This window comes from Desulfobaculum xiamenense (genome assembly GCF_011927665.1).
Classification (GTDB): domain Bacteria; phylum Desulfobacterota; class Desulfovibrionia; order Desulfovibrionales; family Desulfovibrionaceae; genus Desulfobaculum; species Desulfobaculum xiamenense.
The window spans coordinates 56,344-114,014 of the sequence record NZ_JAATJA010000005.1; the positions used below are offsets into that span (position 1 = coordinate 56,344).

Below are 57,671 nucleotides of genomic sequence, written 5' to 3' on the forward strand. Positions count from 1 at the left end.
ATTTCGTTTTCGGCTCTACAGCCGTACAATTGCTTCAAAACTCGTTTCCGGCGTCATCGGCACCGCAAATGCGATGTTGCACTCAGAGCGAGTGATTACTCCATATCAACAAAAAACGCCATACGCTCCGACAAATAGTCGAAAATGAATGCTACACCGTGAAATCACGAATCATTCACCGTCATGCAACAGGGTTTTCCCCCGCCACACAACGTTTTTTCCTTCCTCCACCCGCCGACTCAAACACGTATGCCACTCAAAAAACATGGCAAACGCCAACACACTCAATGCGCAGGACGCACACCAAGCGCTTCCGGCTTGGCCCGGGCAAGGAAGGAGACAACGAAGGACACCACGCACCCCTCCACCGCCGCCACCGGCAAATGCGCGATGAAAAGCGTCTGCGCAGCGGGGATGAGCGCGTCGCCCGACAGCCCGAGGGATACCGCCGTCAGCAGCCCGGACGCGAGCACAGCGAACGCTCCGCACAGAAACGCCCCCACATTGCGCCGCACTGTGGCCTCGGAAATCATGAGCGGACGAAACAGGTAGAAGCACACCACGGCCGGCGCCGCCATATTGAAGGTGTTCGCGCCAAGGGCCGTCAGCCCACCGTACTGGAACAGCACGGCCTGCAGGGTCAAGCCTATCAGGATTGCCGGAAAGGCCGCCCAACCGAGCATGGCCCCCAGAAGACCGTTGAGCACCAAATGCGCGCTGGACGGACCAATGGGCACATGGATGAGCGATGCCACGAAGAAGACTGCGGAAAGTATGGCCACATGCATGAGCCTGTCGTAATCCACCCGCCGCAACCCCACGGCCGTTCCCACGGCCGCCAGCACCACCCCGCCAAGCAGAACGGGCGTGGACAGAACGCCTTCGGAGATGTGCATACGTCCTCCTTGATGATTCCCCGTCCCATTACACGAAACGACCTGCCGTGTCACCGTGAAAGCCCATGAAAACCGCAGAGTACATTTTGCCTTGCAGTACAGGGTTTTCCAACCATCCATACATCCGCACGGACCGGCAGCGGCATAAAATCATCATCGAGCGGCACGCGAAGCGATGGCCGCACGAGCATCAGCGGCTACGGCGCAAGGGTAATCCTGCGCGACGCATCGGACGCGACGCCACATCGGACCAACCGTCTTGCGACAAACCATGCGCCCTGCTACTGTCGATGCACTGTCATGATTTCCATGCGTCCCTGCATGCATACCGCATCCGTTCACAATGAAAGGAGGCCCGGCATGAAACGAAAAATTTCCCTCATCCTCTGCGCGGCCGCGCTCGCATGCGTGTGGCTCGTCCCGGCGGGCGCAACCAGCCCGAAGGCCCCGCAGGAGCCGATCACCATCGAGGTCCCCGAGGGCAACACACCCACCAAACCGCCCGTGGTCTTCCCGCATCTGCGGCACGAAGCACTCGACTGTACGGCCTGCCACCACAAGTGGGACAAGACCGCCGACATCGTGAAGTGCAAGAATTCCGGCTGTCATGACCAGTTCCCGGACAAGAAGAGCGACCGCTCCCACTACCGCGCCTATCACGCGCAGGGAAAGCAGAGCTGCCTTGGCTGTCACAAGGAAATGAAGAAGGAAAAGGCCGCCACGGGTCCCGTCGTCTGCAAGGAGTGCCACAAGGAATAAATGCATTGGACGCCGATGCCAACGCGAAACGTGGCGCATCGGCGTCCATTCGGCATCCTGCGGCGAAAAGCGCCCCGGCGGCGCTCTTTTACCTGAACGGATAGTGTGCTATCCATAAAGGCACTTCGGGGAAACATCGCTGACAGGAAACATACAGGAGCACGCCCCATGCCGACGAAGAAGAAGGACGTCAAGCGCATCGACACGACCATCCAGACGCTTGGCCCCGCCAAGATTCCTTCCAACATGCCCTATTGCAGGTTCATGGAGGACTCGGCAGCCACGCAGGTCAACTTCGCGGAGGATCTGGACGACGGAGCGAGCGCAAGCCAGACCCTCAAGCTCGAACTGGCCGGCCCGCGCAAGAATACCTATTTTGACCCGTCCAAGACGAAATGCGCCATCGTGACCTGCGGGGGCCTCTGCCCCGGCATCAACGACGTGATCAGGGCCATCGTCATGGAAGCCCACCACAACTACAACGTAGCGGCGACGCTCGGCATCCGCTACGGACTGCAAGGCTTCATTCCCAAATACGGGCACCCCATCGAGGAGCTCACGCCCCGTTCCGTGTCGGACATCCACATGTTCGGCGGCACCATCCTCGGCTCCTCGCGCGGGCCGCAGCCCGCCGACGAAATCGTGGACGCGCTGGAACGGATGAACATCTCCGTGCTCTTCCTCATCGGCGGAGACGGAACCATGCAGGCCGCAGCCTCACTCCTCAAGGAAATCCAAGACAGAAATCTCAAAATCTCGGTCATCGGCATCCCGAAGACCATCGATAACGACATCAATTTCATCTACCAGTCCTTCGGCTTCGACACGGCGGTCGAGGCGTCCACCATCGCCATCAACTGCGCCCACACCGAGGCCACCGGTGCCTACAACGGCATCGGCATGGTCAAGCTCATGGGCCGCGAATCCGGCTTTATCGCCGCGCAGGCCTCTCTGGCGCTCAAGGTCGTCAATTTCGTGCTCGTCCCGGAAGCTCCCTTCACTCTCGAAGGCGAGGGCGGATTGCTTGAAGGCCTGGAACGCCGCCTCGCGGACCGAGGGCACGCGGTCATCGTCGTGGCCGAGGGCGCCGGGCAGGACATCAGCAAGACCTCCGGCGAAACCGACGCCTCGGGCAACCCCATCCTCGGCGACATCTGCACCGTGCTGCGCCGGGAGATCAAGGCCCACTTCGAGCGCAAGGGCATCGAGCACACGCTCAAGTTCATCGACCCGAGCTACATCATCCGCTCGGTCCCGGCCAACGCCAACGACAGGGTCTACTGCGGATTCCTCGGCCAGCATGCCGTCCACGCGGCCATGTCGGGCAAGACCGGCATGGTCATCAGCAAGATGCGCGGGCATTTCATCCATCTGCCCCTGCACCTCGTCACCGGCCAGCGCCGCAGGATCAACATCGGCTCGGACTACTGGCGTTCCGTCCTCGAATCGACGGGCCAATTCCTCTACATGTCCTCGTGCTTCGGCTAACATGAACACGCCCGCGTTCTCCGCCATGCGTCCGGGCGGAGAACGCGGACCGCGCCATCGCCGGACGCCCCACCCGAACCGCGAGTCCGCCCCATGCAACGGCTCTGCCTGCTTCTGTGCGCCACACTTCTCATGTGCGCGACATGCGCCGCCACGCTGCATGCTGAATCCAGCGAGGAGCGCGTCACCCTGCGCTTCACCGGCCGGGACATGCCCATCCCGGAGCTGGCCGTTCTGGACGGCGTACCACCCCGCATCGTCATCGACGCCCTCGGCGTGACGCAATGGTCCGGCCCGGCCGAACGCCAGCTCGACGGCCTGCACCTCACGCGCATCACGAGCGTCTTCCGCAAGGCGGCTGGCCACGTGCAGATACGCATAGAACTTCGCGAAGCGCCCTCCCGCTATCTCGTATCGACGGAATACGAATTTTCCGGCGACACGCTGCTCTACACGGTCACCATCGCCAGACGCCCCGCCCGAGCGCAGCAATGATCATGCACTGAATCATTTGTTTTTATTGAAAAAATCATTGCAAGCCCCCCTCGCCTTCACCTAGTATCTCCATACTCGACGACAGCACGAATTCGCGACGCTTCACTCTGCCGGAGGTGTGACCATGGAAGACCTCATCTTCGAACCTCTACGCGCCGTTCTCTGTCTCTGCATTCTCATCATGTTCGCGCGGGCGAGTAGAAATCCCCATCTCGCGGGGCTCAAGGGCTGGCGCTTCGTCCTTTCCGGGACTGCGCTGCTGACCTTCGGCTCGTTCATGGACATAACGGACCACTTCCCCCGCCTTTACGACAGCCTCACCATCAACGGAATCCGATACGCAGAAGTACTTGAGGAGTTCGTCGGATATCTCGTGGGATGCGTTCTACTGGCCCTCGGATTCCTGAAATTGCTCCCCGCCATGGAGGACAGCTTCCGGCTGGCGCAGGAGCAGTCCCTGCTGCGCGAGCGTTTCCGATCCATCACCGAAGTCGCGTCCGACTACTCCTTCATCTGCAATGTCCAGCCGGACGGCAGCATCGTCCCCGAGTGGTTCTCACCCTCCTTCGCAGAACTGTGCGGACACACGCCGGATCAGCCCCAAGGCATTGGCCTGTTCACGGAGATGCTCCACCCAGACGACCGTTTCTCCATGGCCGAATGGATGGACGATATGCTGGCGGGCAGAAAATCCGAATGCGAGTGCAGAATCGTCACGCCCGACGGCCAGATCAAATGGCTACGCCAGCGGTCCACCCCGCAGCGCAGAAATCCCGACGGCCCCACCACGCGCATCGTCGGCGCGGTGAACGACATCACCGCCCAGAAGACGGCCGAGGAAGCCATGCTCCGCTCGCTGGCCGAAAACCGTCTACTGCTTCAGGAGGTCCACCACCGGGTCAAAAACAATCTCCAGATCATATGCAGCCTACTCGACGTGGCGCATACCCGCATCCGCGACCCGGAAGTTCTCTCCGTGTGCGGCGACATTCAGACCAAGGTGCAAAGCATGGCGCTGGTCCATTCGCAGCTCTACGAGGCGGACCGCATGGACAGCATCGACATCGCCACCTACAGCCGAAAGCTCTTCGAGCGCGTCGCCGCGATGTACGACTCGCGCCGCATCACCCCGACTTTCGACGCCCGGCCGGTCTTCCTGCCACTCGACAAGGCCATCCCCTTCGGTCTCGCACTCAACGAACTGCTGACCAACACCTTCCGCCACGCCTTCAACGGCTCGGACGACAACCGCCTGACCCTGCGCATCCGCCACGAGAATGGCACCGTCATCGTGGATTACTCCGACAACGGGCACGGCCTGCCACCGGAAGTCGACACGGACATGCCGAAGACCATGGGGCTTCGCCTTCTCCACGGACTGGTCCTGTCGCATCTTGGCGGCACGCTCTCCTGCGCGGCAAATGGCGACACACGATTCCATATCGAATTCCCGCACGAAAATTCATCCATGACGACAGACGGTTGCATGCGGGATTGACAGAAACCGCCGCTTGCTTATTCTCTGTGCATGCTCACGAAACACATCGCGAGGGCCGCAACGGCCCTGATCGCGTTCCTTGTCGTCCTCCTGTATCCCGACAGACAGGCTCTGGCATGGGGTCCGGGCGTCCACATGGCCATCGGCGAATACGTCCTCGGCAATCTCGGACTGCTGACCCCCGTGATGGCGGAAGTCCTCCGCTCCAACGGGAGCGCGTTTCTCTACGGTTGCCTGAGCGCGGACATCTTCCTCGGCAAGGGGTCCACCGTGCATCCCACCCACAGCCACAACTGGCTGGTGGGGCAGAAGCTCCTGACCACTGCGGCCTCGCCGCGCGCCCGCGCCCACGCGCTGGGCTATCTGAGCCACCTCGCCGCGGATACCGTGGCCCACAACTACTACGTCCCGAACATGCTGTCGGCCATGCCCATGGCCGGACGTATCAGCCATGTCTATACGGAAATGCTGGCCGACTCCCTCGTGCAGTGGGACAGGCGCAAGGCACGCAGACTGCTGCGGCAGGAGCATGCCGAAGCGGACAGCGCCCTACTGGCCGCCATGCGCCGCAAGGCACTCCCCTTCGTCATCAAGAAGCGCCTCGTCCACGATAGTCTCGGTCTGACGGGCTACAAGGGACTTGGGCTTTCCATGAACATCGCCCGCAGGCACTTCGCCCCGCGCGGCGTGGAAGCCTACGTGCTGGACATGCTGGAGTTGAGCTTCGGCGTGGTCGTCGATTTCCTCCGCCACCCGGACACGACACCCTCGCGCAGTCTGGACCCCGTCGGCACCCGCCATCTGTGGAGCGTCCGCCAGATTCTGCACCAGCGCGTCCAGCGCAAGGTGCGCCTCGGCAGGCGCACGCTGGGCACGCTGTTCCCTGTCGAAACGCACTTGGCAGCCGTGCCGCGCCCCATCCGCCTGACGCTTGGGCACGCGCCCATGCTGTCGCCGACTCCACGCTGGGGCATCCGGCCTACCGGCACGGACGGCTAGACCGCCAAACGCGTCAGCCGCACGAAGCGTCCCTTCGGCCAACCCCGTCTCCTGTATCCACGTAACCTTCACTCACGGAGACAACGCTCCACGATGCTCGACCTCCTGACCCTCGAAAACGCCGTGGCCCTCGCCACCCTCTCCGCCCTCGAAATCGTCCTCGGCATCGACAACATCGTCTTCATCGCCGTAATCACCAACCGCCTGCCCGCGCACATCCGCAACACGGCGCGCCGCCTGGGCCTCGGGCTGGCCATGGGGTCCCGCATTCTCCTGCTGCTGGGCATCGCCTTCATCATGAAGCTGTCCACGCCGCTGTTCACGCTGTTCGACCACGCCATAACCGGGCGCGACCTCGTCCTGCTTGGCGGCGGGCTCTTCCTGCTGGCCAAGGCGACCTTCGAGATCCACGAAAAGCTGGAGGACCCGGCCCGCAAGGACCACATCCAAGCACGCGGAAAGGGACTGGTCACGGCGATGGTCCAAATCGTCGTGCTCGACCTCGTCTTCTCGCTCGATTCGGTCATCACTGCGGTGGGCATGGCCCGCAGCATAGAGGTGATGATCGCGGCCATCGTTGTGGCTGTCGGAGTCATGATGCTCTTCGCCGGACCGGTGAGCGACTTCGTGGCCCGCCATCCGACCATGCAGATGCTGGCCTTCTCCTTCCTGCTGCTGGTGGGCGTGCTGCTGGTGGCGGAGGGCATGGGCAAGCACCTCGATCGCGGCTACGTGTACTTCGCCATGGCCTTTTCCCTGTTCGTCGAGGTCTTGAACCTACGAATGCAGAAGGCCCGCGCCACGCAACCCCGCTAGCACACGGCGCGACGCCCCGTCCGCACCCATTCCCCCAGAAACGAGAGAAGCCCGCCGCAGCATGCGACGGGCCGTCTCTACCCCCGGAAAGTGAAGCGTTGTGCGCTAGGCCTTTTCGACCTTCAACGCATCCTCGAACAAGGCAGTCAGCTTGAACGCCTTCCCCCCGGCCTGAAACGCATAATCGTTGGCAGGGAAGAGCTGAATGGTCGGTGTCCATTCATCGCCGAAGAAGACGTCCTTCGCCTCTCCATTGCTTTCGAATCTGACGGTTGTGCCGTCGCTGAAACCGAGAATCTCTCCATGCTTGATGACGACAGGGATGTCTGCTTCCGTATACTGCATGGTCAACCTCCGATTGTCGCCGGGGGATGGAGTCAATATATCCCAGCCCACCGAAATAACAACAGTTAAGTTGACGCACGGAAAAAGCGACACACACTGCGGATGGGAAACACACACCCCCCGCGCAGTGCGAAGCGTCAGCGGCATCTCCCCGGTACATAAAGGAAAGGGGCGGAACCCCTGTGGATTCCGCCCCTCACCGTTGTGACGCTCAACTCTTACCCTGCTTCACGAAGAAGCGGATAGCGAAGATCGCCACAATCGCCAGCAAACCGAGTGGAAGAGCATATTCCATGACATGCCTCCTGCCCATCTGGGCAGCTCCCACGCCTGCCTCTTGGCGCTCCCCTTGCGAGGAACACGGCCCACGGCTGTTCGGTAACGATGAAAGCATTCACTCGCATTTCAACGAGCATTTACTTTCGCTTTACAGCTACGCCCGTTTGTACCAAAACGCAAGAAGGCGACCACGAAAAGAACGGAGTGCATATGACCGCGAAAAAACGTGCCATACTGAAAGCCGCGACCGCCCTTTTCGCCACGCAGGGCTACGACGCGACACCCGTGGCCCAGATCGCCCGCGAAGCGGGAACGTCTGAGGGCGCGATCTTCCAGCATTTCAAGAGCAAGTCCAACCTGCTCCTGTCCATATTCCGAGGCGTGCGTGAAAGATTCTTCACGGACATGGATACGATGTTGCGCTTCGAGCCGGACGAAAGCGGACTCGAAACGACCATGCGGCTCGTCAAGGCATACTGCCGTTTCTACGAAACCCGCGAGGTGGAGTTCGACTTCGTCCACCGCAACAATCCCTACACCATGCCCGCCGTGGGCGATCCCTGCCGCGAGGAAATCCAGCGCATACACGACCGTATGGCCGAATACCTGCGCATAGCCCTGACGCTTGGCATACGCGACGGCAGCATCCGCCCCATCAACGTGGACCAGACGACGCTCATCGTCCTTGGCACCATTACCGGAGCGGTGCGCATGCGCCTGTTCGAGGACATCCATCTCACCGAAATCGAAGAACAGGTGCTCGTCTTCACCCACAATGCGCTGACCGCACAGGAGCACACGGCCTAGGCCGTCAACTGACGCAAAGCGCCCCATCGTGCGGACGTCGGCCATGGGCCGACACCACCTCGCGGCGGCACGACGAACATCCCCTTCGGCGACGCACCGTCCAACCCGCCCCCGGAAAAACGCGGGCAGAAAGCGCACGCCCTCCGGCCATGATCACGAACGGCCGACTTCGATTATTGATTCGCGTCCCCTTGGCTGATACATTCAGAAAACAGAGCCAACTCCGACCATCTAGCAAGGACACAGCCCCATGAGCATCCAGGACGACGCAAGGATCGTTAAACCATTTCTGGCCGCCGTTTCGAGCGTCATCTCCACCATGGCCATGATTCAGGTCACCCCCGGCAAGCCGTTCATCAAGCGCGACACCACGGCCAACGGCGACGTGACCGGAATCATCAGCATGTCCGGGGCACGCAACGGAACCATCTCCGTCACGTTCACCGAGCCCTGCGTTCTGGCCATCGTCAGCAGCATGCTCGGCGAGGAAATCACCGAGATGGGGCAGGACATCCGCGACGCCGTGGGCGAAATCACCAACATGATCTCCGGGCAGGCCCGCAAGGGACTTGCCGAAATCGGCATGACCTTCGAAGGCGGCATCCCGACCGTCATCATGGGCACCAACCACACCATCACCCACATTTCCAAGGAACCGATTCTGGCAATCCCCTTCGGCACCGAGCACGGGGATTTCACAGTGGAAGTCTCCCTCGAATAGCCGCCACCCGGCGGTCCCCATGATCGCCGATCACGACCGAACGGCGTGCCGACGGACAGCGCAGCCGATATGAAGCCGCGCCCGTCGGCACGCATTCCAACTTCCGCAGCGCAACGAGGCTTCGTCATGAAGAAACTATTCGTCATCCTCGGACTGGCCGCATCCGTCATCGTCACCATCGCAGCACTGGCCGCCGTCCTCCTCCCGCACTACCTCGACCCCAACGACTACAAGGACGAAATCGCGCAGCTCGTCAAAAAAGAGACCGGGCGCGACATCACCTTCAAGGGCGACATCGCCCTGTCGCTCTTTCCGTGGCTCGGCGTGGAACTCGGTCCGGTGGCGCTCTCCAACGCCCCCGGCTTCGGCGCGGAACCTTTCGTGGAGGCGGAACGTACGGCCATCAAGGTCAAGCTCCTGCCGCTTCTGAACCGCGACGTCCGCGTGAAGTACGTGGATGTGGACGGCCTGTCCCTGCGGCTGGCCCGCAACGGCAAGGGCGTGTCCAACTGGGCCGACCTCGCCGGTGGCTCCGCCGCTGGTAGCACGGACACAGGCCAAACCACCCCGAACGCCACCGCGCAGCAGACGAGTTCCGGCGGCCTGCCCGTCGAAACCCTCGCCGTGGGCGGCATCTCCATCCGTAACGCCCAATTGGCGTGGGACGACCAGATGACCGACCAGCACTACCGGCTAAGCGGCATGCACCTCGCCACCGGCCCCCTCGCTCCCGGCCGCCCCTTCGACTTCACCTTCGAAACCTCCGCCGCGAGCAAGGCCCCAGCCTTGAGCGGAAACGTCCGGCTGGCGGCCAACGCGGAGGTCTCGCCCGATTTCATGCGCCACACGCTCAAAAACGCATCCCTCGACGTGGCCGTCACCGGTGACGACATCCCCGGCGGACAGATCGAGGCGGCGCTGGCCGCGAACATCATGATCGACCTCAACGCGGGCAACATCTCCCTCGAAAGCCTCAACTTCCGGACAGCGGAACTCGACGTGTCCGGCTCCGTGGAGGTGAAGCACTTCGACGCGGAACCCGAAATCGCCACCAATCTCGCCGTACGCGAGTTCAATCCCCGCGCGCTCATGCGCCTTCTCGACATCGAGGAACCGCAGACCGCAGACCCCACGGTCCTGCAGAAGGCCGCCATGACCTTCACAGCCACGGCCACCAGCGATTCCGTCGACGTCAGCAAGCTCGACCTCGTCGTGGACGACACGGCCATCACCGGCTTCGCCCGCGTGAAGGATTTCGCCAAGCCGCAGATCGCCTTCGATCTCGCCGCTAACGCGCTGGACGTGAACCGCTACCTCCCCCCGGCATCAGACAAGGACGCCGAGGCGGAGCCGGACACGACGCCCCCCGCAACTCCAGAGAAGAAGGACGACTCCCTGCGCGACATGCTGAAGACCATGAAGGTGGACGGCAGGGTCAAGGTCGAGTCACTAAACGTTCACAAGCTCCACCTGCAGAACATGGAAGTCCGCATCAAGGCCCTCGACGGCCTGTGGCGCATCAACCCGTTCACGGCCAACGTCTTCGACGGACAGATCACCTCCGACCTCACGGCGGACCTCACCGCCAAGGCCACGCGCAGCACCCTCAAGACCGGCATCCGCAACGTCAGCCTCGGCAGCGCGCTGCGCAATTTCACCGGCGAGGACTACGTGACCGGCACCACGAATCTCGACCTCGACCTCGCCGCCATCGGCGAGGACTGGCCCTCCGTGTCCCGCACCCTAAACGGCAACGCGTCCGTCTCCCTGCGCGACGGCGTGTTCAAGGGGTTCCAGATCATCCCCGAACCGGTGCGCGCCGCCGCCATCTCCAACGATCCGCACCACCGCGCCGAAAAAATCGAGAAGCAGCAGCCCTTCGACGCGCTCACCGCCAGCCTGTCCGTGCGCAACGGCGTGATCTCCACCGGAGACACGCGGCTTTCCGCCCCCCACCTTTCCGGAGAGGGAGCGGGCACACTCGACCTCTCCAACAACTGGCTGGACTATCGCACCACGGTGAGCATCACCGCCCTGCCGCGCATCCCCTTCACGGTGAAGGGCCCGGTCACAGATCCGGAATTCTCCCTCGACAAGACCGCCTTTCTCAAGGAAACCGCCATCGGCATCGTCAACACGCCACTCGATGTCGGCAAGAAAGCCATCGGCATTGGCGAGGATGTCGGCAAGAAGGCGCTCGACATCGGCGAGGACGTGGGCAAGGGTACCATCGACATCGGCAAGGACGTCATTCAGGGCATCGGCAAGGGCATCCAGGGCATCTTCGGCGGCAAGAAGAAGACCGACGAATAGCTCCGCACACGCGCTGAATCACCGACACACGCGGCGCGTGGCCCAAGCGGGGCATATCGAGCCGCCCGCGCGGAAACGGCGTGCCTCCCGTGTTGATTTTCTCCGGCTTCGAAGGCATTGTCTGCCGCACATCAATAGCTAAAGCCGGGACGGACATGACCTCCAAGGGATATCTCTACGTTCTCACCGCGGCGGTCCTGTGGGGTATCACGGGTCCGCTTGCCAAGTATGCCTTTTCACTGGGAATCGAACCGCTCGAAGTCGCCTTCTGGCGCTGCGTGATTCCCTTCTTCCCCTTCGCCTTTCAGGCGCTGCGTAGCCGACGCCTCGCCATCGCCCGGTCCGACAGGCCCGCGGTGCTCGCCTTCGGCCTCGTCTGCGTGGCCGCGTTCTATGGCGTGTACCAGTTGGCCATCCGCGCTGGCGGTGCGGCCATGGCCTCGGTACTCATGTACACGGCCCCCGCTTGGGTCGCCATCATGGCGTGGCTGCTGCTCGGCGAGCGCATGACGCCCGCCAAGATCGCGGCAGTGGTCGCCACCCTCGCGGGCGTGGCCGGAGTGAGCGGCGTACTGAGCGGCAACGCCGCCGTCTCGGTTTCGCCCACGGCCATCGTTCTCGGCCTCATCTCCGGGGTGACCTACGCCATGTACTTCATCTTCGGAAAACGGCTGCTGCCGCGCTACACCACACCGCAGCTCTTCCTGTACGGGCTACCCATCGGCGCGCTGGCGCTCTTCCCCCTCGTGGAATTCCACCACAAGACGCCCGGCGCGTGGGCGGCCATCGTTGCCGTGTGCATCCTGTCCACCTACCTCGCCTACACCTTCTACTACGCCGGGCTTCAGCACCTCGAAGCCACGCGGGCCTCGGTGGTCGCCACGCTGGAACCGGTTGTGGCCTCCGCAATGGCCTTCATGTGGTGGGACGAAAGTTTCAGCCTGATGGGCTACATGGGTAGCGGACTTATCCTCGGTGCGGTGGTGCTCATGATCATCGACGGCAGACGCCAGACACCGGAACCGGAACCTGAACCGAACCCGGCACCAACCGCCTGAACCTCACAACCGCGAAGGTGACATGCTCGAACAAGTCAAGGCATCAGCAGGCTCGGGAAAGACCTTCGAACTGACCACACGCTTCCTGCGCCTGCTGCGCGGCGCCACGGACGGCCTGCCCGCCGCCTGCGGCGCGGTTCCCGGCGGCGGCTACGGCTGGTCCGAAATCATGGCCGTGACCTTCACCAACAAGGCCGCGGCGGAGATGAAGGAGCGCGTGGTCTCCTCCCTCAAGGCCCGAGCGCTCGGCTCCACAGGCGGCCCCGCCGGAGAATGGGACCGCGCCGAAGCCGCGCTGTGGCTCTCGCGCATCCTGCGCCACTACCAGCAGCTCAACATCCGCACCATCGACAGCCTGCTCAACACCTTCATGCGCATCTTCGCGCTGGAGATAGGCGTCGCCCCGGACTTCGACGTGGTCTTCGACGTCGGCGAGCTGTACGACGAACTTTTCGACCAGCTCACCGCCAGCGCCGAACAGGGCGGCGAGGACGAGCAACGCATGCTGACCCGCGCGCTGGACGCCATGCTCCTCATGGAGCACAAGCCCGGCTTCAACCTGTGCGCGGCCTTCCGCGAACGCCTGCTTGCCGTGCTGCGCTTCCGCCTCGAACACGACGACGACTTCGAGACCGACCCCGCCCGCCTGCACGAGGCGGTGACGGACCTATGCGACGCCTTCCGCAACGCCGCGCGCGACATGCGCGACATCATCGCGGCTGGCGGCATCGACGCGGCTTCGAACTTCATGAAATTTCTCGACAAGTGCGTCGATCACGACGGCTTTGGCAAGGTCCCGGAATCGGCCTACATGGGCAAGACCAGCCTGTGCGACTGCGTGAAGAAAAGCGGACTGGCCGCCGTCACCGACGAGGCCGAGAACGCTTTCGACACGCTGGTACGAGCATGGCTCGCCTACAGCACGGGCCGCCCCATCCTCCAGCGCGCCCGCGACCTTGCCGCGTTCATCCCGCTGGCGGACACGCTCATCGCCGGGATGCACCGCATCGAGCGCGACAAGGGCGTGCTGCTCCACGGCCGCAGCCCCAGCCTCGCCCTCGGGCTGCTCGACCACGGCACGGGCGTTCCGGACGCCTACTGCCGCATGGGCACCCGGCTCATGCACATGCTCATCGACGAATTTCAGGACACGGGCCGCGACCAGTGGCAGGCGCTGCACCCCCTCGCATCGGAATGCATCGCCAAGGGCGGCGGCGTCTTCTTCGTCGGCGACGTGAAGCAGGCCATCTACGGCTGGCGCGGCGGCGACGCACGCCTCTTCGACGAAGTCCCCGAGGACCCCGAACTTTCGGCCATGACCGATACCCTGCGCAATACCCTGCCCTGCAACTGGCGCAGCCGCGAGGAAATCATCGCCTTCAACAACGCCGTTTTCGAACGACTGGCCACGCCGACCACGGCCACGGCCGTGGCTTCGGCCATGCTCGGCGACGCCCCCAGCTACGAGGTGGAATCCTTCGGCAACGCGCTGGTCGACGCCTTCGACGGCGCGGCGCAGGACATCCCGCCCCATCGCCAAGGCTCCGGCGGCTACGTGCATCTGCAACTCGTGCGCGGCGAGCTGAAGGAAGACCTGTACGACAACGTCCGCGAACGGCTGCGCGTGCTGTTCACCGAGGACATCCTCCGCCGACGCCCCTGCGGCGACGCGGCGGTGCTCGTGCGTTCCAACGCCGAGGCCGCCGAGGTCTCGCGCTGGCTCATCGACTGGGGCATTCCGGTCATCACCGAAAACAGCCTGAGCCTCGCCGAGCATCCGCTGATCCGCCAACTCGCGGCGCTCATGACCTTCCTCGATTATCCCTTCGACGATCTCGCGCTGTGGGAATTCGTGTCCGGCGAGGAAATTTTCCTGCGCCACACGGACCTCTCGCGCGACGCCATGGTCGACTGGCTGGTCGGCTGCGACCGTGGGCCGCTGTTCCCACGCCTGCGCGAGGCCTTCCCCGAGGCGTGGGAGCGCCACATCTCACCTTTCCAGCAGCAGGCGGGCCTGATGAGCCCCTACGACATGGTCCGCGAGGTATGCCGCCACTACCGCGTCATCGAGCGCAATCCGCAGGACGAACTGTTTGTGCGCCGCTTCATGGAAGTGGTGCATGCCGCCGAAGAGAGCGGGCGTCAGTCCCTGTCCGCCTTCCTCGAATACTGGCGCGAATCCGGCGGCGAGGAGAAGGTCCCCCTGCCAGAAAGCATCGACGCCGTGCGCGTGATGACCATCCACCAGTCCAAGGGGCTAGAGTTCCCGGTCTGCATCATCCCCTTCCACCACTGGGCGAGCGATCCCTCGCGCGATCTGGCAGTGCTGGAGCAGGGCGCGGTGCGCCTGCTGGTGCCCATGTGCAAGGAACTGGGCGGGCAATACTGGCAACGCTGCGCCGAACTCATGCAGGAGCAGTTGAACCTGCTCTACGTGGCGTGGACGCGCCCCGTGGCGGAACTGCACTGCCTCATCACCTCCACCAAGCATTACGACCGCTACCCCTTCGTGCGCGGGCTGGACACACTCTTGCACACCGAGGACTGGAAACCCGGCGAGGACGGCCTGCCGCACCGCGAGTTCGGCACGCGTCCGGCGGTGCCCGACGCTGTGGAATTGCCCGCGCATGCCGCAGAACTGCCAGCCCCAGACGAAGCGCCTGCTATGGCCACAGTCGCGGAACCGTCCGTGGACGCGGACGCTGACGAAGCCGCCCTGCCCATGGGCTGGCTGCCGCGCCTCAAGATTCATCGCCACTTTTCGAAGGACCTCACGCGCGAAGACATGCTGGCAGGACGCGTGTGGGACGAGCGCGCACGCGGCACGCTCATGCATACGACCCTCGACCGACTGCGCCTCACGGGAGACACGCAGGCCGACCTGCGCCGCGCAGCAGCCGGTGCCGTGGCCGCACACGCGGACATCCTGCCCGTGGGCGACGAGGTCCGCGCCGCCATCGCCGACGAGGCCACAGACATCCTCGCATGGGCCATGAGCGTTCCCGGCTTCGCCACATGGAAGGCTACCGGTAGCCCCGAATGTCCCATCCTCGACGCCGAGGGCAACGAACATCGGCCCGACCTTCTCGTGTCCGGCCCGGACGGCACTCTCGTCGTGGAGTACAAGACCGGCGCGCAGAAGCCCGAACACATCGAACAGGTCCGCCGCTATCTGCGGCTCGTCGCGGCCATGGACGGCCTCCCCGCCCCCCATCGCGGCATCATCCTCTACCTCGACCGCCGGACGACGCTTCCCGTCGCCCCGACGCATCACGGAGACGCATTATGAGCACGAAAAAGGACATGGTCGTTGTCAGCGCCTGCCTCGCAGGCTGCCCCACCCGCTACGACGCAAAGGGCACGCCCTGCGACGCCGTTCTGGACCTCATCCGCGAGGGCCGCGCCATCCCGCTGTGTCCGGAACAGCTTGGCGGACTGCCCGCCCCCCGGCCCTGCTGCGAACGCCTCGGCGACCGGGTCATGAACGCCGAGGGCGAGGACGTGACGGACGCCTTCGAGCGCGGCGCACGCGAGGCGTTGCGTATCGCCCAGCTTGCCGGATGCAGAACGGCTGTGCTCAAGCAGCGCTCACCCACCTGCGGCAACGGCATCATCTACGACGGCACCTTCACCAGCAAGCGGATCCCCGGCGACGGCGTCTTCGCCGAAATGTGCAGAAAGGCTGGCATGACCGTCATGAGCGAGGACGACCTGACCGCGCAGGCACACACATGCGCCGAATGACCATCGTCGGCTGGCGCGGGGACTTTGTCTCCGCGCTGGCGGACATCATCATCGAACGTACCGGCGCGGACATGCGCCGTACGCTCGTCATCTTCCCCCACCAGCGCCCGAGACGACACCTCGTGGAGCATCTGGCGGCGGACCCCGCGCTCCCGAAGCCCATGTTCCTGCCCGAGGCACTCTCCGTGAACGAATGGATTCCGCAGCTTCGGCAGGAGCTGGACCCGCGCCCCCTGCGCACGGTGAACCTCCTCGACAGGGCGGGCCTGCTCTACGAAGTGGTGGCGGGCCTGCGCCGCGAGGGGAGCGGACTGCTGGCGGAATTGCCCGTGGAACGCGAACGCTTCTTCCCGTGGGGCGCACGCCTCGCCGAACTGCTGGAAGAACTCTTCCGCCATGGCCGCACCCCGGCCAATCTCCAGCACCTCTCCGGCGACGTGCAGCCCATGGCCGCCGCGCTCCTGGAGCATCTCTCCCTCATCCACGAGCGCTACGACGCCGCGCTGGCCGAGCGTGACTGGACCACGCCGGGCCGCGACGCCCGCTGGGTGGCCGCCCACGCCGACGAAGCCGCCGCCCTCATGCGCGACAGACAAATTTTCATCGCGGGATTCTATGCCCTGACCGGCACTGAGGACGCCATCTTCCGCGCGGCGTGGGAATCCGGTGCCGCCGAAGTGGTCCTGCACACGGACCCGGCCCTCGCCACCGGCGGCCATCCGCACTGGACATGCAGCGAGCATGTCCGCTGGATCGAACGCTGGGGCGCAACGCCGGAACCGCACGACACGGCGCCCGACGACGCGCCGGAACCGGACATTTCCTTCGTGGAGGGCTTCGACCTGCACTCCCAGCTCAAAGCGCTGGAGGAAACGCTGGCGGTATCCGAGCCGCGCAACACGGCGGTCGTCATTCCGGACACATCGTGCCTGATGCCGGTGCTGCACCACCTGCCCATCAAGGACGTCAACATTTCCATGGGCTACCCGCTCACGCACTCCAGCCTGCACCGTCTCGTGGAGATCGTGCTACGCCTTCAGGAGACGTCGCAGGGGCCGGGCCGCTATTATTGGCGCGAGGTCATCGCCCTCATCCGCCATCCGTACCTGAAAATGCTCGAACCGGCGGGCACCGCGCCCTTGCGCGGCCTGCTGCGCGAATTCGAGAAGTCCATCCGTGGCGGCGGGAAATTTCTCGATCCCACGGCGTGGGAGCCTGCCGCCGACGCATGGCCCGAGGACGCGGACGCGGCCTTCCGCGAGATACAGCTGTCCTGCCTGCGCGGCGTCATCGCCGCATGCTGCACCCGCTTCGAAACCGTGCGCACGCTGGCGGAACTGGGCGACGCGCTCGCGGGCATCGCCTCCGAACTGGTGCCCGAAAACGGCGAAGGGCCGTGGCACCGCTTCCCCATCGACGCCGAATGCCTATTCCGGCTGGTGAAAAGCTCCATCCCGGCCCTCACGGACTGCGCCATCAGCCGCGACATCTACCCCCGCCCGGTGCTGTTCTCCGTGCTGCGCCAGCTTCTGGACCGCGAGCGCGTGCCCTTCGAGGCCGAACCGCTCACCGGCCTACAAGTGCTCGGCATGCTGGAGTCGCGTCTGTTGCGCTTCAACACCGTCCATATCCTCGACGCCACGGACGACAAGCTGCCCGGCGCGACAGGATACGATCCACTGCTTCCGGACCCGCTACGCCGCGAACTGGACCTGCCGGACAGCCGCCACCGCAGCCTCGTCTCCGCGCACAACTTCCACCGCCTCATCGCCGGAGCGCGCCGCGTGCGCATCTACTACCAGTGTGGAGCCGATGGCGCGGGACCACTGGGCGGCAAGAGTATCCGCAGCCGCTTCGTGGAGGAACTGCTGTGGGAGGAGGAAAAACGGCGCGGCGAACTCCTGCGCAGCGGCACGCCGCCCCTCGAATCCGTGACGCTCCCCGTGCGCGGCCTGCCCACGGCGGTTCACGCCATTGAGAAGACTCCAGCCGTGCAGGACGCCCTCGAACGACGCCTGGCGGGCAAATCGGTCTCAAGCTCCATGCTGGACTGCTATCTGCGCTGCCCGGTGCGGTTCTTCAATCAGTATCTGACGCCACTGCGCCCGGTGGACGAGGTCAGCGAGGACGGCGACCCGGCCGAACTGGGCACCCTCGTGCACGACGTGCTGCGCACCTTCCTGACCTCGCACGTCGGCCGCCCAACAGACCTCTCAGCGCTCCCGGCCACGGAGCTCATGAACCTCTTCTCCGAGCGCCTTCGCGATACGGCCTTTTTCGCGCAGATGCCGTGGGACATGCGCACCGCCCTCGAACGCACAGGCCGCGAACGCCTGCGGCGCTTCCTGCAGGGACAGGGCATGACGACCATCCTGCGCCTCGAAGAGACCTACGAGGCGCAGATGCGCATCGACGAGCGCCCCGTCCTGCTCAAAGGCATCTTCGACCGCATCGACGAGCGCGACGGCGAACCCATCATCCTCGACTACAAAACCGGCGGCATGGGCGTCCCTGCCCATGGGCTGTGGGGCGACGACGAATTGTGGAACGACGTCGAGGACTGGGAACCCGGTGGCGAGTCGCCCCTTGCGCGGCTGGCCGAACGACTTCCGAGCATCCAGCTGCCGCTGTACAGTCACCTCTACGCCGAAAGCGTGGGCACCATGCCCCGCAACGCCGGATGGGTGGAACTGCGCGACACCGGCGCGGAGAAATTCCTTTTCTCCGACAAAGCCGACGACGACCTGCGCGAACGCGCCATCAGCGAGCAGACCCCAGCCGCCGTGCGCTTCCTGCTACGGCACATGCTGCACGGCGAACGCTTCGAAGCCCGGCCCGGCCGCCACTGCGACTGGTGCCCCTACGGTTTCGCCTGCCCACGCGGCTGACAGCAATCATCCTCCCCCGCAGTCCGGCTCGGCTCCACGCCGGACTGCGGGGGCTCGCCCATCTTCCCCTTCGTAGCGGCACCCCAGAAAAAATCACGTCCGGCCGCCGACATTTCCGCCCCCGGTTTCGTCATTTCCGCGACATGCCTTGCACGACGGGCATTTTGCGCCCTTTTGGATTTTCGCGCCCAACACGTTGCACAGATACGACTTTTGGTTTATCTTCACTGTTGTGATTACTAATTGGCACGCAGTACTCAATGGATGACACAAAAACGCATTCAGTGTTACAAAGTGCAGTGTACCTGAAACGCTAACGTCGACCACCAGAGCGACGTACGGGATGCCACAAGACATCCCAAGCTGCCAGCATAACGCACCATCTGCTCGCAAAGCATGGAAAGTGCGCCACATGCTGCCGCGCCGCTCCGAAGAAAGGGAGTGCCAGAGCGTATGACACTTTACAAAACCTACAGTGGCGAAAACTTTCCGAAAACCTACCTCGTGATCCGCAAGGAAGACACGCCAGAACACATCGTACCCTTCAACGTCCTCTACCTATTCGGGGAACTCCGGCTCTCCAAGGGAGCCATCCAGGCCTCCCACCTGCCCTTCGCCAAGGGCGGCCAGCAACGCATCACCCAAACCATCGAAGACTTCGGCTACTGTTTCTACAAGTGGCCGGGCAAGCTCCTCGGGGCAGAACTCGGAGACATCCTCGAACCGACAGACCTTCCTCCCCACCCCTGCCACGCACACTGCCCCTGACCCGTTTCAGGCGGCGAAGCATACACGCGAGACGGCCCCCGGTTCGGACATGTGTCATATCCGAACCGGGGGCCGTCTCGTTCCAATAAATTCACGCCAATAGGCTCCAGCAGCACAGCGAATCATACCTGGAAGGCACGATGCGGCGCAAAATCAAGCCGCAACGCATACCACAGCGCGGAGTATCCCCGCTCTCGGCACGCCCTCGGGTTACTTCTTGCGGGCGCGGGGGTGGGCCTTGTCGTAGGTCTGCATGATTCCGGCCATGGTCAGATGGGTATAGCGCTGGGTGGTGGTCAGCCGGGCATGGCCCAGAAGCTCCTGCACGCTGCGCAGATCGGCACCGGCCTCCAGCATGTGCGTGGCGAAGCTGTGCCGCAGCATATGCGGATGAACGTCCTCGGGCAGCCCGGCCAGTCGGGCCATTCGTTCGAGGATGCGGTTGGCCTGCCTGCGCTGGAGCGCCCCGCCCCGGTCGCCGAGAAACAGCGCCTTCTGCACAAGGCTCTGCGTGAACTCGCCGCGCACACGGATATAGGCGGCGAGCCTCGCGGCACCGGCATCGGAAAGCGGAGCCAGCCGCTCCTTGCCGCCCTTGCCGAACACGCGCACCACGCCGGACGAGGTGTCCACGTCGTCCACCTCAAGCCCAAGGGCCTCGCTGATGCGCAGGCCAGAGCCATAGAGTAGCTCCGCCAGCGCGAGGTCGCGCAGGGAATGCGGATCGTCCCCGGATTCGGACTCCATGAGCGCGAGGGCCTGATCGACATTGAGCGCCTTGGGGTGATGGATTTCCTGCTTCGGATTGTGCACGCCTGCAGCGGGATTTCCGGTGACCATGCCGTTTCGGGCCATATAGCGGAAGAAGGTGCGCAGGGTGGAAAGCTTGCGGGCCACGGTGGTCTTGGCCTGCCGCTTACGGTGCAGCTCGGCCATGAACGCGCGGATATGCGAACGGTCCACGGACTCCGGGGCGGTCAGCGAAAGCCCCCGGCCCTCAAGAAAGGTCTCGAACTGCTCAAGGTCACGCCCGTAGGCGTTGACCGTCGCCACGCTGTAGCCCTTCTCCACGGCCAACCAGCCGACGAAGGCCATACCCGTATCGGGCAGCGCGAATTCGTCGATTGCGTCCATCACGTCGTTCATGCGTCGAAGCTCCCGTTAGCGCGGATAGAATGTCGAAAGGACGGGCGCATCCCGTCTTCCCGCATCCACCACCTACCGCCCGAACACCGCCGCGTCAACGCGCACGCGGCGCGGGCAAGGGGCCGCAGCGTCAAACCGTCAGCCGAGGCTGTACTCCATGCCCGCCCACTGGCAGACCACGCCCTGCACCTCTAGGAGCAGGAGCGTCCGGCTGGTGCGCGCGGCGTCCCAGCCCAGAGCGCGGGAAATGTCGTCGATATGCATGCGCTCGTGTGCGGCAAGCAGTTCGGCCACAACGCGTTCGTCACCGTCCAGCGGCGGCACGGAGGCGGCTGGAGCGACTGGACGCGTCGCGGCTGGCTGCGCATCTGCGCTCTGCACGTCCGCAGACGGGCCAGATAAATCCGGCAGCGGTTGCGCCGCCACGGGCAACTCGGCCTGCCGCGCGACGCGTCGACGCGCCGGGGTCGCTCCCCGCCGCATCGCCTTGCGCGGCGGCGCGGCATCAAGCCCGGCCCGGATGAGCGGCGCAAGATCGAGAATGATCTCCGACGCGCGGGAAACGCGTTGCGCGCCCTCGTCCAGAAGTTCCCGACAGCCCTCGAAGGACGCCTGCCCCTCGGGACCGGACACGGCGTAGACCTCGCGCCCCTGTTCAAGGGCCATGCGCGCTGTAATGCGCGACCCGCTACGGCTGGCGGCCTCCACCACGACCACGCCGAGGGACAGGCCGCTGACGATGCGGTTGCGATAGGGAAAATTGCGGGCCTCGGGGGCCGTTCCGGGTGCGAATTCGGAGACCAGAAGCCCCCGCTCCTCCAGAAGCCGCCGCACATCGGCGTTCTCGGCGGGATAGGTGCGGTCAAGCCCGGTGCCGAGCACGGCCACGGACGAACCGGGGCCTTCCAGCCCAGCGAGATGGGCCTGCCTGTCGATGCCCCACGCCATACCGGAAACGACGGTCAGCCCGGCCTCGGACAACTCCGCGCATATGCGCCGCGCATGGGCAATGCCCGCCGCGCTGCAATTGCGCGAGCCGACAACGGCGACGGACGGACCGGAAAGCAGTTCGATGCGGCCCTGATAATAGAGGAAAAGTGGCGGGTCCGGGAGTTGGCGAAGGGCTTCGGGGTAGCGGGGGTCGGTGTAGAGTAGCACGCGCTGGCGCAGAACACGCGCGGCCTCGTGCTCGGCGTCCGCAGCCTCGGCCCATGTGCCGCCGACGAACTGCTCCACCTGACGTGCGGAGGCCACCTTGTGCGCCACCCACGAGCGGACCTGCTCCACAGCATCCCGCGCGGAGCCGTAGCGCCCAAGCAGACGCCGACAGGTGCGCGGCCCGACATGGCGGCAATGGCGCAGAGCCAGACTGGCCCGATATTCCGCGAGCTGCTCCTCGGTCATCGGTCCACCGCGCGGCCTACTTCATCGCCTTCAGACGCTTTCTGGCCAGCGTGGCGGGTTCGGACTTGGGGTAGTCCTGCACCAGCACGTCGAGGTAAAAGCGGGCGTTGTCGCGGTCGCCAAGCTGGGCATAGGAATAGCCGAGCTTGAGCAGCGCGGCGGCGGCCTTCTCGTGGCGCGGATGCAGGCGGTGGACTTCCTTGAAAGCCACAACGGCCTCGGGATAGCGCTTCTCGTGGTAATATGTCTCGCCCAGCCAATAGCGGGCATTGGGTGCGAGGGGATGACGCGGATAGGACTTGAGGAAGCTTTCCAGCTTCTCGCGGGCGGGTTTGGTCTGTCCGGCAAGCAATTGACCGAGGGCACTGTCGTAGAGGGACTTGGCAGTGCTCGACGCCTTGGCCTTCTTCGCGGCAGGCGCGGGCTTGGCCGGTGCCTTGGCGGCGGGTTTCGCCTTCGGGGCGGGCGTTGCGGTAGCCTTGGCGTCCGGAGCGGGCACTTCGTTCTTCACGGCAGGATATGCGTCCCACGACGCGGCCGTATCGGCCTTCGGAGCCGGGGCGGCGGGAGCAGCCGGGGCCTTGGCATCGGGAGCGGACTCGTGCAGATCGACGGCGGACAGCAGGGGCTTTTCCTCGGGCATGGTCGTGGCGTTGACCACCGCGCCGGAATCGCCGGACGCACCAAGAGCGTCCAGACGCCTTTCAAGGGCATCCAGCCGCTCATTCTGGGACATCTGCCCATTCTGGAAGGTCAGGGCCTTCTCCTCAAGATTCTGTAGCCGCCACTGCTCGCTCGGCCCCCACTTGCCGCTCTGGCATCCGCCGAGCAGAATGGAAACCGCGGCGGCACAAAGGGTCGCCCGGACCGTCAATGCCATGTCCGCCTCCTGTCCATCGGGTCACTCGCATACAACGCGACTATTAAATAGGCGACAACGATGGAAAACTCAAGGAGTAGAATGACCGGGAAATCGAGTACCGCATCGCCCCGCCCTTGCCCTCGGAGCGGATTTAGGGCAAGAAAACCCCGCCCATGGCGAATGCTTTCCGGCGCGCATCTCAATCCAAGGAGTCTCATGCAATGTCATTACCGCAATTCAATCCCGTACTTATCGGGCTCCTCCTGCTGCTTGCCCTGCATATGACAGCGGCCCTCACCGGCCTCGGCGCGTTCTCCATCGCCGTGTTCAGCGAATATGCGGCCGGTGCCCGCAAGAAGGTCCTCTACAAGAAATTCGCCCAACAGATCAGCCAGCTGGGCGTGATGTTCCTGTTCTACCTGCTGGTCGCGGTCTGCGGCAGCCTTGCCGTGTTCCACTTCCAGTTTCCCGAATACCTGAAGCCGTGGCTCGCCAACCCCATGCTGGCGCTGCCCGCCATGGCCGCCCTCGGCTGCACCGTGCTCTTCGGCTGCATCTACGCATTCAGCTGGAAGGGATCGCGCAACGCACCGGCCCTGCACATATTCTGGGGCGCTCTCGCCGCGCTATGCGGCATGCTCATGCTCGCGGCATCGCTCAGCGTGAAGATCATGGTCCTCATCCAGAGCCCGGAGCAGGCCGCCGAGGCCAACGTCTGGCAGCTCATCCCGCGCGGCGTGTCCTCGCTGTTCTTCGCGCCGCTCTTCGTGCAGACCATCCTGCTCTCGCTTTCCTGCGCCAGCGCCCTCGGCCTTGTGTGGCTGCTCATGCGCCGCAACCGCGACGACTGGGGACGCGACTACTACACCTTCGCCGCGCGCTGCTGCGCCAAGTGGGCGCTCTTGGGCACCGTGGCGACAACCCTCGCGCAGGGCTGGATGTACTGGATCGTGCAGCCGCTGGCGGCCAACACGCCCCGCGAGGCGCTTCTGCCCTTCTTAAGCGGCGGCGGTGCTGTCTGCGCCCTTACGGCCTGCGCGCTGTGGACCATCGTCATCCGCTCGCAGACGCCCATGCGCAACAAATTTTCCATGCTCTGCGGCGTGGTGCTGCTGATCATGGCGCTAGCCGGTTTCTCGGCTGTAAACGCCATGATCTTCTTCCCCGCCTAACACGCACCTTCTCCATGACAACACAAGGCCCGCAGTTCCAGGAACTGCGGGCCTTCTTCTTTGCGCCAGCCAAATGCCCATGCCGATACCTCCGGACGTAAAAAAGGGCCGGAGCGGTAATCCGCCCCGGCCCCGATCATTCGGATTCGCGCGTGTCCGGCGCTAGGAACTGGTGCGCATGGACATGCGGTAGATTTCATGCGGATCGAGAATGAGCACCACGGAGCCGTCACCCATAATGGTCGCTCCGGAGATGCCCTCCTTCTCCCCGAGGTAGTCGCCAAGCGGCTTGATGACGATTTCCTGCCGTTCGAGCAGACTGTCAACGATAAGCCCGAGGCGGCGGTTGCCATCCTGAATGACCACGATGGGCAACTGCTGGCGTTCCTCCTCGCCGTCGGATTCGATCTCGAGGATTTCCGCCAATTCGAGAATGCCGAGCACCTCGCCGCGCATGGTCACGGCCTTGCGATTGTTGACCTCGGTCAGGCGCTTTGCGTCAAGCTTCGTCGTCTCGGACACGGCTTCGAGCGGAATGGCGTAAACCTGCCCGCCCACGGTAACCATGAGCGCGTCGATGATGGCCAGCGTCAGCGGCAGGGACAGCGTGAAACGAGTCCCCTTGCCGACCTCGGTATGCACGTTGATGGAACCCTTGAGGTTCTTGATGTTGGTCTTGACCACGTCCATGCCGACGCCACGGCCGGAGATGTCCGTGATCTTTTCAGCGCCGGAGAAGCCGGGGGCGAAGATGAGTTCGATGGCCTGCTGATCGTCGAGGCTCTTGGCCTCGTCAGCGGTGATGATGCCCTTCTTCACACCCACTTCGCGCATGCGCTGGGGGTCGATGCCGCGTCCGTCGTCCTCGACCTCGATGTTCACCGAGTTGCCGGCGTGGTAGGCGCGCAGCCACACCCGACCGGTCTCAGCCTTCTTCTGTTCGAGACGGACCTCCGGCGGTTCGAGGCCGTGGTCCACGGAATTTCGGATAAGATGGACGAGCGGATCGCCGATTTCCTCGATGACGCTCTTGTCCAGCTCGGTCTCTTCGCCTTCGGTGATCAGCTCCACGGCCTTCTGGCTCTTGCGCGACAGGTCGCGGACAAGGCGCGGGAAGCGCGTGAACACGGTCTTCACCGGCACCATGCGCACCTTCATGATCGTATCCTGAAGGTCGTCGGAAATGCGGGCCATGGCGTAGGTCGTTTCCGTCAGACTGGATGCGACCTCCTGAATGTCGAGATGCTCGCCGCCCTCGTCGAGATGCCGTGCAAGCATCGCGAAGCGGTTGCGGTTGATGATCAGCTCGCCGATGAGATTCATGAGATGGTCGAGCTTCTCGTGATCGACGCGGATGGTCGAGGAGACCTTGGGCTTGTGGGCCTGCTTGGCCGCCGCATCGCCACGCGCGGCAGCTGCGGCGGAACGAGCGGCCGAACCGCCTTCCTCGGCCGGCTCCTCCTCGTCCCCCTCCTCGGATTCGGGACGGGCTGCACGAGCCGCCGCAGGGCGCGGGGCGGCTGGCGCGGGCTTCAGCACCGGCTTCGGTTCAGGCTCGATCACGGGCTCCGGCTCCACCACAGGCTCCGGCTCGACGACAGGTTCGACCTCAACAGCGGGCTCGACCTCGGCAGCGGGCTGTACATCGCCCCCGGCCACAGCCGCTGCCGCATCGGCGGCGGCGGACACCAGTTCTTCTGCCGGGCCACTGCCTTCGAGGGTGGCGATGACGGCATCGAGCTGGTCGGTAAGGATGGAGCACTCCTGACGCAGAATGTCATGCATCAGGGAAAAATCGAGGTCGGACTTGCGGGCCTGATCGACGAGATCGGCCGTGCGCTTGGCGTTCAGCTTGATCTCGTCGAACCCCATGTAGCCCGACGAATTCTGCACAGTCACCAGCGAACGGTACAGCGCATCCACATAGCTCGTCTGCGAGGCGTCCTTGCCTATTTCCTCCAAAGAGAGGTCGATGGCCGCCATCTGCTGCTGGACAGTGGCGATGAAAATCTTGACGTCTTCATCGTCCACAGCGGGAGTGGACGAAGCTGCAGCCTCGACCTCCGGCTCCGCGACAGGCGCGACAGCGGCCGCCGGAGCAGACTGCGCCGGCGCTACGGAGCCATCGTCTCCCGCGACGGTACCGGTCTCCACCGCGTGATGCAGGCTGGCGACCAGCCCACGGATATCCACGGGCACGACCTCGGACGTCTCGGGGTTCACACTGGAAATGAGACTCTCGATGGCATCCACCACGTGCAGCAGCAGATCCACAAGGGGCTGGCTCACCTGCATCTCGCCCCTGCGGACGATGTTGAGCAGGGTCTCGGCCTCGTGCGTCAGCGCGTTCAACTCCGCGAATCCGACGATGCCACTGTTGCCCTTGAGGTTGTGGTAGTAGCGGAAGATGTCGTTGATGGTTTCCTCGGGAGCGTCCGCCTTTTCGAGACCGAGCAGCGATTCGTTAAGATTCTGCACGATCTCGCGGGCCTCTTCGAGAAAGTCGTCGAGGTGCTCGCGGGCCGCGACGGTCAGCTTGTAGGGCTGCGCCACGAATGGCTCCAGTTCCTCTTCGGCTGCGGGTGCTGGCTCCGCCGCCTTCGGCGCGGCCTCGGCACTCGGCGCAGCCGCAGGCTTGGGCGCGGGTTTGGGCGCACCACCTGCGGCGGAACCGGCAACAAGCAGCGAATCCAGCGTCTCCACGACACCGGAAATGTCCACATCCCCTTCGCCGCCTTCGCTTTCGAGATTGTCGATCATCGTCCGCAGAAGGTCCGTAGCCGTCAGGATGACGTCCATGATTTCGGAGGTGACCACCATCTTGCCCTTGCGCAGTTCGTCCATGACGTTTTCCGCACGATGGGCGAGCATGTTGATGGTATTCAGCCCGAGGAAGCCCGACGCCCCCTTGAGGGAATGCATGGGCCTGAAGATTTCGTTCAGGAGGTCCAGATTCTCGGGGTTGTTCTCCAGCTCCAGCAGGTTCGGCTCAATGGTTTCGAGATGCTCTTTGGCCTCTATGATGAAATCCGAGAAAATTTCAGGATCCATGAACTCCTGACTCATCGCCCTACCTCAAAAGTTCGGCAACCCGGTCCCAAAGGGACATACCGGGCACCCGTTGGATACGAGTCCGACGCCGGCGCGACGGACTAGGCGCCCAAAAGCATCTTAACGTTCTTGACCATCGAGTCGGGCTGCGCAGGCTTAACCATGTACAGGTTGGCACCCAGATTCAAACCGGTCTGGATATCCTTGTCCTGTCCCTCGGTGGAGAGCACGACGATCGGCACATCGCGGTACATGTCCTGCTCGCGCACGGTCTTGATGAACGTGAAGCCATCCATGCGGGGCATGTTCACATCAGAGATGATGAGATCAACCTGCTCCGACGAGTACAGCTTCTCCAGCCCGTCCAGCCCGTCCTCGGCGGTGGTCACCTTGAAGCCTTCCTTCTTCATGATGAAGGCCACGAGGTTCCTTACCGTCTTGGAATCGTCCACAATCAGAATATGTTTAGACATTTTCTCTCCCTATCCCTTAAGAACCTTGTCCACGATGCGATCAACCGAAAGAATGCCCACCAGTCTCTCGCCCTCGGCCTTGAGCAATCCGGCCACAAACTCGACGTTTCCGCCCAGATGCGACTCCACACCCCAGTCGATCTCCTTCTGCTGCGCACGGTACATCGTCTTCACGGTCTCGATCAGAAGCCCAACCTGCAACCCCTTGCGGCGGCAGACGACGATAAACCGACAGTCCGCCTCGCCACCGGGAATGCCCATCAGCTTGCCGGTCATGATGAGCGGCGTCACCCGACCGCGAAGATTGACGATACCGCTGATGAAGCTCGGCGCGGCCGGGAGCTTCGTCGGGGTCACATACTTGATGACCTCCTGCACGGTATCGATGGGGACCGTGAATTCCTGCCCCCCCAGCGTGAAGGCCACCAACTGGATGGAGGACTCGGTCATGAGCCGCCCCATCAGGTCCGGCTCGTCCGGCTCGTCCGCAGTATCCGCAGCCCGGGCCGGGGCGGAGAATCCGGGCGCGGCCTGCACCCGCGCGGGATGCGGCAGGGCGGCCTGCGCGTCGGCGCCGTCGCCATGGCCCAGATACTTCCGCAGGAAAGCCTGTTCGGCCTCGGTAAGCTCGGCCCCCTGATTCTCGGGCAGGAAGTTCTTTTCCAGGAAGTATTCCTCAGGCGTTTTCATGAGCAATGATCTCTTTGGCTAACAGGGAATATTCTATGGCACCTCGGGACTTCTCGTCGATCTCGTAGATGACCTTGCCCTTGGCGCTCGCCTCGCGAAAATTCGTATCAAGATTGATGACCGTCTCGAACATCTTGTCGCCGAGCTTCTTCCTCAGAAGGTTCAGAACCCTCCTGCACGCGCCCGCCCGCCGATCGAACATCGTCGGCAAGGCCCGGAACCGGATGGGCTGGGGCAACACCCGGTTCAGCGTGCGGATCGTGTCAAAGATCAGTCGGAGTCCGTGCAACGCAAGGAAATCGGTCTGAATGGGTATGATGACCAGATCCGATGCCACCAGCGCGTTGACAAGCAGCACTCCCACATGCGGCGGGCAATCCAGGACGATGTAGTCATAGTCCTCGGGCAGGAGTTCAAGGGCCTCCTTAAAGATCGCTCCGCGTCCGGGCCGCGACTTCAGGTCCATCTCCAGTTCGGAGAGCCGTATGCTCGCCGCCGCGAAATCGAACCCCGGCACCTCCTCGCGATTGAGAACCCGCGTCCACAATTCGGGAAGCGCGTCCTTCTCGGCGTAGAAGATGTCCAGCACGGTATGCGTCAGATCCTCGGGATAGTGCGCAAGGTGTATGGATGCGCACGCATGGGGGTCGAGGTCCATGACCACGGTCCGCTTCCCGAGCCTGTGCAGCGCCGCGCCGAGACTGAGCGCCGTCGTTGTCTTTCCCACGCCGCCCTTCTGGTTTGCGACGGCGAGAACCTTGATGCCCAACGTCTTTCCCTCGTCATGTGAGCGCCCTTCCCGCATGGGGCGCATGGTGCGTGAGAGCGGGACGAATCAGCGAAGGCACCACCGCTAGACGGACTTGCCGATGAAGCTCCTCAAGGCCTGCAAATCGTCATAGTCCACGTCCAGAAACCGAATGCCGTGCTTGTATCTCGTAAGGGGCATGATGTCCTGCACGCGGACCACCTCGGCAATCGCCTGCAGGTACTGCCCCGCATCACTTTCAAAGACCTTGAAGAATCCGGGATGAAACTTGTTGAGGCTCGGAATGTATATCTTCACCTGCAACTTGTCGCCTTCCTGAAACTTCCGTCCGCACTCAACACTCATACCGCCCGCGCTGATGTCCGCGCAGCAGACCTCATGCTTCGGCTGCCGTGCGAGCGGAAAACGAAATTCCCTGAGTTCCACCCGAAAGTTCTTGGGCAGCCGAGTTTCCTGTCGCCTGTCATTCGAAGTCATCGCGGCTTGCAACCTCCTGAATTCCGTCGCCCGCGGGCGAGCCGTGAACTAGACCTTCTGGTAGATGATCGCTCCGGAATGATGCACGGGTTTGAACGCTCTGGTGATGTTATGCAGTGACTCCGAGTGGCCGATGAACAGATACCCCCCCGGAAGCAGATTGTCATAGAACGAACTGATGACGTTCTTCTTCATCGCGTCATCGAAATAGATGATGACGTTACGGCAGAAGACGATGTCCGAACGCTCCACGCGCTTGAGCTGCATGCGGTCGCTCAGGTTGATCTGCCCGAAGGTGATGAGCTTCTTCAGATCGGCCTTCACCTTGAACTTGCCGCCCTCCTCTTCGAAGTAGCGGGGGATGATCTCCGGCGGCGTGGTGCGCAACGCATACTCCGTGTACTCTCCACGACGCGCCGAGGCCAGAACCGCCTCCGAAAGGTCGTTGGCCGTGATGCGGATGTCCCACTGGCCGATTTCGGAGCGCAACACCTCGTGCAACTGGATGGCCATGGTGTACGGCTCCTCGCCCGTGGAACATCCCGCGGACCAGATGCGAATGCGCTTCTCGCCCTTGCGACGTTTCGCGTCCACCATCTCGCCAAGCACATTGTCCTGAAAGACCTTGAGCTGCGGCGGATTGCGGAAGAAGCTCGTCTCGTTTGTCGTCACGACCTCGAAGAGCTTGTTCAGCTCCTGCCGGCGCTGCGCGTCGTACTGCAAATAGTAGTAATACTCGCCGAACGACTTGAGGTTCAGATGCTTGAGCCGGTTGCGCAGGCGGTTTTCAAGCAGATACTTGCGGTTGTCCGCGATGTAGATGCCGCACTTGTCGTAGATGAAATCGCGCAGCTGCTTGAACTCGTCATCACCGATGGTGAATTCCTTGCCGAGGGAAATAGTCTTGGAGAAGAGTGAAGACATCTATCGCTCCTCCTCTTCCTGTTCCCCCTGAATCCTTTCGAGTGCCTCTTCGGCAGCCGCGGCCAACTCCGGGTTATCCGAGTTGACAACGTTCAACAGCGCGCGGAATGCCATCTTGCCGCCGATGGAGCCGAGGGCCTCCACCGCCTTGATCTGCACCAGCGGGGAATCCACATCGAGCAACTCCACGAGGCGGACAATGGCCTCGGAGGCCTGCCGCCTGCCAAGGGCCTCGATGGCGCGCACCCGCACCCAGTCGTCCTCGTCGTCGAGCGCGCCCATGAGGTGTGGCACGATGGCCCTGTCCTCGCAGCTGCCCATGAGATCAACCACGGCGAGGCGAACCTCGCGGTTCTCGTCGCGCATGCGGCTTTCGATGACGGGCAGCCACTCGACTAGCTCGACGCACAACTCGGAGAAGGACTCCAGCGCCACCTTGCGGATGTCGGGGATTTCATCCTCAAGCGCCAGCTTGATCTCCTCAATGTACGCGCCGATGTCGAGCTTGCCCATTGCGTAGACAGCCATGAGCCGATGAATGGGTTCCGGGCTGCGGAATAGCGTGCGGAACCGCTCGCCCATCTCCGGACCGCCGACGTTGACGCACGCGTCGAGCGCGGCTTCCTTCACGTCGTCGTAGGGATGCTCAAGGAACGAGAAAAGTGTGTCGCCCGTGCCGGGATCTTTGAGCACGTTTCCGAAATAGGCCAATGCGCCCTTGAGCACGGTGCCGTCGTTGTGCCGCGCGAGGACGTCGAGGAAGAACTCCTTGACCGCCGCGCCGCAGTTGGACAGGGCCAGGATCAGCGCGCGCTGGACATCGCGCTCGCAATCCCAGAACGCTTCGCTCATCACGCCGCAGACCTCATCTCCGGGGATGCGTCCAAGCGCGTTGACCGCGACAAGGGCAAGCCCGTTGTCTCCACTGTGCAGGGCATTGCGAAGCGCGGGGCTGTGGCCGATGGTGGCCAGCGCGCTGACGGCAGATTCGAGGCGTTCCGGCTCACGCTCGCCATCCATCTGCGCGGCGAGACGAAGGACCTCCTCCGAGGCCTTGGCTCCACCCACGTGACCGAGGCCGAGAATGGCGGCGTCCTGAATGTCCTCTTCCTCGTCATGGATGGCCACGAGCAGGTATTCGCGGAACTTCTCGCGCTCCCGCTCGGAGAGCAGCGTCAGTGACTTGCCCCCGAGGATGTTCACAATGGCCTTGACGATCTTGTTGCGCAGCGCCGTGGGCGAGGTCTCCAGATGGACGAGCAGCATGGGTACGGCCTTCACGTTGCCCATCTCGCCAAGTGCCTCGACGATCATGGACGCCACGAGGTCCGAGCTTTTGCTCATGGCCTTGGCCAGCGCCCCAATGGAACTATCGTCGCGCACCTTGGCCAGGGCCTCGATGACCGCGAACTGGATCCACTCCTCGTCGTTGAGGGCCTGGTTGAGGTACTTCGCCCCGGCCTTCATCTGCAGCTCGCCAAGACTCACCGCGGCCTGATAGCGCACGTTGACCTCGGGGTCCTTCAGCAGCAGCTCACCCAGCGGCGGCACCGCCTGAGGGCTGTTGCTGGAACCGAGAATGTCCGACACGAAGATGCGCACGTCGGCGTCCTCGTCGTGCAGAAGCTTGACCAACGAAGGCATGGCCTGGTTGCCGATCTCCCGCAGGATGTCCATGGACAGATTGCGCACCGGAGCTTCGTCCGAGCGCAACAGCGGAATGACGGCATCTGCGGTCTCCACGCCGCCGAGCTTGCGCAGCGCCATGTCCGCCGCTTCCTGCAACCCCAGATTGTCCGAGAGCAGGAGCTGCGCGAGTGCGGGAATGGCCTCCCTGCACTGATGCTCCCCGGCGAGAAATGCGGCCTCGCGCTTCTCGTCGATCTCGCCCGATTTCAGGACCTTGGCAATCTCCTTGCAGTTCTCCATCGCTCTCCCATCCTTGCGTCGTTCGCCCGGACAGATGTCCGGCACGGCATATGGGTCACTTGTAAAGATTGTCGACAATGGCCTGTGCCATATCGTCAATATCCACAATCTCGTCGGCCAGTCCCGCATCCACGATGGCCTTGGGCATTCCATAGACGACGCAGGTCGCGTCGCTCTGTGCAAGGGCCCGTCCGCCACGCTGTTTCAGGACCTTCATTCCTTCCATGCCATCATTCCCCATTCCGGTCAAAATAACTCCGAGAGCTCGGCGGCCAACACCCTCGGCGACGGACGCCATGAGTTCGTTGGCAGACGGCTTGTAGAGCGCCTCGGTGGGCTTCTCGGAGACAATCACCTCGATGCGGCTGATCTTCTGATCGATGCGAAGATGCTTTCCGCCCGGGGCGACATAGACCGTACGGGGAGCGAACCGCTCACCATGTTCGGCCTCCTTCACCGTAAGCGCGCACACGCCATCAAGGCGCTTGGCAAAGGGGCCGGTGAAGGCTGCGGGCATATGTTGGGCGATAAGAATGCCCGCGGGAAGATCGGCAGGAAGCTGCGACAGCACCTTCTGCACGGCCGGCGGCCCTCCGGTGGATACGCCAATGGCGATGACATCACGCTTGAGGGTTCCAGTGGTCCGCACCACAGGGCTGGGGCGGGTCGGCGTAGCGGCCGCAGCGCGCGGACGAACCGGAGTGGGCACCCGAAACGTTCGGCGGGCCACGGTCCGCACCTTCGTGCGCAAGTCCTCTTCTATCTTGATGATATCAAGCGACACCTTCGAAAGCTGCTTGGGGATGAAGTCCACCGCGCCAAGCTCCATCGCCTTGAGGGTCGCCTCGGCCCCCTCGGTGGTCAGCGAACTGACCATGAGCACCGGCCTCGGCATCTCCATCATTATGTGCCGCAAAGCGGTCAGGCCGTCCATGCGGGGCATTTCGATATCCAGCGTCACCACGTCGGGCTGATGGCGACGGATCATCTCGAGCCCTTCCTCGCCATTGCGCGCGGTGGCAACCACGCGAATGTCGGGGTCCTTCTCGAGCATGGTCTGAATGGCCTTCCGCATGAAGGCGGAGTCATCAACGACAACTACCGTAACCACGTCAGGAACTCCTTTTCGGCAGCAGGCGCAGAACACATCCCCCGGCAAGGACAACGAAGCCGAGTCCGTGGGAGAATCGTACCATGCTTTCCGCATCAATCACAGTGAACTGGGTCAAGAAAACGATGTAAAAGAAATACGCACCAAGGACAACAGCGAATTTACGCAGCTTTTTCCTCTGCGCACCGCATGGAATCTCGGTATTGGCATCGGGTCGGCATTGGTCATTCAACCGCCGGAACGCGCAGTATTACCACCATCCAAACGCACCCAACTCCGCAACCCACTGTGATTTATCAATTTCGCACCAAAATCACCACTTCTCAAGCGACTCAACGGTCCCCATCCCCCACCTTCTCCGAATACCCCTTCACCACGCGTTATCGCCTCCACCCCACCGAACCGCTTTTTTTCAGACAAATCGAAAAAAGTGCTTGCCAAACAGGAACGAAACCCTTAATTCCCTTCCTCGCAACGACAAACGGGATGTGGCTCAGTCTGGTAGAGCGCTGCGTTCGGGACGCAGAGACCGCGTGTTCAAATCACGCCATCCCGACCAGAAAATACAGGGACTTAGAGTTTAGCTCTAAGTCCCTTTTCTTTTTGTTCACATTTTCTGTTCACATATCCACGCGCCCTACGCGATTACCGCCGACTGTAGCTTGAACCACTGCGCACCATCATACACCGCGAAGATTCCGAGAGTTTCGACATAGACTATCCGGGTCTTGAGCGGCAAATGGTTGCAGTTGATTTAACACTTTGTCGCACCAGACTTGGCACTCGAATCAGACCTGCCCTCCCCACCAATTCGGCCCCACCTCTGGCACGCCTTGCGACCTCGAAGTCACAGGGCGACAACGCCACGCGAACAACGCAGCTAGCGAACAGATTCCACCCTGCCCTTGGGGTGACGTGCTGGCTTTTTCAGGAACGCCGCTTGTACTGATCGCAAAAGCAGAGTAAATTATTCAACGTTTTCGTATATTCAAAAATCCGTCCGCGCGATGTCTTCCTGAAGCACAAAACTATCTATGTGCTTGTCTTGAAAGCTCTATTAAAAATGAGGGGGAAATATGGCGATCAAGAAGAAAAGCATGGCCTCATCCATGAATGACGAACTGGCAACCCGGGTTTTGGACCAAATTCCCACACCCGTTTTTGCTGTTGACATGGACATGAAGCTAATCTTCATAAATCAACAGGGTCGCACGCTACTTGGCAAAGAGTCGAAGGACGCTCTAGGCCATCCCTGCTACAGCCTCTTTCATTCGCAGCATTGCGAAACGGCTGAGTGCCGCATGAAAACGGCAATGGCTTCCGGCGAACCCTGCACCGCCAGAAACGAAGCAAAAATCGGCGACCGCGTCGTGCCCATCGAGTATACCGCCGCCCCGCTCACGGACAAGAATGGAAAGGTAGTGGGAGGCCTGGAATACATTTTGGACATCACGGAGCGAGTACGAGACGAGAAGCGACTCCGGGAGCAAAGCAGAACCATTCAGGAAATATCCACCCCCGCCATCAGCCTTTGGGAAGGCATCGTCGTGCTTCCGGTCCTCGGGGTGGTCGATTCTCTGCGCGCCAAGCAGATGATGAACGCCATGCTGACCAAGATCAAAGAGACTGCGGCCAAGACGATCATCCTGGACATCCAGGGAGTGGCCGCCGTGGATACCGCCGTAGCCAACCATCTGATCAAGATCACCAAGGCGACCAAGCTCATGGGATGCCGCTGCATCATCTCCGGCATTTCTCCGGCGGTGGCCGAAACCCTTGTACAGCTCGGGATCGACCTCGGTGATGTGGCAACCAACTCCAGCCTGCGAGACGCCCTGGGTGACGCCTTCACCTTCATGAACCTTGAAGTGAAGAAGGCGAAGTAGCCCTGTTCTTCTTGGAGCACAGGAGCCCGGCAGCTTCCACGCCAGGTTCTCCGGGAGGGCGAAAATATGTATGACGCACAGGCCACTCCCCAACTGGGGATGCATGTCGTTGACGGCGTGCTCATGGTCCAGACACCGGACGATTTCGGAGACGAAACATTCAAGGAAATCCGCAGAATGGTTCTGAACAAGGTGTACGCCATGTCCATTCGCGGCGTGCTCATTGACGTCTCCACCATCCGGATGATCGATTCCATCGGCTATGGGCTACTGGCGGATACGGCCCGCACCGTAACTCTGCTCGGCGCCAAAATCTTCTTCGTCGGATTTCAACCGGGGGTGGTCTCCTCACTCATCGATCTCGAGGTGGACTGCAATGACATCCTAACCGCCCAGAACAGCAACGATGCCCTGGCGCAACTGCGCCCGGCGCCGTCCGCTGCGGCGGAAGACGAGTGGGAGGATACCGACGAAGAACAGGATGTCGACACCCCGGAAGAAGACGAAGCACACGATGGGGACGAACCGGAGCTGAAAACTCCTGACCCCTTCGAGGATACTGAAAACAATGATGAATGATATGGCCGGAGAATGCCGCGTAGATCTTGTGGACCTCTCGGATACCGGAGCGGCACTCAGTACGGCTCGGCTCATGGCCAAGGAAGCCGGCTTCGAGGAAACGGATCAGTACCTCATAGCTACCGCCGTCTCAGAACTAGCGACCAACATCATTCGCTATGCAGGACGAGGAGCCGTCAATATCCGAATCATTCAGGACGACGAGCGCACCGGACTAGAGGTTATTGCCCAGGACTCTGGACCGGGAATCGAAGATATCGAACAGGCCATGCAGGACAACTACAGTACGGGCAACAGCCTTGGTCTGGGACTGCCCGGAGTAAAACGGATCATGGACGAATTCACCATAGAATCCAGAGTTGGACAAGGAACCACGTGCACTGCGCGAAAATGGAGAAGATAAATGCCCCGAGTGGACTGCCACTTTGTTAAGCGTTCCCTGAACGGACCAGACGATGAATGTGGCGACACCGGATACTTCCGGATCGATGAAACGCAGTGTCTTATGGCCGAAGTAGACGTACTCGGCCATGGTCCAGAAGCCTACGAGGTAGCGGTGATGGTCAATGCCTTTCTTGCCGAAAGCGGGAACAGTACGCTCGTAGACATTTTACAAGGGCTGCACAGGCACTTACGTGGCACACGGGGCTGCGTGGCCAGCCTGTGCCACGTGGACCTGGCCACCGGCGTGATGCGCTTTTCCGGCGTGGGAAACATCGTCTGCCGCATCTTCGGCATCGAACATCTGCGGATGGTCTCCCGGGATGGCATTGTGGGCTACATGATGAGCCAGCCGCAGGAGCAAATCGTACAACTCGCGCCGGGCAATGTGGTCATGCTGTATTCCGATGGCATCAAGGAGCACTTCGAAGTGCATGATCTTCCCGGGCTGTTGACCGGATCGGCCAAGGACATCGCGGACAGAGTGATGAAGCACTTTGCCAAGGGGGATGATGACGCATCCTGCCTGGTCATGAGGTACGTGGCGTGATCGTACTCGGGAGCATTTCGGCCTACGACGCCGACTCCTTCAACAATGCGCGCAGGAAAATCCTGAGGCTGACAGAAGCGTTCGGGTTTGATTCGATCCTGTGCACCAAGATCACGACCTTCTACTCCGAACTCTGCCGTTTGGAACGAACGTCCAAAATGGGAACCCTGCTGAAATTGGGACTCGAAGAAGTAAATGGCCGTTTGGCGTTGTCTGTCTTCTTCGATTTCGGGTGCCCCGTCTGCCCCCCTCCGGCCATCCTCAAATTTTTCGGCGTATCCGCCGCCTTCGCTGGGAAGGCGTCACCAACCCTTCATGGGATGCTGTATTTGCCAAACGAGGAATACTCGGCCCAGGACTACCCGCTTGAGGACATCATTGCCATGCTCGCGCAGCCCTCACGTCAGGAATTGATACGTAGCATAACGAACAAGAATGCCGAGTTGGCCGCAGAAGTTGAGGAACGGCAGCGCACCGAAGCCGCACTGCGCGAAAGCGAAGGGCGTATTCAGACCGTGCTGGAGGGTGCGCCCGACGCCATGATCATGGTCAACCGGGCCGGAACGATCACCTATGCCAACTCTCAGGCGGTCAAGACCTTTGGCTACTCGCGCGAGGAGTTGCTCGGCAGTCCCATCGAAATACTCGTGCCCGAAGAGGCGCGGCAGTCCCATCCGGCCCATGTGCAAGAGTTTTTCCGCAACAATGCGGACAAAGGACTTTCGGGCGAAGGCAACTTTCAAGCCCAGATCAAGGGCGGACTCCGCATCGCCACCGATATCAAGCTAAGCCCCATCAAGACCGGAGACGAGATACAGATCATCGCGTCCATCCGCGACGTGACAGAACAGAAGAAGGCCCAGGAAGTCATCAAAAAACTCTCGCAGGTGGTTGAGCAATGCCCGATTTCCGTGGTCATCACGGACCGGGATGGGATCATTGAGTACGTAAACCCGTCCTTTTGCGACGTGACGGGATACTCACCCGAGGAAATCCTGGGACACAACCCACGCATACTCAGCTCCGGAAAAACACCCAGATCCGTCTACGAAGACCTCTGGAAGACAATTCTCGACGGACAGGCCTGGAAAGGCAGCTTCCACAACCGCCGCAAGAACGGCGAGGTGTATTGGGAGAGCGCCACCATCGCGCCCATCCTCAATGACACGGGAAAAGTCACTCATTTTGTGGCGGTCAAGGAGGACATCACCGAGCGGATGCTCATGGAAGAGGCCGTACGCGAAAGCGAGGTGAAATACCGAGAACTCGTGGAAAATGCCAACAGCATCATTCTCAAGCTCGATCGGTCGGGGAACGTGACCTTCTTCAATGAATATGCCCAAGAGTTTTTTGGCTTTTCCGAAGAGGAAGTCCTCGGGAAGAGCATCGTGGGCACTATTGTGCCAGAACTGGAGTCAACGGGACGAGACTTGTCGGGCATGATCATGAATATCGCTCAAAATCCCGACGAGCACGCAAACAACGAGAACGAAAACATTCGAAAGGACGGCACGTTGGTCTGGGTGAACTGGACCAACCGAGCACTGTTGGACGAAGAGTCGGGCGAGGTGTTGGGCGTTCTGTGCGTTGGGCTCGACATCACCAAGCAACGAAAGGCCCAGGAAGAACGTGACAAGGCAGCCAGAGAACTGGATGAGCGCAATCAACAATTAGGCGAACTCTCCAACAAGCTTTCCAAATACCTCTCGCCTCAAGTCTATGCCTCCATCTTCTCCGGTGCCCGCGACGTGCAACTCACAACCGAGCGCAAGAAACTGACGGTGTTTTTCAGCGACATCAAGGATTTCACAAAAACCACGGACGACCTCCAGCCCGAAGACCTGACCACGCTGCTCAATCTCTATTTCACGGAGATGTCCAAGATTGCTCTGGAATACGGAGCGACCATAGACAAGTTCATCGGCGACGCCATGCTCATGTTCTTCGGCGACCCGCAGACCCTTGGCATTACCGAAGACGCCAAGGCCTGCGTGAACATGGCCATTGCCATGCAGCGGCGCATGGTCGAACTGGACGAAGAATGGCGGGACATGGGCTATGAAGAGCCATTCAGGATGCGCATCGGCATCAACACCGGCTACTGCAACGTTGGCAACTTCGGTTCCGAAGATAGGATGGATTACACCATCATCGGCGGCGAGGTGAATCTGGCTGCACGGCTGGAAGCCCAGGCCGATACAGGAGGCATCCTGATGTCCTATGAAACCTACGCGCTGGTCAGCGACATCGTGGCTACCGAGGCGCGAGAGCCCATGACGGTCAAGGGCATTCGCCGCCAAGTCCGTCCATACGCCGTGCTCGGCCTGTACGACAATCTGGACACTGAAAGCAGATTCATCAGCAGCCAAGGCGAAGGTTTGCGCCTGCAGCTGGACATGGAAAAACTGACGGATGAACGGCGTGAGGCCGCCGTCCTGGAGTTGGAGAAAGCCCTGACCAAGTTACGCTCTTCCTGACCGCAGAAGTGGTTTCACGCCTTCGGACCTGTCGGCAGCTACCCCATGTGTCCGCACGCAAATTCTTCGGCATTGCTTCGCGCCTGAGTTTGTTCATGAAATGTTTCTTTCACTCGCCCCCGCCGGAAGGTTCCGACGGGGGCGGTTTCGTTTCGCCGCAGGGGCAGAGGATCCACTAAGCGCCACATTGGCAAACAGTTGTTTGATATTGACTTTTCTATTGGTGCCACTATTATTCGAAACAATTCTCAGTCTTGCTCCATTTCCCCTAACCTCTAACAGGCCCGGAGGAAAACCATGGCTGATCGTTATACCGATGTTTTCATCAGGAAGAATCTCAATGACGCAGGGAACGTCCCATCCGATGGCGGCACGACTGGCTGCCCGGACATCATTCCCGTCGGCCTGCAACCCGTGGACGATCCAGTAAAGAAATTCACGGACAACTGGTCACAGGACCCCGGTCAGGACCTCGTGGCCAACGGCCGCAACTTCATCTATGTGCGAGGGAAAAACCTCGGCACGACAACCCGCAGTGCGGATTTCGTCCTGAACTACACGAAGGCCACACTGGTCCCCTACCCCGACCAGTGGCTCCAAAACACGCTCAAGACGTCCTCCGGCGCCGAGAAGGTGACTGTTAAGGACATTCCCGCCGACGGGATCGCTGTGATCGACGACCCATTCACCTGGGTTCCCGAAATGATCGCCAACGACCACTACTGCCTCGTGGCCCGCATCGGTACGGCTGACCATGACATCCCTGTCCCCAAAGTTAGCGACATGAAGAATCTTGGACTGTTTCTGGCGAACCATCCGACCATCGGCTGGCGCAACATCCGCGTCGTGGACGCCGGGGTCACCTTCGAGACGACGGTCGACTATACCCAGGGTTCCGTGGGCGGACTGGTCTATGTCTTCCTGGAATGCACGGATCTGCCCGCCGGATCGCAGGTCTGCTTCGCCAGTGGCACCCCGCTGCCCGACGGTGGGTACATCAAGATGGACTGGACCACCATTCCCCAGCCTCCGGCTGGAAAGTCACCCTACACCCAGATATTCGGGTCCACCTTCCAGGTGCCCGCAGGTTGGAAATCGAATATCTCGTACTCCTACAAGAGCAACGGGCACGAGCCCGGCGACGCCTTCAAGGTCAACCTCAAGGCCGCGTTCTGGGTACCCCCCCAGGATTGCGACAAGGCTGTACGCGCCGCGGCCCTGAAAAGTCCTCATACCGATGAAAAGCTGCGCATGCTGCACCACGTCATGCTCAGCGCCAACCCGACAGTGGAACCGGGCCTATTCCTCGGCATAGGGGAACATTCGACGGTACATCAACGCTAGATGCATTGATGCGTGCCGCATCCAGCAATGCGGCACGCACAACAGCTCGCACCATGGACGGCAGCATGCGCAAACATGTACTTCGACAAAGCGACGACGGCAAAACCGTGAACATCGCTCTCGGCGACGAGCTGCTTCTTCATCTGGCGGAGAACCCGACCACTGGCTACGGCTGGGAATTCTCGTCCCCACTGGAAGCCACCGGGGTATCCCTTCTTTACGACACCTTCGAACCGCCGACATCCAGAAACGACGGAGCTGGCGGCCTGCGCATCCTCACCCTTCGCGCCCAGAAAAAAGGCCAAACCATCCTGAAACTCGCATACCGCCGTCCATGGGAACGCGAAGAGGATACGCCCATGCGTATCACTTTCACCCTGAATATAATGTAACGCCGCATCCCCGGCGCGCCCGTCCGCGCTCTGACGCGCACACGAGGCAGTAGCGTCCCCAGGCCGTCGACACTGGATGCGCTTTCGCAAAGGAGACGACGCATGACCAACGACACGAAACGCTTCATCAGTTCGTTGCAGGGTCTGCTTGCCCTGCGAAACGCAACATGGGAAGCGGGAGAGACGCCCGTATCCCTCATTCCCGACAAAGAATGGAAACAGATGCTCGGCTGCCACCCCGGCGAGGGAGAACCATCCCTGCAGGAGGCGGAAACGCTGGCTCGAACCCGCTACCGGCAGCACAGGGAAATGTACATGAGGGCAGAGGCGGGAACGTCCGCGTATCCCACCGCCTTCGATTGGCGCAACGTGAACGGACGCAATTTCGTAACGCCCGTCACGAATCAGAAGACTTGCGGTTCGTGCGTGGCCTTCGCCTCAACGGCGACCCTCGAAGCCAACGTGCGGACCCACGTCGATGTGGCGTGCAATGATTCCGGCAGCGCGGTGCTGCCCGTTCTTTCGCCCGCACAAATGTTCTTCTGCAACAATTGCAAATGCTCGCAGGGCTGGAACAACCCCAGCGCCATGTACTACGCGAAGACCACCGGCGTGGTTCCGGAAGCCTGCTTTCCCTATTCCCCCAAGGACCAGCCCTGCAAACTCTGCGGCAATTGGGCGCAACAGGTGACCAAAGTCGGAAACTACACGGGAATGAACGATCCCGCAGCCATGAAAACGTGGTTGAGCAGCAGAGGACCGCTGCTGACATGCTTCAGCGTCTACGAGGACTTCCGCCACTACAAGAGGGGCGTCTATCGACACACGTCGGGCGCTTTGCAAGGTGGGCACGCCGTATGCTGCGTAGGCTACAGCGACGCTCTCGCAGCATGGCTGTGCAAAAACAGTTGGGGCTCAGGCTGGGGCGAGAGCGGGTATTTCTGGATCGGCTACGGCGAGTGCGGCATCGACGCGACAATGTATAGGGTAGACACCTTCGACACTGTCCATCCGCTATACAACGACCTTTTCGTTCGCGACAATCTCTCAGACATAGGCCAAATACCCGACAATGGATCGGCCTGCTCCAGCCCGGACATCATCCCGTGGGGACCGATGCCACAGGCGAACCCGCAGGCCTTCTTCGCGGGGAATTGGCGCTCGGACGTATCCCGCGACATTTCGGCCGGCGAGGTCAACTATATTTACGTACGTGGCAAGAACCTGTCTCAGGGGCCAGCCTCGGGGCGCATCTTCCTGCACTGGAGCAAGGCCAGCATGCTCCTGTGGCCTTCACAATGGGGCAACAACAAACTGAAGACCTCGGCAAAGGCGGACAGCGTGCCCATCGCCGTCTCTGGACAGGGACAAATCGTAGTGGGAGCGGACCCATTCGAATGGAGCCCCGACACGATTTCCGGAGATCATTACTGCCTCATCACCCGCATCGAAACCGCGCCCCATCCCAACCCAATCCCCGCGGACGGAGACATCAAGGACTTTGCTTCATGGCTGCTCGGCAACCCCGCCGTCGCCATGCGCAACGTCAAGGTCGTCAACATGGCCGACAAGCCGGACCTGAACGTTCCGGTGCTGCTGGAGGCCCCACAGGACATGGACCTCTATGTCGCTCTCGTCGCCAGCAATCTCCCAAAGGGAAGCGCCGTACGTTTTACCTGCGGCGACTCGCGGGCCGAACCCTTGCTGACCATGCCGAAAACCACGATTTCCGACTCCCGTTCGTTCCTGACGGGAATGCCCGTCCGGCTACCCGCCGGATTCAGCGCCGACGTCGTCGTCAGTTTCTGGCGCAACGGTCAGCAACTCGATACTCCGGGCTCCATCAGCGTTGAATCGTTCTATCTGGTCGATGAAGACCACCCGCTGGCGGAGCACGGATTCGATACCGCCACCTTCATGGCGCTGACCACGCCGCTGGAAGGTATGCCCAAACAGGATTCAATCACACCTTCCCGCATGATTCGGGTCGGACAATTCACGATCATCGTTCAGTAACACGAAACGCACGACACGGCCGCGCCCAGAAATGGTGCGCGGCCCTTCCCTTTCTCTCTCGCCCACAGCCCTTGCCCCCGACTCCCCCGCCATTGCCCCCCCAACCTTCATTGGCCTATGATCCATTCCGCCTGCCGACCCTGCGGTTGACGATGGAAAGGCTCCGCAGCGGTATCCCCGGCCGGGGGCCAGCTCTGTTGGGGGATTCGGCAGGCGTTCCGTCGCGCCCTTGCGCGCACGCACAGACCCCACAGAAAAATCCACACCCCAACCGTCCGCCCCACCATGCGAAACGGCAGGGCGCCCTGCGGCAACGCCCGTAGCGCAACGTTTTCCGCTTGCCTTCCGTGCCGGATGCCTTATGTATTGTATGGGGAGGGAAGCCCCGAGGAGACGCACATTACCGGCGGAAAATGACCGGACTTCCCATCCCCCTTGAATCTCGGATACACACGCTCGACACCGATCTCAGGGTCCGGAAACCGGACCAGATTCCCCCGGAACGCGCCCTCGTCCGTCACCGGAAACGGAAACTGGACTTGCCCACATAAAGCAGACACGTCCACGGCCTGAAAAGGCCGCCAACTGTTCCGACCGCCGCGACCCGCCACCTCTCCCGCGGCCCGGCACTCCTGGCGGCACGGAGTGCCCCGGAACAAGACCGGACGTCGAATGCTGCGCAGGATTTCCCTCCCCCACTTTCCTGCAAAACAAGGGGACGGCCACTGGTCGTCCCCTTTCTCCTTGCCCGCAAAAAGGCGGCATCCCGTTTTACGAAATGCCGCCAACAAGCGAACACAGCGCCTCACGCGCCCTTCACTCTTTCTCCAGAATCCGCATTCAACGAAAAACCGACGCGGCTCCATGGACGCGAATGCTCTCGTCACCGCTCAGGACGACACCGTCCCCGAAGGTCACGTCTCCCGTGACGCACAGCGAGGAGCACCCGACCATCGACGGAGGTCCCTGCGGAAAGCGCCGCGTGAAATCGTCAATACGCGTGTAATAGCGCGAATCCAGCCGCACGGACGGTAACGCCGCCGCCCGGTCCGGATGCGGCGCAAGGGAGAAGTCATCGCGCAATTCGTAGCAGTCGGACATGACGGTCAGCAGATCCGCCGTGGTCTTGACCGGCGCGAAGCGGCTTCGGGGCACCTCAACCGCCGAGGCCTTCGGGAAGCAGGCAATGGCCGCACCCATTGCCGTCTCGACCTGAATGACCTTCGGCGAGCCGAGATTGCGCGGGTCGATGTTCTTGCGATTCCTGATGAGCGCAAGCGGCACCATGCCTTCGCGCAGAACGACTTCTTCCACGGCCGCGAGGTCGAGCCAGATGGAGTTGGTATTGAAATAGCGATGCCGGGCGACATTCTGGAAATGCTCCAGGTCTTCGTTCGGGCACTGCGAAATTTCGCGCAGGACGAGCCGTCCGTCCCGAAGCCGCGCCAGATGCCCGCCCTTGCGATCCGTATCCTGCCGCCGGGCAACCTCCATCACGAAGGGCAGCTTTTCGGCGGCGATATAGCCCAGAAGCGCCGGGTCGAGCAGCGCGCCGAGGTTGTCCGAATTGGACACGAAGGCGTAGCGGATTCCTGCCGCCAGCAATTGCGGCAAAAGATGCGAGGTAACCAGCGAGGTGTAGATGTCGCCATGTCCGGGCGGATTCCACTCCAGCTCGGGGTCGGGCAGCCACCGGGCGGGTTCCAGCGAATCGGCGAGCACCTTGGGGAAGCGGTTTTGCATGAACGTGAGGGGTAGCCCGGTCGCGGCATTATCGAACCCGCGCATGGCGGCCAGCGTATCCTCATGCGTACGGAAGCTGTTCATCAGCAGAAGCGGCGTGTTCACGCCGTAGCTGCTACGCAGGCACTCCACCTGCGCCCGGATGAGATCGAGGAAGGTCATCCCATCCCGCACCGGAATGATCGATTTGGCGCGCTCAAGCCCCATGCTCGTTCCGAGTCCGCCGTTGAGCTTGATGATGGCCACCTGATTCATGAGCGTCATGCCCAGATCGGTGTAGTCGGCAAGCTCGCCGTAGCGCCGTATCTCGCCCTCTTTCACCGGAACGACGGAGCGCTCCGGCATATCGCCCGTCTCGCCGCACAGAAGGCGGTCGTAGAGCGACTTAAAAACGTTGAGGACCATCGGATCGAGACCCGCCTGCTCCATCTTCTCGGCAAAGGGCCGAAACCGGGCATGCAGGTCGCAGGATGCTGTTTCGAGCAACTCGCGCAAGGCATTCATGCTGTCTCCTCGCTCGTGGCGGACGCTGGTTTTCGGCCGGAACTCGCTCCGGCCAACGGATGGCCACCGCCCCGACGTACAGGGGGGGGGACACGGCGGCGCCCCATGTTAGCGCAGTCCGAAGTCTCGCGCCATGGGTTTGCGCGCAAAACCCGACACCTCATCACGCTGGCCTTCCGCAACGAGCGAAAACGCCAAACGAATGCCAAGGGCGAGCCGACCGCGCACAGCGCAATCGCCACCCGACGAACGAAGTCACTCGAATTGAAAAGAGAACGAACCGACCGCGAGAGCCGTCGAGGCGCAGAAGGCGGGACGAAGGTGCGCGTCGCGGTTTCGCCGCGACGCGCAAAAAATCAATGGATGTTGTTCGTGAACATCATGTTCGCGTACATGCTCTTGTAAAAATCGTTAACCCGCTCGGCAAGGCGCATCCGGCCCGCCTCGGCGTCAGCCTCCGTATCGAAGAAGGCAGCCAGATCGCGGGCCACGCCGTCGCCTTGATCTCCGACAGGCTGATCGAGATGGACGCGGAAATAGTACTGCTCCTTCTCGTAGGGCTGCTCGGCATCGGGATAGGTCTTCTCCACCCAGCCAATGGCCCTGATGTGAGCGAGAGGGACAAGAAAGCCCTCGATGTGCACCAGAAAGTCGAATTCAGGATATTCATCCATCTCAGAATGCATGGAACGTACTCCGATCGTCTGTGCCGGGAGGACATCCTCCGGGCGTGCAATCCACATGAGGGGCGCGCAAGGCCCCAGCTGGCAAGCCCGGTCTATACGCATTCGGCACGAAGGGCAACACCCGCATGTGCGCGCGTTGATCACACAAGGGCCAGCGCCGACAGACAAACCAAACCGACCACGCACAGGAAACCCGCCACACGGACGAGCTTCAGCAGATGAGCGATGGACGCGGCGTCCCACTCGCACCCTTCCGGGCCGAGGTGTGGCTTGTGGTGTTCCACACCGAAATACACGGCCGGACCGCCCATGGAGCGCCCGCACAGCAGCGCCGCGGCGGCCATGGGCCACCCGGCGTTGGGGCTGGCGCTTCGGGCCGCGTGTTCGCGCACGTCGCGAAGCGCCGCGCGCACATCGCCCCCACAGAGGAGCGCCGCGCCAACAAGGCAGACCGCCGAAAGCCGCGCAGGAATCCACGCCAGGACATCATCCATGCGTGCCGCGCCCCATCCGAAGTCGCGATAGCGTTCGGTCTTGTATCCCCACATCGAATCAAGCGTGCTCACGGCCTTGTACGCCCACAGGAGCGCCGGGCCGCCAAGCACAAGGTAGAAAAACGGAGCGACGAATCCGTCGTTGAGGTTCTCGCTGACCGTCTCGGCCAGCCCGGCACGGACCTGCGCCTCGGTCATGTGCGCCGTTTCCCTGCTCACGAGCATGGACAGCGCACCGCGCGCCTCGTCCAGCAGCCCCGTATCGAGCAGACCGGCGACGTGGCGGGCCTCGCACAGAAGCTGCCCCATGGCCAACCCGGCATAGGCCAGATAGACGGACGCCACAATACCGACGACCGGCAGGACCGCGACACCGGCGACCACGCACCACGCGCCAATGGCGAGCAGGCTCATGCACGCCACACCCTTGAGCTTCAGCCCTCCGCCCAACCGACGCGCCCAGTCCTCCAACCGAACGGCGCACGCACCAAGCGCCCGCACAGGATGCGGCAGGGCATGCGGATCACCAAACGCCGCATCGAGTACGACCGCGACAACAGGAAGCGCGACAGTCGAAAGCAACTCACCTGAAATCATTTGAAACAAAACCTCACATGGATATATATCCGTCGAGATCAGCAACAAGCCTGCGCAATACAAATCATCGACAACGCCAAAGCAGCTCCACAGCACGCAGTTTTTCACGGGGCTAGCGCAATACCCGAAGGTATGCATCCATCTTACGGGCTTGACTTGCGTCACGCATTCCATGTTAAACAGTTGAGGATACTCCCCTAAAACCAGAAAACAGGAGTTGATGACCATGAAAGGCGGCTACAGGCTCTCCATCGTCACCATTGCCACCCTTGCCCTGATCATCTGCGCATGGTCGTCTCCGGCCCTGGCGAAAAAGGCCTACCTCGCCTATGGCGGCGGGCCGGTCGGCGGCACATTCAACTACTTCGCCAACGCCATGGCCAGCTATATCTCCAAGAGCTACGACGACATCGAAGTGTCCTCCGAAGGTTCGGGTGGTTCCACCGCGAACCTGAAGCGGCTGGACAAGGGAGATGTAGACTTCGGCATCGTCTACTCCGGAGACGCCTACCTCGGTCGCCACGGCAGACTCCCGGAGGACGGCAACAAGTACACGAACGTACGGGCCATCTCCTACCTGTATGGAGCCCCTGCGCACCTCGTAGTGAAAAAGGGCGCGGGCTACAAGTCCGCAATGGACCTCGCCGGCAAGCGTGTCGCCATCGGCAACGCAGGCTCCGGCGCGGCAGCCGCGGCGGAACGCTTCTTCCGCCACATCGGCATCTGGGACAAGATCAAGCGCCAGAACATGGGCTACTCCGCTGCCGCATCGGCCTTCAACGACGGCAAGCTCGACGCGTTCTGGGTCTTCGTGGGATACCCCAACTCCTCGGTCATCGAGGCCGCGGCGCGCGACGAAATCCAGCTCCTCAACGTCCATGACGATGCCGTGCAGACCGGCTTCTACGACGTCTATCCCTTCTACTCGCCTGTCCAAATTCCCGCAGGCACCTACCGCGGGCAGGACGGTCCGACCAAGTCCTTCCAGGACGCCGCCTACTGGTGCACCAACAACGTCCTGTCCGAGGACCTCGTCTACCGCGCCGTATCGTGCATCTACTCGCCCGAGGGCCTGAACCACATGGTCGCCGCCAAGAAGACCGCCTCCTCCATGACCATCGTGGACGGCCTCAAGGGCGTGGCCATTCCGGTCCATCCCGGTGCGGCGAAGTTCTGGCAGGAGAAGGGCCTCAAGGTCCCCACTCCGGAATGACGCACCCCCTCTGATCATCCGCGCGGGACCGGGCCCTCCGGTCCCGCGTTGCGTGAACGTCCCGCCAGCGCACCATCACGGGGTATCGCCCCAAGCACACCGGAGCCCGCCATGCCCGAATCAGATACCCACGCCGTCCAAACGCCTGAACTATCTGCCGAGAAAAAGGCCGCGCTCAAGCGGGTGATGTCCAAGGAGTCACGTTCGGGGCGCAAACTCGGCGGATTCTGGCGCGCGGTGGCGGATAGCCTTGGCGCGTTCATGGTCGTCTTCTACTTCTTCTCCATCGCGGGGCTCCCCATCGACACGCAGTTCAACCGGGGCGTCTATGTCCTGCTGACCTACGTCATGATCCTCATCTGCTTCCCCATGTCCCGGCGTTCGCCGTCGTCGCGTCCATCGGCGGCGGACCTCGCGCTGGTGGCGCTGGCGCTAGTCACCGTCGGCTACTACATGCTGGAATTCGAGGCGTTCAACTACCGCTCCGGCAACGAATCCATGGCGGACATCTGGATCAGCGGCCTCGGGGTACTGCTTTCGCTGGAGGTCTGCCGCCGGGTGCTTGGCTGGTCCATGACCTTCGTCGGCGTGGCGTTTCTGGCCTATGGCGTCTTCGGCCCCTACTTTCCGGACCTCTTCGCCCACCGGGGCTTCAGCGTTGAGCGCATGGCCGTGACGCTGTTCATGGAGCAGGACGGCGTATTCGGGGTGATGGCCAATGTGCTTGTGACCTACGTCATCCTGTTCATCTTCTTCGGCTCGTTCATGCAGAAATCGGGCGTGGGGAAATTCTTCATCGACTGGCCGCTGGCGCTGGCGGGCCGCTCCGTGGGCGGTCCGGCCAAGGTCGCGGTCATCGCCTCGGCCTTCTTCGGTTCGGTCTCCGGCTCGGCCATCGCCAACACCGTCTCCACCGGCACCTTCACCATTCCGCTCATGAAGCGCGCAGGGTTCCGCCGCCACGTGGCGGGGGCCATAGAACCCTCGGCCTCCATCGGCGGCATGTTCATGCCCCCCATCATGGGCGCGGGCGGCTTCCTCATGGCCGAACTAACCGAAGTGCCCTACGTGGACATCATGAAGATGGCCATCTTCCCGGCGCTGCTCTACTTCTTCTCCGTCCTGTCCATGATCCACTTCGAGGCGCGCAAGCATGACATCCGCGGCCTCGTGGACGAGGACTTCGAACCGGCCTCCGTGATCTTCCGGCGGCACTGGTACAAGTCCATCCCGCTCCTGATCATCGTGGTGCTCATGCTGCTCGGCTATTCGCCGGGCATGTCGGCATTCTGGGCCACGGTGTCCTGCATCGCCATTAGCTGGACGGACAGGCAGTACCGAATGGGAATCCGGGAAATCTGGGAAGCGACAGTCAACGGTGCCCGCGCGACGCTGGTCATCGGCGCGACGGTGGGCGTCATCGGCATCATCGTCGGCACCATCAGCCTCACCGGCATCGGGCTCAAGTTCTCGGACATCATCATCTCGCTGTCCGGCGGGAACCTACCGCTATCCATCGTGCTCATCGGGCTGGCCTCGCTGGTGCTGGGCATGGGCGTTCCAGTCACGGCAAGCTACCTCATCACCGCGTCCCTCGCCGTTCCGGCCATGGTCCAGATGCTCGATGCGGCAGGCATTGCGGGGCACACGGCCACGAGCATGGTCATCGCCTCGCACATGATCGTCTACTGGTTCAGCCAGGACTCGAACATCACGCCGCCGGTATGCGTGGCGGCTTACGCGGGTGCGGCCATCGCGGGGTCCGACCCATGGCGCACGGGCTGGACGGCCTTCAAGTTCGCCAAGCTCCTCTACGTGGTGCCCTTCCTGTTCGCCTTCGAACCGGCAATCCTGCTCTACGGATCGTTCATCGAGGTCTGCATGGCCTTCACCAGCGCGGTGATCGGAACACTGGCCTTCTCCGCGCTGACCATGGGCTACCTCATCCGACGAACGACACTCGTCGAATGGCTGATCTTCGCGCTAGGCACGTTCCTGTGCTACCACCCGCACCACGTGTACAACGTCGTCGGGGTCAGCGTAGTTGGGCTGGTCTATCTGATGCAGAAATACAAGAACAGGCGCGATAGCCGGAACATGAACGAGGCTCCGGCCTGATCGCGCCTGCGTGAATGCGGAAGGGGCTAGGCGGGCAGTTCGTCCGTCTGGCGCATGGCCTCGAAGAGCACGATGCCAGCGGACGTGGAGAGGTTCAGGCTGCGAACCTGACCGCGAATGGGAATGTTGACACACTGTCCAGCGGCCTCGACGACCTCGGCAGGCAGTCCGCGCGTCTCAGGGCCGAAGACGAGAATGTCGCCGCTACGGTAGGCGAAACGGTCATAGCGCTCGCCACGCCGGGAGCTGGTGCACACCAGCCGACGGCCATTGGCGTAGGCGAGAAAGGACGACCAGTCCGGGTGGACGGTCACGTTGACGTGGGGCCAGTAATCGAGCCCCGCCCGCTTGAGGTAGCGGTCATCAAGGCTGAAGCCGAGCGGCTCCACAAGATGCAGGGGCGTGCCGGTACCGGCGCACAACCGCGCGATGTTTCCGGTATTCGGCGGAATCTCGGGTTCGTAGAGCACTATTTCCATGATTGTTCCTCCGGCCCGGTCGGGCCACTCGCCGTGTACAGACAAACGCCTCGACGTGCAAGCATGCGAGCGCGAAGCGCAGCACCATCCGCACATGCAGGCGGATTCGCCTTGTCCGAAAAATGCGGCGCGTCTCACAGCGTCCGATGCCCGCCCAAATGCCTACCAACGGCACTCACATCCGCCATCCCGCGTCCACCGACCAACTCGCCGGCCACAAACGAAAAGAAGCCGCGACACTGTCGCGGCTTCTTGAATTTCGATGGTGGGCGATACTGGATTTGAACCAGTGACTTCCACCGTGTGAAGATGGCACTCTGACCAACTGAGTTAATCGCCCGTTCGATGCGATCCGCTTTCCAGCGGCTCGATGGACGCTTTTTGTCCTAAAACCGCCACAGTGTCAACAGAAAATTTCCATGATGGTCAACTCTTTTGCCGCAGGCGTTCCCCGTCCCACTCGCCCCTCGCTCGCTCGTCTGCACCGCCGTCGGACTCATGGCATCTTTTTTTGATCACCATCACGATTCGCCAGTCCACCGCGTTCATATTTTGGGCCGCCAAAAGCTCGACTCTTCGCTTTTTTCCAACAATTCGAAACTTCCTTCATTTTAGCCACACCAAAAACGAACGAAGTTCGAGAAACAGCCTTTTTTAGACACGCTATTGGAAAAAAATTCGTTTTCGTGTAGCCTCCAACGCTTCACGAGATCGTCCGCTTGGAAAATCTCCTGAAAAATCGGCATGTCCGCAACGCTTTTCGCCGCTGAACATTCTTCTGGGCGGCCGAGCGTCCCGGCCCGCACAGCGCGCCTCATACTCACCCTTTCACCACAAAGGAAGTGTCCATGATCCAGATCGAGACCATCCTGACCTTCTTCGTCTACCTGCTCTTTCTGCTGGCTGTAGGATGGTTCTTCTACAACCGCACCACCAACATCGAGGGCTACATCCTCGGCGGTCGCGGACTCGGTAGCTGGGTGACGGCGCTTTCGGCGCAGGCCAGCGACATGAGCGGATGGCTGCTCATGGGGCTGCCCGGCGCGGTGTATCTCGGCGGCATGAATGAGGCGTGGATCGCCATCGGCCTCTTCGTGGGCACGGCCCTGAACTGGATATTCGTGTCCTCGCGCCTGCGCGTGTACACCCAGCTGACGGAGACACTGACCCTGTCGTCCTTCTTCGAAAACCGCTTTCAGGATCCCACCAGCCTGCTGCGCGTTGGCTCGTCGGTGATCATCCTCATATTCTTCACCATCTATTCCTCGTCCGGCCTTGTAGCGGCGGGTAAGCTCTTCGAATCCGTCTTCAGCGTGGACTACACCGTGGCCGTCATCACCGGCGCGGTGGTCATTGTGGCCTACACCTTCCTTGGCGGCTTCATGGCCGTGTGCTGGACGGACTTCTTCCAGGGCGCGCTCATGCTCTTCGCCATCGTCGTCGTGCCGACCATGGGCATCGCCCACAACGGTGGCATCTCAGCCATCGAGGCCGACATGATGGCCAAGAACATCGCCACCGGCCTGTTCACGGACGGCTCTGGCAAGGCGCTGTCCATCCTCGCCATCATCTCGACCATGGCATGGGGACTGGGCTACTTCGGCCAGCCGCACATCCTCGCCCGCTTCATGGGCATCCGCTCCGTTCGCGAGCTGCCCAAAGCCACGGCCATCGCGCTGGTGTGGGTGCTCATCTCCCTCGCAGGCGCGGTGATGGTCGGCATGATCGCCATCCCCATGTACGAGGGCCTCACCGGCGGCGAACAGGAAAAGGTCTTCATCTACATGATCGCCAAACTGTTCAATCCGTGGGTGGGCGGCGTGCTGCTGGCGGCCATTCTCTCCGCCATCATGTCCACCATCGACTCCCAGCTCCTCGTGTCGTCCTCCGCGCTTACCGAGGACTTCTACAAGAAAATCCTGCGCCGCGAGGCCTCCGACAAGGAGCTCATGCTCGTCGGCAGACTGTGCGTGCTCATCATCTCGGCCATCGCCCTGAGCATGGCCCTGAACCCCAGCAACACCATCCTCGGCCTCGTGGCCTACGCATGGGGCGGCTTCGGCGCGGCCTTCGGCCCGGTGGTGCTCTTCGCCCTGTTCAGCCGCAGGACGACGTGGAAGTCCGCCCTCGCGGGCATGATCGTCGGCACGCTGGTACTCGTGTTCTGGAAGGAAGCGGGTCTCGGCGCGAAGATGTACGAGATCGTCCCCGGCTTCGTGGCCAACTTCATGACCATGTTCCTCATCGACACCTTCCTGCCCCAGAAGGACACCGCCATCCTCGCCCAGTACGAGGACATGAAGCGCGACCTCAAGGCCTAGCGTACGACAAACGACCACTTCGAGGGGCTGCCGGAAACGGCGGCCCCTTTTCTTTGGAAAAGCTCACGATGGGAAGAGGAGTGGATGAAGAACGGAAAATGGACGGCGCACGGCCCATACGTCCGCACAGACGCAGGTCACGACAAAAAGCCTCCCCCGCCGTTCGGCGAGAGAGGCTTGCTAGGCTTTCGGTGGTGGGCGATACTGGATTTGAACCAGTGACTTCCACCGTGTGAAGATGGCACTCTGACCAACTGAGTTAATCGCCCACATTCATCCCGTGAAGGATGCCGCACAAGGACCGCGAAACGTACGCCAGCGGCGCGCAAACACGTTCCCGTTGCGGGAATCGGTAGATAGCCCTGCGCCCCCTCACGGTCAAGCATTTTTTCCCGACACATGAAAAAAGTCCGTCTTTTTCCCGTTTTGACGGACTTTGCCAGCGGACGATTTTGCGCTAGTGTTGCCCGGCGCGCCGGGACGACCAGCCCCGGCACCCGGTCCGCCCTCCAAAGGCGGCGCAGGCGCTCCCGCGCCCTCGAAACAACGCAACTGGAAGGATTGTTCATGAAGATTCTCGTCACCGGTGGCTGCGGCTTCATCGGTACCAATTTCATCTACTACATGCTCGGGACCTATCCGGACGTGGAGATCGTCAATCTCGACAAGCTGACCTACGCCGGAAACAGGGCCAACATGGCTCCACTTGAGCAATCGCCCATGGGGACGCGGCACACCTTCGTCCGCGCCGACATTGCGGACCCCGTCGCGGTGCGCGCCATCCTCGCCGACCACAAGCCGGACGCCGTGGTCAACTTCGCCGCAGAGTCCCACGTGGACCGCTCCATCCACGATCCGGCCCCCTTCGTGACCACCAACGTGATGGGCGTGCAGACGCTACTCACCGCGGCCATGGAGGCGAACATCGAGCGCTTCGTGCACATTTCCACCGACGAGGTCTACGGCTCCCTCACGCCCGAGGACCCCGCCTTCACCGAAGACAACCACCTACGCCCCAACAGCCCCTACTCGGCGTCCAAGGCTTCGGCGGACCTCTTCGTGCGCGCCTTCTGGAAGACCTACGGCTTCCCGGCCGTGGTCACGCGCTGTTCCAACAACTACGGCCCGTGGCAGTTCCCCGAGAAGCTCATCCCGCTCATGATCAAGCTCGCCGAGGAAGGCCAGCCGCTCCCCATCTACGGCGACGGCATGCAGGTGCGCGACTGGATCTTCGTCACCGACCACTGCCGTGGCGTAGACATGGCACTTCGCAACGGCCGCCCCGGAGCCATCTACAACTTCGGCGGCAACGCGGAGAAGCCCAACATCGACGTGGTGCACTCCATCCTCGCCGCCATGGGCAGGCCCGAGACCCTCGTCACCCACGTGAAGGACCGCCCCGGCCACGACAGGCGCTACGCCATGAACTACAGCCTCGCCCACCGCGAACTCGGCTTCGAGCCGCTCTACGACTTCGAGCGTGGCCTGCGCGAGACGCTGGACTGGTACGCCGCCAATCGCGAGTGGCGCGACAAGGTCGCAAGCGGCGAATACAGAACCTTCATGGACGCCTGGTACGGAGAGCGCAAATGAGCGAAGGCGATTCACGCAAGGCGCTGGTCTTCGGCGGCCGCTCCGGCCTGCTCGGCATGACGCTGGCCCGCACGCTCGAAAACGCCGGATGGACGGTCAGCGTGACCGGCCGCCCGGAAGAGTGGGCCTACGACGTCGAATCCCTTCGCGCGTTCATCGCCTCCGAAGCGCCAGACGCCGTCTTCAACACATGGGCCTACACGCAGGTCGATCTGGCCGAGGACGAACCCAACGAGGCCCGGCGCGTCAACGCCGTGCTTCCGGGCATCATCGGCCGCGCCATGCGCGACATGTCCGCCGCGCTCGTCCACTACTCCACGGACTTCGTGTTCGACGGAAAGAAGGGCGCGCCCTACACGGAGGACGACGCCACTGCTCCCCAGTCCGCCTACGGGCGCACCAAGCTTGAAGGCGAGACAGCGCTTACGGCCGCAGGGCTTGCACGGCTCATCATCATCCGCACGGCGTGGCTCTTCGGCCCCGGCAAGAAGAACTTCGTACACACCATGCTGAACCTGTGCGCCACGCGCGACAGCCTCGGCGTGGTGCACGATCAGGTCGGCTCGCCGACCTACACCCCGGATCTGGCCGCCTACTCGCTGGCGCTTTTGGAGAGCGGAGCATCCGGCATCTTCCATGTCGTCAACTCCGGGCGCGCGAGCTGGTGCGAACTGGCCTGCGAAGCCGTGCGCTCCGCTGGCCTGCCCTGCACGATGACGCCCATCGCCTCCGCCGAATACCCGCAGAAGGCCACGCGCCCGGCCTTCTCCGTGCTCGACACCTCACGCTTCACCGCGGCCACGGGCATCACCCCGCGGCCATGGCTGCAAGCCGTGCAGGAATACGTCTACCGCGAAACGGCCGACGACACGGCCGACGAATGAGTCACGCCGCGTCGCGGTCCACGGGCCGCGACGCGCAGGAAAGCCGCATATGCCATTGAGCACACGTGAAACGACAGTCCTGACCACCATCGTCGAGGACTACATCAGCAAGGCCCAGCCGCTCGGCTCCCGACATGTCGCGCGCCGCTGCGGCCTCGGCCTTTCCGCGGCCAGCATCCGCAACACCATGGCCGACCTCACGGACAAGGGCTTCCTCGAACAGCCGCACACCTCGGCGGGGCGCATCCCCACGCCGCTGGCCTTCCGGCTGTATCTGGATACCGTGCTCACCCCGCCGGAAATTACCCCGCAGGAACGGGCCGTCATCCGCACCGGCCTCGACAACGCGGGGTTGGAACTGGACGACATCCTGCGGCAGTGTTCGCGCCTGCTGGCCACGCTTTCGCAGCAGGTGAGCATGGTGCTCGCTCCGGCGCATGCCGACGTGCGCTGGCGTAGCCTCGACTTCGTGCCCGTGCGCAAGGGGCTGGTCATGGCCGTGCTGGTCATGGAGGGCGATATGGTCGAACATCGCCTCGTGTCCGTGGAGAACCACGTCACGCGAGACGACCTCACGGCCTTCAGCAACTTCCTGAATCACCACTACGCGGGCATGACGCTCACCGAAGCGCGCGCCCATATCCTCGTAGACCTCGAATACGCCCAGCGCCGGTTGGACAGGCTCTATCATCAAGCGCTACGCCTCGCCCGCGACACCTTCGAACCGGGAGCCAAGCGCGACTTCTTCTTCGACGGCACGGCGCATGTGCTCACGCAGCCGGAATTCGCCAACGCCGAAACCATGCGCCAACTGCTGCACATGCTGGAGGAGCGCTCGCGTCTTCTCGACCTGCTCGACGGCACCATCGACGCCGGACGCACCACCATCACCTTCGCCCGGCACGACGCCCCGGAAGGCGCGAATCCCTACGGTCTCATCTCCGCCCCCTTCGGCGCGGCGGACGAGAGCAAGGGCGCGCTCGGCATCATCGGCCCCCTGCGCATGGACTACGCAAGAATCCTTCCGGTGGTTGACTTCACGGCTCGAATGCTTACAGAACTCCTCAGCAATCGCTAATAGCCAATCCCTGCACATTTCAGCGATCCCGGAGACCGCACAATGACCATGGAAAAAGATATGGATACTGTCGAAATGAACGAGACCACCGAAGCGGCCAACACCGACGCCGCCACCGAACTGACCCTCACGGATGAGGAGCTGCGCACCCTGTGCGCCGAACGCGTATGCCCCCAGTGCCCGGAAAAGGCCGAGATGGAGGACCAGCGTCTGCGCCTGCTGGCCGACATGGACAACACCCGCAAGCGCCTTGAGCGTGACAAGGACGAATTCCGCAAGTTCGCCACCGAAAAGGTGCTGGCGGACCTGCTCCCCGTCCTCGACAACCTCGACCTCGCCCTGAAGCACGCCCCCACCTCTGCCGAGTGCAAGAACTTCGTGCTCGGCGTGGATA

48 protein-coding genes and 3 tRNA genes (1 of these 51 running past the window's edge) are annotated in these 57,671 nt (G+C 62.2%); 32 read left to right on the forward strand and 19 right to left on the reverse strand.

Annotated features, from left to right (window positions below):
• Window positions 1–284: 284 nt before the first annotated feature.
• A complete protein-coding gene (gene cbiM, locus GGQ74_RS15380; protein WP_167942488.1) occupies window positions 285–896 on the reverse strand; it encodes a cobalt transporter CbiM in 612 nt (203 codons plus the stop codon).
• A 360-nt stretch (window positions 897–1,256) separates the two neighbouring features.
• Between cbiM and GGQ74_RS15385 the strand changes: the two genes are divergently transcribed.
• From GGQ74_RS15385 to GGQ74_RS15410, 6 genes are all read left to right on the forward strand, one after another.
• Window positions 1,257–1,655 (forward strand): cytochrome c3 family protein, encoded by a 399-nt coding sequence (locus GGQ74_RS15385; protein WP_167942489.1) that lies wholly within the window; start codon window positions 1,257–1,259, stop codon window positions 1,653–1,655.
• A 168-nt stretch (window positions 1,656–1,823) separates the two neighbouring features.
• On the forward strand, window positions 1,824–3,143 hold the full coding sequence (locus GGQ74_RS15390; RefSeq protein ID WP_167942490.1) for an ATP-dependent 6-phosphofructokinase: 1,320 nt from the start codon (window positions 1,824–1,826) through the stop codon (window positions 3,141–3,143).
• Window positions 3,144–3,236: 93 nt separating this feature from the next.
• Window positions 3,237–3,638 carry a hypothetical protein gene (locus GGQ74_RS15395; RefSeq protein ID WP_167942491.1) on the forward strand — a complete coding sequence of 134 codons (402 nt, stop codon included), beginning with the start codon at window positions 3,237–3,239 and terminating at the stop codon, window positions 3,636–3,638.
• Between the two features lie 124 nt (window positions 3,639–3,762).
• Entirely contained in the window at window positions 3,763–5,136 is a 1,374-nt protein-coding gene (locus tag GGQ74_RS15400) for a sensor histidine kinase (protein WP_167942492.1), read from the forward strand.
• Between the two features lie 30 nt (window positions 5,137–5,166).
• Window positions 5,167–6,135 (forward strand): zinc dependent phospholipase C family protein, encoded by a 969-nt coding sequence (locus GGQ74_RS15405; protein WP_167942493.1) that lies wholly within the window; start codon window positions 5,167–5,169, stop codon window positions 6,133–6,135.
• Between the two features lie 93 nt (window positions 6,136–6,228).
• The gene (locus GGQ74_RS15410; protein WP_167942494.1) at window positions 6,229–6,951 is read left to right on the forward strand and encodes a TerC family protein; all 723 of its coding nucleotides are present in this window, start codon (window positions 6,229–6,231) and stop codon (window positions 6,949–6,951) included.
• A gap of 105 nt (window positions 6,952–7,056) precedes the next feature.
• Here the strand turns inward: GGQ74_RS15410 and GGQ74_RS15415 are convergent, their stop codons facing one another.
• Window positions 7,057–7,296, reverse strand: coding sequence for a hypothetical protein (locus GGQ74_RS15415; RefSeq protein WP_167942495.1), 240 nt, complete (start codon window positions 7,294–7,296; stop codon window positions 7,057–7,059).
• Window positions 7,297–7,785: 489 nt separating this feature from the next.
• Between GGQ74_RS15415 and GGQ74_RS15420 the strand changes: the two genes are divergently transcribed.
• The 8 genes from GGQ74_RS15420 to GGQ74_RS15455 all read left to right on the forward strand — a co-directional run bounded on the left by GGQ74_RS15420 (window position 7,786) and on the right by GGQ74_RS15455 (window position 19,874).
• Window positions 7,786–8,382, forward strand: coding sequence for a TetR/AcrR family transcriptional regulator (locus GGQ74_RS15420; RefSeq protein WP_167942496.1), 597 nt, complete (start codon window positions 7,786–7,788; stop codon window positions 8,380–8,382).
• Between the two features lie 250 nt (window positions 8,383–8,632).
• The gene (locus GGQ74_RS15425; RefSeq protein ID WP_167942497.1) at window positions 8,633–9,103 is read left to right on the forward strand and encodes a chemotaxis protein CheX; all 471 of its coding nucleotides are present in this window, start codon (window positions 8,633–8,635) and stop codon (window positions 9,101–9,103) included.
• A gap of 126 nt (window positions 9,104–9,229) precedes the next feature.
• Window positions 9,230–11,416: an AsmA family protein gene (locus GGQ74_RS15430; RefSeq protein ID WP_167942498.1), complete on the forward strand. Its 2,187-nt coding sequence runs from the start codon at window positions 9,230–9,232 to the stop codon at window positions 11,414–11,416.
• A gap of 80 nt (window positions 11,417–11,496) precedes the next feature.
• The gene (locus GGQ74_RS15435; protein WP_342448633.1) at window positions 11,497–12,474 is read left to right on the forward strand and encodes a DMT family transporter; all 978 of its coding nucleotides are present in this window, start codon (window positions 11,497–11,499) and stop codon (window positions 12,472–12,474) included.
• A 22-nt stretch (window positions 12,475–12,496) separates the two neighbouring features.
• Complete coding sequence (locus tag GGQ74_RS15440; RefSeq protein ID WP_167942499.1) at window positions 12,497–15,763, forward strand: UvrD-helicase domain-containing protein; 3,267 nt, start codon at window positions 12,497–12,499, stop codon at window positions 15,761–15,763.
• A complete protein-coding gene (locus GGQ74_RS15445) occupies window positions 15,760–16,218 on the forward strand; it encodes a 2-thiouracil desulfurase family protein (RefSeq protein ID WP_167942500.1) in 459 nt (152 codons plus the stop codon). Before GGQ74_RS15440 ends, GGQ74_RS15445 begins: the two co-directional genes overlap by 4 nt.
• Window positions 16,206–19,106 carry a PD-(D/E)XK nuclease family protein gene (locus tag GGQ74_RS15450; RefSeq protein ID WP_167942501.1) on the forward strand — a complete coding sequence of 967 codons (2,901 nt, stop codon included), beginning with the start codon at window positions 16,206–16,208 and terminating at the stop codon, window positions 19,104–19,106. Before GGQ74_RS15445 ends, GGQ74_RS15450 begins: the two co-directional genes overlap by 13 nt.
• Before the next feature lie 453 nt (window positions 19,107–19,559).
• The gene (locus tag GGQ74_RS15455) at window positions 19,560–19,874 is read left to right on the forward strand and encodes a hypothetical protein (RefSeq protein ID WP_167942502.1); all 315 of its coding nucleotides are present in this window, start codon (window positions 19,560–19,562) and stop codon (window positions 19,872–19,874) included.
• 210 nt (window positions 19,875–20,084) lie between these two features.
• Here GGQ74_RS15455 and xerC read toward each other — a convergent pair whose 3' ends face one another.
• The 3 genes from xerC to ybgF form a co-directional block, all read right to left on the reverse strand.
• Window positions 20,085–21,020: a tyrosine recombinase XerC gene (gene xerC, locus GGQ74_RS15460; RefSeq protein WP_167942503.1), complete on the reverse strand. Its 936-nt coding sequence runs from the start codon at window positions 21,018–21,020 to the stop codon at window positions 20,085–20,087.
• Window positions 21,021–21,158: 138 nt separating this feature from the next.
• Entirely contained in the window at window positions 21,159–22,424 is a 1,266-nt protein-coding gene (gene dprA, locus GGQ74_RS15465; protein WP_167942504.1) for a DNA-processing protein DprA, read from the reverse strand.
• Window positions 22,425–22,440: 16 nt separating this feature from the next.
• Entirely contained in the window at window positions 22,441–23,304 is an 864-nt protein-coding gene (gene ybgF, locus GGQ74_RS15470) for a tol-pal system protein YbgF (protein ID WP_167942505.1), read from the reverse strand.
• Window positions 23,305–23,507: 203 nt separating this feature from the next.
• On the opposite strand from ybgF, the gene GGQ74_RS15475 reads away from it, so the two are divergent.
• Window positions 23,508–24,458, forward strand: coding sequence for a hypothetical protein (locus GGQ74_RS15475; protein ID WP_167942506.1), 951 nt, complete (start codon window positions 23,508–23,510; stop codon window positions 24,456–24,458).
• Between the two features lie 162 nt (window positions 24,459–24,620).
• On the opposite strand, the gene GGQ74_RS15480 is transcribed toward GGQ74_RS15475, so the two are convergent.
• The 8 genes from GGQ74_RS15480 to GGQ74_RS15515 all read right to left on the reverse strand — a co-directional run bounded on the left by GGQ74_RS15480 (window position 24,621) and on the right by GGQ74_RS15515 (window position 33,882).
• Window positions 24,621–27,524: a chemotaxis protein CheA gene (locus GGQ74_RS15480; RefSeq protein ID WP_167942507.1), complete on the reverse strand. Its 2,904-nt coding sequence runs from the start codon at window positions 27,522–27,524 to the stop codon at window positions 24,621–24,623.
• Window positions 27,525–27,610: 86 nt separating this feature from the next.
• Window positions 27,611–27,982, reverse strand: coding sequence for a response regulator (locus GGQ74_RS15485; protein ID WP_167942508.1), 372 nt, complete (start codon window positions 27,980–27,982; stop codon window positions 27,611–27,613).
• 9 nt (window positions 27,983–27,991) lie between these two features.
• The gene (locus GGQ74_RS15490) at window positions 27,992–28,672 is read right to left on the reverse strand and encodes a chemotaxis protein CheW (protein WP_167942509.1); all 681 of its coding nucleotides are present in this window, start codon (window positions 28,670–28,672) and stop codon (window positions 27,992–27,994) included.
• On the reverse strand, window positions 28,659–29,441 hold the full coding sequence (locus GGQ74_RS15495; protein ID WP_167942510.1) for a ParA family protein: 783 nt from the start codon (window positions 29,439–29,441) through the stop codon (window positions 28,659–28,661). The genes GGQ74_RS15490 and GGQ74_RS15495 overlap by 14 nt, the downstream gene beginning before the upstream one ends.
• An 84-nt stretch (window positions 29,442–29,525) precedes the next feature.
• Window positions 29,526–29,918 carry a PilZ domain-containing protein gene (locus GGQ74_RS15500; RefSeq protein WP_167942511.1) on the reverse strand — a complete coding sequence of 131 codons (393 nt, stop codon included), beginning with the start codon at window positions 29,916–29,918 and terminating at the stop codon, window positions 29,526–29,528.
• 48 nt (window positions 29,919–29,966) lie between these two features.
• Window positions 29,967–30,842, reverse strand: a complete 876-nt coding sequence (locus GGQ74_RS15505; protein ID WP_167942512.1) for a CheR family methyltransferase — start codon at window positions 30,840–30,842, stop codon at window positions 29,967–29,969.
• Window positions 30,843–32,771, reverse strand: a complete 1,929-nt coding sequence (locus GGQ74_RS15510) for a HEAT repeat domain-containing protein (protein WP_167942513.1) — start codon at window positions 32,769–32,771, stop codon at window positions 30,843–30,845.
• Window positions 32,772–32,826: 55 nt separating this feature from the next.
• Window positions 32,827–33,882 carry a chemotaxis-specific protein-glutamate methyltransferase CheB gene (locus GGQ74_RS15515; protein ID WP_167942514.1) on the reverse strand — a complete coding sequence of 352 codons (1,056 nt, stop codon included), beginning with the start codon at window positions 33,880–33,882 and terminating at the stop codon, window positions 32,827–32,829.
• Here GGQ74_RS15515 and GGQ74_RS16370 point away from each other — a divergent pair.
• The 10 genes from GGQ74_RS16370 (at window position 33,833) to GGQ74_RS15565 (ending at window position 43,567) form a co-directional block, all read left to right on the forward strand.
• Window positions 33,833–34,174 (forward strand): hypothetical protein, encoded by a 342-nt coding sequence (locus tag GGQ74_RS16370; protein WP_167942437.1) that lies wholly within the window; start codon window positions 33,833–33,835, stop codon window positions 34,172–34,174. The genes GGQ74_RS15515 and GGQ74_RS16370 overlap by 50 nt on opposite strands.
• Before the next feature lie 190 nt (window positions 34,175–34,364).
• Window positions 34,365–34,441, forward strand: a tRNA-Pro gene (locus GGQ74_RS15525).
• 517 nt (window positions 34,442–34,958) lie between these two features.
• Window positions 34,959–35,768, forward strand: a complete 810-nt coding sequence (locus tag GGQ74_RS15530) for a PAS domain-containing protein (RefSeq protein ID WP_209280230.1) — start codon at window positions 34,959–34,961, stop codon at window positions 35,766–35,768.
• A gap of 66 nt (window positions 35,769–35,834) precedes the next feature.
• On the forward strand, window positions 35,835–36,347 hold the full coding sequence (locus GGQ74_RS15535; RefSeq protein ID WP_167942515.1) for an STAS domain-containing protein: 513 nt from the start codon (window positions 35,835–35,837) through the stop codon (window positions 36,345–36,347).
• The gene (locus GGQ74_RS15540; protein WP_245168331.1) at window positions 36,337–36,750 is read left to right on the forward strand and encodes an anti-sigma regulatory factor; all 414 of its coding nucleotides are present in this window, start codon (window positions 36,337–36,339) and stop codon (window positions 36,748–36,750) included. Before GGQ74_RS15535 ends, GGQ74_RS15540 begins: the two co-directional genes overlap by 11 nt.
• Window positions 36,751–37,338, forward strand: coding sequence for a SpoIIE family protein phosphatase (locus GGQ74_RS15545; protein WP_167942516.1), 588 nt, complete (start codon window positions 36,751–36,753; stop codon window positions 37,336–37,338).
• The gene (locus tag GGQ74_RS15550; protein WP_167942517.1) at window positions 37,335–39,815 is read left to right on the forward strand and encodes a PAS domain S-box protein; all 2,481 of its coding nucleotides are present in this window, start codon (window positions 37,335–37,337) and stop codon (window positions 39,813–39,815) included. The genes GGQ74_RS15545 and GGQ74_RS15550 overlap by 4 nt, the downstream gene beginning before the upstream one ends.
• A 297-nt stretch (window positions 39,816–40,112) precedes the next feature.
• Window positions 40,113–41,159, forward strand: a complete 1,047-nt coding sequence (locus tag GGQ74_RS15555; protein WP_167942518.1) for a hypothetical protein — start codon at window positions 40,113–40,115, stop codon at window positions 41,157–41,159.
• Window positions 41,160–41,224: 65 nt separating this feature from the next.
• Window positions 41,225–41,551 carry a protease inhibitor I42 family protein gene (locus GGQ74_RS15560; protein WP_167942519.1) on the forward strand — a complete coding sequence of 109 codons (327 nt, stop codon included), beginning with the start codon at window positions 41,225–41,227 and terminating at the stop codon, window positions 41,549–41,551.
• Between the two features lie 102 nt (window positions 41,552–41,653).
• Complete coding sequence (locus tag GGQ74_RS15565; protein ID WP_167942520.1) at window positions 41,654–43,567, forward strand: C1 family peptidase; 1,914 nt, start codon at window positions 41,654–41,656, stop codon at window positions 43,565–43,567.
• Between the two features lie 840 nt (window positions 43,568–44,407).
• Here the strand turns inward: GGQ74_RS15565 and GGQ74_RS15570 are convergent.
• From GGQ74_RS15570 to cbiB, 3 genes are all read right to left on the reverse strand, one after another.
• Window positions 44,408–45,814, reverse strand: coding sequence for a UTP--glucose-1-phosphate uridylyltransferase (locus GGQ74_RS15570; protein WP_167942521.1), 1,407 nt, complete (start codon window positions 45,812–45,814; stop codon window positions 44,408–44,410).
• 356 nt (window positions 45,815–46,170) lie between these two features.
• Window positions 46,171–46,500 carry a hypothetical protein gene (locus GGQ74_RS15575; protein ID WP_167942522.1) on the reverse strand — a complete coding sequence of 110 codons (330 nt, stop codon included), beginning with the start codon at window positions 46,498–46,500 and terminating at the stop codon, window positions 46,171–46,173.
• A 140-nt stretch (window positions 46,501–46,640) separates the two neighbouring features.
• Complete coding sequence (gene cbiB, locus GGQ74_RS15580; protein ID WP_245168332.1) at window positions 46,641–47,576, reverse strand: adenosylcobinamide-phosphate synthase CbiB; 936 nt, start codon at window positions 47,574–47,576, stop codon at window positions 46,641–46,643.
• A 235-nt stretch (window positions 47,577–47,811) separates the two neighbouring features.
• On the opposite strand from cbiB, the gene GGQ74_RS15585 reads away from it, so the two are divergent.
• Together GGQ74_RS15585 and GGQ74_RS15590 are read left to right on the forward strand one after the other, a co-directional pair.
• Window positions 47,812–48,804, forward strand: a complete 993-nt coding sequence (locus GGQ74_RS15585) for a TAXI family TRAP transporter solute-binding subunit (protein WP_245168333.1) — start codon at window positions 47,812–47,814, stop codon at window positions 48,802–48,804.
• 111 nt (window positions 48,805–48,915) lie between these two features.
• Entirely contained in the window at window positions 48,916–50,922 is a 2,007-nt protein-coding gene (locus GGQ74_RS15590; protein WP_167942524.1) for a TRAP transporter permease, read from the forward strand.
• A gap of 26 nt (window positions 50,923–50,948) precedes the next feature.
• Here the strand turns inward: GGQ74_RS15590 and GGQ74_RS15595 are convergent, their stop codons facing one another.
• Both GGQ74_RS15595 and GGQ74_RS15600 read right to left on the reverse strand, forming a co-directional pair.
• Window positions 50,949–51,401 carry a tRNA (cytidine(34)-2'-O)-methyltransferase gene (locus GGQ74_RS15595; protein WP_167942525.1) on the reverse strand — a complete coding sequence of 151 codons (453 nt, stop codon included), beginning with the start codon at window positions 51,399–51,401 and terminating at the stop codon, window positions 50,949–50,951.
• A gap of 263 nt (window positions 51,402–51,664) precedes the next feature.
• A tRNA-Val gene (locus tag GGQ74_RS15600) sits at window positions 51,665–51,741 on the reverse strand.
• A gap of 508 nt (window positions 51,742–52,249) precedes the next feature.
• On the opposite strand from GGQ74_RS15600, the gene putP reads away from it, so the two are divergent.
• The gene (putP, locus tag GGQ74_RS15605) at window positions 52,250–53,722 is read left to right on the forward strand and encodes a sodium/proline symporter PutP (protein ID WP_167942526.1); all 1,473 of its coding nucleotides are present in this window, start codon (window positions 52,250–52,252) and stop codon (window positions 53,720–53,722) included.
• 192 nt (window positions 53,723–53,914) lie between these two features.
• Here putP and GGQ74_RS15610 read toward each other — a convergent pair.
• Window positions 53,915–53,991: transfer RNA gene (locus GGQ74_RS15610), tRNA-Val, on the reverse strand.
• Between the two features lie 298 nt (window positions 53,992–54,289).
• Between GGQ74_RS15610 and rfbB the strand changes: the two genes are divergently transcribed.
• The 4 genes in view from rfbB to grpE are tightly spaced (at most 49 nt apart) and all read left to right on the forward strand, a layout consistent with a single transcriptional unit that may run on beyond the window.
• The gene (gene rfbB / locus GGQ74_RS15615) at window positions 54,290–55,315 is read left to right on the forward strand and encodes a dTDP-glucose 4,6-dehydratase (protein ID WP_167942527.1); all 1,026 of its coding nucleotides are present in this window, start codon (window positions 54,290–54,292) and stop codon (window positions 55,313–55,315) included.
• Window positions 55,312–56,199, forward strand: a complete 888-nt coding sequence (rfbD, locus tag GGQ74_RS15620; RefSeq protein WP_167942528.1) for a dTDP-4-dehydrorhamnose reductase — start codon at window positions 55,312–55,314, stop codon at window positions 56,197–56,199. Before rfbB ends, rfbD begins: the two co-directional genes overlap by 4 nt.
• 49 nt (window positions 56,200–56,248) lie before the next feature.
• Window positions 56,249–57,277 (forward strand): heat-inducible transcriptional repressor HrcA, encoded by a 1,029-nt coding sequence (gene hrcA / locus GGQ74_RS15625; RefSeq protein WP_167942529.1) that lies wholly within the window; start codon window positions 56,249–56,251, stop codon window positions 57,275–57,277.
• Between the two features lie 48 nt (window positions 57,278–57,325).
• A protein-coding gene (grpE, locus tag GGQ74_RS15630; RefSeq protein ID WP_425338097.1) for a nucleotide exchange factor GrpE crosses the window boundary here: on the forward strand, window positions 57,326–57,671 show its 5' portion. It continues 224 nt past the right edge of the window; 346 of the gene's 570 nt are visible here — the first part of the coding sequence; its start codon is at window positions 57,326–57,328; its stop codon lies beyond the right edge, outside the window.

What these genes read in the sequence shown, in the direction of transcription:
- cbiM (WP_167942488.1), bottom strand. Translation starts at nt 896, where the DNA reads ATGCACATCTCCGAAGGCGTTCTGTCCACGCCCGTTCTGCTTGGCGGG.
- GGQ74_RS15385 (WP_167942489.1), top strand. Translation starts at nt 1,257, where the DNA reads ATGAAACGAAAAATTTCCCTCATCCTCTGCGCGGCCGCGCTCGCATGC.
- GGQ74_RS15390 (WP_167942490.1), top strand. Translation starts at nt 1,824, where the DNA reads ATGCCGACGAAGAAGAAGGACGTCAAGCGCATCGACACGACCATCCAG.
- GGQ74_RS15395 (WP_167942491.1), top strand. Translation starts at nt 3,237, where the DNA reads ATGCAACGGCTCTGCCTGCTTCTGTGCGCCACACTTCTCATGTGCGCG.
- GGQ74_RS15400 (WP_167942492.1), top strand. Translation starts at nt 3,763, where the DNA reads ATGGAAGACCTCATCTTCGAACCTCTACGCGCCGTTCTCTGTCTCTGC.
- GGQ74_RS15405 (WP_167942493.1), top strand. Translation starts at nt 5,167, where the DNA reads ATGCTCACGAAACACATCGCGAGGGCCGCAACGGCCCTGATCGCGTTC.
- GGQ74_RS15410 (WP_167942494.1), top strand. Translation starts at nt 6,229, where the DNA reads ATGCTCGACCTCCTGACCCTCGAAAACGCCGTGGCCCTCGCCACCCTC.
- GGQ74_RS15415 (WP_167942495.1), bottom strand. Translation starts at nt 7,296, where the DNA reads ATGCAGTATACGGAAGCAGACATCCCTGTCGTCATCAAGCATGGAGAG.
- GGQ74_RS15420 (WP_167942496.1), top strand. Translation starts at nt 7,786, where the DNA reads ATGACCGCGAAAAAACGTGCCATACTGAAAGCCGCGACCGCCCTTTTC.
- GGQ74_RS15425 (WP_167942497.1), top strand. Translation starts at nt 8,633, where the DNA reads ATGAGCATCCAGGACGACGCAAGGATCGTTAAACCATTTCTGGCCGCC.
- GGQ74_RS15430 (WP_167942498.1), top strand. Translation starts at nt 9,230, where the DNA reads ATGAAGAAACTATTCGTCATCCTCGGACTGGCCGCATCCGTCATCGTC.
- GGQ74_RS15440 (WP_167942499.1), top strand. Translation starts at nt 12,497, where the DNA reads ATGCTCGAACAAGTCAAGGCATCAGCAGGCTCGGGAAAGACCTTCGAA.
- GGQ74_RS15445 (WP_167942500.1), top strand. Translation starts at nt 15,760, where the DNA reads ATGAGCACGAAAAAGGACATGGTCGTTGTCAGCGCCTGCCTCGCAGGC.
- GGQ74_RS15450 (WP_167942501.1), top strand. Translation starts at nt 16,206, where the DNA reads ATGCGCCGAATGACCATCGTCGGCTGGCGCGGGGACTTTGTCTCCGCG.
- GGQ74_RS15455 (WP_167942502.1), top strand. Translation starts at nt 19,560, where the DNA reads ATGACACTTTACAAAACCTACAGTGGCGAAAACTTTCCGAAAACCTAC.
- xerC (WP_167942503.1), bottom strand. Translation starts at nt 21,020, where the DNA reads ATGAACGACGTGATGGACGCAATCGACGAATTCGCGCTGCCCGATACG.
- dprA (WP_167942504.1), bottom strand. Translation starts at nt 22,424, where the DNA reads ATGACCGAGGAGCAGCTCGCGGAATATCGGGCCAGTCTGGCTCTGCGC.
- ybgF (WP_167942505.1), bottom strand. Translation starts at nt 23,304, where the DNA reads ATGGCATTGACGGTCCGGGCGACCCTTTGTGCCGCCGCGGTTTCCATT.
- GGQ74_RS15475 (WP_167942506.1), top strand. Translation starts at nt 23,508, where the DNA reads ATGTCATTACCGCAATTCAATCCCGTACTTATCGGGCTCCTCCTGCTG.
- GGQ74_RS15480 (WP_167942507.1), bottom strand. Translation starts at nt 27,524, where the DNA reads ATGAGTCAGGAGTTCATGGATCCTGAAATTTTCTCGGATTTCATCATA.
- GGQ74_RS15485 (WP_167942508.1), bottom strand. Translation starts at nt 27,982, where the DNA reads ATGTCTAAACATATTCTGATTGTGGACGATTCCAAGACGGTAAGGAAC.
- GGQ74_RS15490 (WP_167942509.1), bottom strand. Translation starts at nt 28,672, where the DNA reads ATGAAAACGCCTGAGGAATACTTCCTGGAAAAGAACTTCCTGCCCGAG.
- GGQ74_RS15500 (WP_167942511.1), bottom strand. Translation starts at nt 29,918, where the DNA reads ATGACTTCGAATGACAGGCGACAGGAAACTCGGCTGCCCAAGAACTTT.
- GGQ74_RS15505 (WP_167942512.1), bottom strand. Translation starts at nt 30,842, where the DNA reads ATGTCTTCACTCTTCTCCAAGACTATTTCCCTCGGCAAGGAATTCACC.
- GGQ74_RS15510 (WP_167942513.1), bottom strand. Translation starts at nt 32,771, where the DNA reads ATGGAGAACTGCAAGGAGATTGCCAAGGTCCTGAAATCGGGCGAGATC.
- GGQ74_RS16370 (WP_167942437.1), top strand. Translation starts at nt 33,833, where the DNA reads ATGGCCTTCCGCATGAAGGCGGAGTCATCAACGACAACTACCGTAACC.
- GGQ74_RS15530 (WP_209280230.1), top strand. Translation starts at nt 34,959, where the DNA reads ATGGCGATCAAGAAGAAAAGCATGGCCTCATCCATGAATGACGAACTG.
- GGQ74_RS15535 (WP_167942515.1), top strand. Translation starts at nt 35,835, where the DNA reads ATGTATGACGCACAGGCCACTCCCCAACTGGGGATGCATGTCGTTGAC.
- GGQ74_RS15540 (WP_245168331.1), top strand. Translation starts at nt 36,337, where the DNA reads ATGATGAATGATATGGCCGGAGAATGCCGCGTAGATCTTGTGGACCTC.
- GGQ74_RS15545 (WP_167942516.1), top strand. Translation starts at nt 36,751, where the DNA reads ATGCCCCGAGTGGACTGCCACTTTGTTAAGCGTTCCCTGAACGGACCA.
- GGQ74_RS15555 (WP_167942518.1), top strand. Translation starts at nt 40,113, where the DNA reads ATGGCTGATCGTTATACCGATGTTTTCATCAGGAAGAATCTCAATGAC.
- GGQ74_RS15560 (WP_167942519.1), top strand. Translation starts at nt 41,225, where the DNA reads ATGCGCAAACATGTACTTCGACAAAGCGACGACGGCAAAACCGTGAAC.
- GGQ74_RS15565 (WP_167942520.1), top strand. Translation starts at nt 41,654, where the DNA reads ATGACCAACGACACGAAACGCTTCATCAGTTCGTTGCAGGGTCTGCTT.
- GGQ74_RS15570 (WP_167942521.1), bottom strand. Translation starts at nt 45,814, where the DNA reads ATGAATGCCTTGCGCGAGTTGCTCGAAACAGCATCCTGCGACCTGCAT.
- GGQ74_RS15575 (WP_167942522.1), bottom strand. Translation starts at nt 46,500, where the DNA reads ATGCATTCTGAGATGGATGAATATCCTGAATTCGACTTTCTGGTGCAC.
- GGQ74_RS15585 (WP_245168333.1), top strand. Translation starts at nt 47,812, where the DNA reads ATGACCATGAAAGGCGGCTACAGGCTCTCCATCGTCACCATTGCCACC.
- GGQ74_RS15590 (WP_167942524.1), top strand. Translation starts at nt 48,916, where the DNA reads ATGCCCGAATCAGATACCCACGCCGTCCAAACGCCTGAACTATCTGCC.
- GGQ74_RS15595 (WP_167942525.1), bottom strand. Translation starts at nt 51,401, where the DNA reads ATGGAAATAGTGCTCTACGAACCCGAGATTCCGCCGAATACCGGAAAC.
- putP (WP_167942526.1), top strand. Translation starts at nt 52,250, where the DNA reads ATGATCCAGATCGAGACCATCCTGACCTTCTTCGTCTACCTGCTCTTT.
- rfbB (WP_167942527.1), top strand. Translation starts at nt 54,290, where the DNA reads ATGAAGATTCTCGTCACCGGTGGCTGCGGCTTCATCGGTACCAATTTC.
- rfbD (WP_167942528.1), top strand. Translation starts at nt 55,312, where the DNA reads ATGAGCGAAGGCGATTCACGCAAGGCGCTGGTCTTCGGCGGCCGCTCC.
- hrcA (WP_167942529.1), top strand. Translation starts at nt 56,249, where the DNA reads ATGCCATTGAGCACACGTGAAACGACAGTCCTGACCACCATCGTCGAG.